At 74.1% G+C, this 46,618-nt stretch carries 36 protein-coding genes and 1 pseudogene; 15 read left to right on the top strand and 22 right to left on the bottom strand.

The genetic code is table 11. The features are described 5' to 3' along the window. Positions 1 to 100 precede the first annotated feature (100 nt). The 7 genes and pseudogenes from IG63_RS0118600 to IG63_RS0118565 all read right to left on the bottom strand — a co-directional run bounded on the left by IG63_RS0118600 (position 101) and on the right by IG63_RS0118565 (position 8,704). Positions 101 to 778 carry a response regulator gene (locus IG63_RS0118600; protein WP_030485848.1) on the bottom strand — a complete coding sequence of 226 codons (678 nt, stop codon included), beginning with the start codon at positions 776 to 778 and terminating at the stop codon, positions 101 to 103. Beyond that, the gene (locus IG63_RS0118595) at positions 775 to 3,231 is read right to left on the bottom strand and encodes a DUF4118 domain-containing protein (protein ID WP_245604505.1); all 2,457 of its coding nucleotides are present in this window, start codon (positions 3,229 to 3,231) and stop codon (positions 775 to 777) included. The genes IG63_RS0118600 and IG63_RS0118595 overlap by 4 nt, the downstream gene beginning before the upstream one ends. A 95-nt stretch (positions 3,232 to 3,326) precedes the next feature. Then, the gene (gene kdpC, locus IG63_RS0118590) at positions 3,327 to 3,947 is read right to left on the bottom strand and encodes a potassium-transporting ATPase subunit KdpC (protein WP_084597323.1); all 621 of its coding nucleotides are present in this window, start codon (positions 3,945 to 3,947) and stop codon (positions 3,327 to 3,329) included. A gap of 10 nt (positions 3,948 to 3,957) precedes the next feature. Then, the gene (gene kdpB, locus IG63_RS0118585) at positions 3,958 to 6,051 is read right to left on the bottom strand and encodes a potassium-transporting ATPase subunit KdpB (protein WP_030485845.1); all 2,094 of its coding nucleotides are present in this window, start codon (positions 6,049 to 6,051) and stop codon (positions 3,958 to 3,960) included. Further along, positions 6,048 to 7,702: pseudogene (gene kdpA / locus IG63_RS21045) on the bottom strand (potassium-transporting ATPase subunit KdpA). Before kdpA ends, kdpB begins: the two are co-directional and overlap by 4 nt. Continuing rightward, complete coding sequence (kdpF, locus tag IG63_RS22335) at positions 7,702 to 7,791, bottom strand: K(+)-transporting ATPase subunit F (RefSeq protein ID WP_157210292.1); 90 nt, start codon at positions 7,789 to 7,791, stop codon at positions 7,702 to 7,704. Before kdpF ends, kdpA begins: the two are co-directional and overlap by 1 nt. 367 nt (positions 7,792 to 8,158) lie before the next feature. After that, positions 8,159 to 8,704 carry a YflT domain-containing protein gene (locus IG63_RS0118565; RefSeq protein ID WP_051707200.1) on the bottom strand — a complete coding sequence of 182 codons (546 nt, stop codon included), beginning with the start codon at positions 8,702 to 8,704 and terminating at the stop codon, positions 8,159 to 8,161. Positions 8,705 to 8,892: 188 nt separating this feature from the next. Here IG63_RS0118565 and IG63_RS0118560 point away from each other — a divergent pair, with 188 nt between their 5' ends. Beyond that, on the top strand, positions 8,893 to 10,437 hold the full coding sequence (locus IG63_RS0118560) for a lysyl oxidase family protein (protein ID WP_084597321.1): 1,545 nt from the start codon (positions 8,893 to 8,895) through the stop codon (positions 10,435 to 10,437). 18 nt (positions 10,438 to 10,455) lie between these two features. Here the strand turns inward: IG63_RS0118560 and IG63_RS0118555 are convergent, their stop codons facing one another. Together IG63_RS0118555 and galE are read right to left on the bottom strand one after the other, a co-directional pair. After that, on the bottom strand, positions 10,456 to 11,223 hold the full coding sequence (locus tag IG63_RS0118555; RefSeq protein ID WP_030485842.1) for an SDR family NAD(P)-dependent oxidoreductase: 768 nt from the start codon (positions 11,221 to 11,223) through the stop codon (positions 10,456 to 10,458). 28 nt (positions 11,224 to 11,251) lie between these two features. Then, positions 11,252 to 12,223, bottom strand: coding sequence for a UDP-glucose 4-epimerase GalE (galE, locus tag IG63_RS0118550; protein WP_030485841.1), 972 nt, complete (start codon positions 12,221 to 12,223; stop codon positions 11,252 to 11,254). Between the two features lie 122 nt (positions 12,224 to 12,345). On the opposite strand from galE, the gene IG63_RS0118545 reads away from it, so the two are divergent. Genes IG63_RS0118545 through IG63_RS0118535 form a run of 3 tightly spaced genes read left to right on the top strand, consistent with a single transcriptional unit; the run spans position 12,346 to position 15,112 of the window. Next, on the top strand, positions 12,346 to 14,037 hold the full coding sequence (locus IG63_RS0118545) for a sodium:solute symporter family protein (RefSeq protein WP_030485840.1): 1,692 nt from the start codon (positions 12,346 to 12,348) through the stop codon (positions 14,035 to 14,037). Positions 14,038 to 14,047: 10 nt separating this feature from the next. Beyond that, positions 14,048 to 14,326, top strand: coding sequence for a hypothetical protein (locus IG63_RS0118540; protein ID WP_030485839.1), 279 nt, complete (start codon positions 14,048 to 14,050; stop codon positions 14,324 to 14,326). Positions 14,327 to 14,332: 6 nt separating this feature from the next. Next, the gene (locus IG63_RS0118535; RefSeq protein WP_051707196.1) at positions 14,333 to 15,112 is read left to right on the top strand and encodes an esterase/lipase family protein; all 780 of its coding nucleotides are present in this window, start codon (positions 14,333 to 14,335) and stop codon (positions 15,110 to 15,112) included. Positions 15,113 to 15,379: 267 nt separating this feature from the next. Here the strand turns inward: IG63_RS0118535 and IG63_RS0118530 are convergent, their stop codons facing one another. Genes IG63_RS0118530 through IG63_RS0118515 form a run of 4 tightly spaced genes read right to left on the bottom strand, consistent with a single transcriptional unit; the run spans position 15,380 to position 20,607 of the window. Further along, the gene (locus IG63_RS0118530; RefSeq protein WP_030485837.1) at positions 15,380 to 16,192 is read right to left on the bottom strand and encodes an ABC transporter permease; all 813 of its coding nucleotides are present in this window, start codon (positions 16,190 to 16,192) and stop codon (positions 15,380 to 15,382) included. Beyond that, positions 16,189 to 17,109: an ABC transporter ATP-binding protein gene (locus IG63_RS0118525; RefSeq protein WP_211249394.1), complete on the bottom strand. Its 921-nt coding sequence runs from the start codon at positions 17,107 to 17,109 to the stop codon at positions 16,189 to 16,191. Before IG63_RS0118525 ends, IG63_RS0118530 begins: the two co-directional genes overlap by 4 nt. Next, entirely contained in the window at positions 17,106 to 18,176 is a 1,071-nt protein-coding gene (locus tag IG63_RS0118520; RefSeq protein WP_051707194.1) for a sigma-E factor regulatory protein RseB domain-containing protein, read from the bottom strand. Before IG63_RS0118520 ends, IG63_RS0118525 begins: the two co-directional genes overlap by 4 nt. 40 nt (positions 18,177 to 18,216) lie before the next feature. Then, positions 18,217 to 20,607: a glycoside hydrolase family 31 protein gene (locus tag IG63_RS0118515; protein WP_211249393.1), complete on the bottom strand. Its 2,391-nt coding sequence runs from the start codon at positions 20,605 to 20,607 to the stop codon at positions 18,217 to 18,219. A 166-nt stretch (positions 20,608 to 20,773) separates the two neighbouring features. Between IG63_RS0118515 and leuS the strand changes: the two genes are divergently transcribed. Next, complete coding sequence (gene leuS / locus IG63_RS0118510; RefSeq protein ID WP_030485833.1) at positions 20,774 to 23,269, top strand: leucine--tRNA ligase; 2,496 nt, start codon at positions 20,774 to 20,776, stop codon at positions 23,267 to 23,269. Between the two features lie 212 nt (positions 23,270 to 23,481). On the opposite strand, the gene IG63_RS0118505 is transcribed toward leuS, so the two are convergent. From IG63_RS0118505 to IG63_RS0118475, 7 genes are all read right to left on the bottom strand, one after another. After that, a complete protein-coding gene (locus IG63_RS0118505; RefSeq protein WP_030485832.1) occupies positions 23,482 to 24,483 on the bottom strand; it encodes a sugar phosphate isomerase/epimerase family protein in 1,002 nt (333 codons plus the stop codon). Positions 24,484 to 24,497: 14 nt separating this feature from the next. After that, positions 24,498 to 25,643 carry a Gfo/Idh/MocA family protein gene (locus IG63_RS0118500; RefSeq protein ID WP_036196228.1) on the bottom strand — a complete coding sequence of 382 codons (1,146 nt, stop codon included), beginning with the start codon at positions 25,641 to 25,643 and terminating at the stop codon, positions 24,498 to 24,500. Then, positions 25,640 to 26,506, bottom strand: coding sequence for a sugar phosphate isomerase/epimerase family protein (locus IG63_RS0118495; RefSeq protein WP_030485830.1), 867 nt, complete (start codon positions 26,504 to 26,506; stop codon positions 25,640 to 25,642). Before IG63_RS0118495 ends, IG63_RS0118500 begins: the two co-directional genes overlap by 4 nt. Positions 26,507 to 26,594: 88 nt before the next feature. Further along, positions 26,595 to 27,863, bottom strand: coding sequence for a substrate-binding domain-containing protein (locus IG63_RS0118490; protein WP_084597320.1), 1,269 nt, complete (start codon positions 27,861 to 27,863; stop codon positions 26,595 to 26,597). Further along, positions 27,860 to 29,008 carry an ABC transporter permease gene (locus tag IG63_RS0118485; protein ID WP_084597325.1) on the bottom strand — a complete coding sequence of 383 codons (1,149 nt, stop codon included), beginning with the start codon at positions 29,006 to 29,008 and terminating at the stop codon, positions 27,860 to 27,862. Before IG63_RS0118485 ends, IG63_RS0118490 begins: the two co-directional genes overlap by 4 nt. A 2-nt stretch (positions 29,009 to 29,010) precedes the next feature. After that, positions 29,011 to 30,066, bottom strand: a complete 1,056-nt coding sequence (locus IG63_RS0118480) for an ABC transporter permease (protein ID WP_084597319.1) — start codon at positions 30,064 to 30,066, stop codon at positions 29,011 to 29,013. Next, a complete protein-coding gene (locus IG63_RS0118475; RefSeq protein WP_051707189.1) occupies positions 30,063 to 31,583 on the bottom strand; it encodes a sugar ABC transporter ATP-binding protein in 1,521 nt (506 codons plus the stop codon). The genes IG63_RS0118480 and IG63_RS0118475 overlap by 4 nt, the downstream gene beginning before the upstream one ends. Before the next feature lie 88 nt (positions 31,584 to 31,671). Between IG63_RS0118475 and IG63_RS0118470 the strand changes: the two genes are divergently transcribed. Further along, positions 31,672 to 32,841 carry an ROK family transcriptional regulator gene (locus tag IG63_RS0118470; protein WP_030485825.1) on the top strand — a complete coding sequence of 390 codons (1,170 nt, stop codon included), beginning with the start codon at positions 31,672 to 31,674 and terminating at the stop codon, positions 32,839 to 32,841. A 21-nt stretch (positions 32,842 to 32,862) separates the two neighbouring features. Here IG63_RS0118470 and IG63_RS0118465 read toward each other — a convergent pair whose 3' ends face one another. Beyond that, a complete protein-coding gene (locus IG63_RS0118465) occupies positions 32,863 to 33,507 on the bottom strand; it encodes an SDR family oxidoreductase (protein ID WP_030485824.1) in 645 nt (214 codons plus the stop codon). On the opposite strand from IG63_RS0118465, the gene IG63_RS0118460 reads away from it, so the two are divergent. The 7 genes from IG63_RS0118460 (at position 33,508) to holA (ending at position 41,999) form a co-directional block, all read left to right on the top strand. Then, positions 33,508 to 35,061 carry an MFS transporter gene (locus IG63_RS0118460; protein WP_211249391.1) on the top strand — a complete coding sequence of 518 codons (1,554 nt, stop codon included), beginning with the start codon at positions 33,508 to 33,510 and terminating at the stop codon, positions 35,059 to 35,061. It abuts the gene before it with no gap. A 34-nt stretch (positions 35,062 to 35,095) separates the two neighbouring features. After that, complete coding sequence (locus IG63_RS0118455) at positions 35,096 to 35,959, top strand: DegV family protein (RefSeq protein WP_030485822.1); 864 nt, start codon at positions 35,096 to 35,098, stop codon at positions 35,957 to 35,959. An 89-nt stretch (positions 35,960 to 36,048) separates the two neighbouring features. Next, positions 36,049 to 37,020 (top strand): helix-hairpin-helix domain-containing protein, encoded by a 972-nt coding sequence (locus IG63_RS0118450; protein ID WP_051707185.1) that lies wholly within the window; start codon positions 36,049 to 36,051, stop codon positions 37,018 to 37,020. Then, the gene (locus IG63_RS0118445; protein ID WP_051707183.1) at positions 37,017 to 39,362 is read left to right on the top strand and encodes a ComEC/Rec2 family competence protein; all 2,346 of its coding nucleotides are present in this window, start codon (positions 37,017 to 37,019) and stop codon (positions 39,360 to 39,362) included. Before IG63_RS0118450 ends, IG63_RS0118445 begins: the two co-directional genes overlap by 4 nt. Before the next feature lie 12 nt (positions 39,363 to 39,374). Next, positions 39,375 to 40,211: a PhzF family phenazine biosynthesis protein gene (locus IG63_RS0118440; protein WP_030485819.1), complete on the top strand. Its 837-nt coding sequence runs from the start codon at positions 39,375 to 39,377 to the stop codon at positions 40,209 to 40,211. A 228-nt stretch (positions 40,212 to 40,439) separates the two neighbouring features. Further along, entirely contained in the window at positions 40,440 to 40,958 is a 519-nt protein-coding gene (locus tag IG63_RS0118435) for a glyoxalase superfamily protein (RefSeq protein WP_030485818.1), read from the top strand. 33 nt (positions 40,959 to 40,991) lie between these two features. After that, entirely contained in the window at positions 40,992 to 41,999 is a 1,008-nt protein-coding gene (holA, locus tag IG63_RS0118430) for a DNA polymerase III subunit delta (protein WP_030485817.1), read from the top strand. Positions 42,000 to 42,094: 95 nt separating this feature from the next. On the opposite strand, the gene rpsT is transcribed toward holA, so the two are convergent. Beyond that, positions 42,095 to 42,355 carry a 30S ribosomal protein S20 gene (rpsT, locus tag IG63_RS0118425; RefSeq protein ID WP_030485816.1) on the bottom strand — a complete coding sequence of 87 codons (261 nt, stop codon included), beginning with the start codon at positions 42,353 to 42,355 and terminating at the stop codon, positions 42,095 to 42,097. A gap of 255 nt (positions 42,356 to 42,610) precedes the next feature. Here rpsT and IG63_RS0118420 point away from each other — a divergent pair, with 255 nt between their 5' ends. Together IG63_RS0118420 and IG63_RS0118415 are read left to right on the top strand one after the other, a co-directional pair. Continuing rightward, a complete protein-coding gene (locus IG63_RS0118420) occupies positions 42,611 to 44,332 on the top strand; it encodes a thiamine pyrophosphate-dependent enzyme (RefSeq protein WP_211249390.1) in 1,722 nt (573 codons plus the stop codon). A 33-nt stretch (positions 44,333 to 44,365) separates the two neighbouring features. After that, complete coding sequence (locus tag IG63_RS0118415; protein WP_030485814.1) at positions 44,366 to 46,357, top strand: S9 family peptidase; 1,992 nt, start codon at positions 44,366 to 44,368, stop codon at positions 46,355 to 46,357. Positions 46,358 to 46,618 lie beyond the last annotated feature (261 nt).

Here is a 46,618-nt window from a genome sequence, read left to right as displayed (position 1 = left end):
ACGCCGACTGGCTCCACTTCTACAATCACCACAGACCCCACACCGGCATCGAAGGTCTCGTCCCTGCCGACCGCATTCACAACGTCACGGGGAACTACATCTAGGGCTCGAAGCGGTAGCCCATGCCCGGCTCGGTCAGCAGGTGGCGCGGCCGGGCGGGCTCGCGCTCGAGCTTCTTGCGCAGCTGGCCGACGTAGAGCCGCAGGTTGCCCTGGGCGGTCTCGTAGCCGGGCCCCCAGACCTCGGCGAGCAGCCGGGCCTGGGTCTGCAGCCGGCCGGGGTGGCGCAGCAGCTCCTCCAGCAGGTGCCACTCGGTGGGGGTCAGGTGCACGTCGTCGCCGTCGCGGGTCACGCGCCGGGCGGCGAGGTCGACGGTGACCGACTCGAGCTCGACCACCGGCAGCTCGGCGCCGCTGGGTGCGGCGCGGCGTACCAGCTCGCGCAGCCGGGCGAGCAGCTCGTCCATCTCGAAGGGCTTGGTGACGTAGTCGTCGGCACCGGCGTCGAGCGCCTCGACCTTGTCGAGGGAGTCGGACCGGCCCGAGAGCACCAGCACCGGTACGCCGGTCCAGCCGCGCAGTCCGGCGATCACCTCGCGGCCGTCCATGTCGGGCAGCCCGAGGTCGAGCACCACCACCTCGGGCTTGTGGGACGCGGCCTCGGCCAGGGCGCGGGCGCCGTCCGGCGCGGTGCGGACGTCGTAGCCGCGGGCCCGCAGGTTGATGGTGAGCGCCCGCGCGATGGCCGGCTCGTCGTCGACGACGAGCACCCGGGTCACGAGGCGCTCCGCTCGCGCAGACCGGGTCCGCGGGGCTCCGGCTCGCTGGCCGCGCGGCGCAGCCGGACCACCATCGTCAGCCCCCCGGCCGGCGTGTCCTCCGCCTCGAGCTCGCCGCCCATCGCCTCGGCCAGCCCGCGGGAGAGGGCGAGACCCAGCCCGACGCCGCCGTCGTGGTGGCCGTCGCCGAGGCGCTGGAAGGGCGCGAAGATCTCGTCGCGCCGCTCCGGGGGCACGCCGGGGCCGCGGTCGACCACCCGCACCTCCACCCGGTCGGCGACCGCGCCGACGACGACCCGGACGGGGCGGCCGTCGGGGGAGTGGCGCACCGCGTTGGCCAGCACGTTGACCAGCACCCGCTCGAGCAGGCCGGGGTCGGCCTCGACCTCGAGCGGCTCCGCTGGCAGCTCGAGGACGACGCGGCCGTCGCGCCCGTCCAGGTCGTCGACCGCCCGCGCGCAGACCTCGCCGATCCCCACCGGCTGCAGCGAGACGGCGATGGCCCCGGCCTGGAGCCGGCTCATGTCGAGCAGGTTGGCGACCAGTGCCGCGAGCCGGTCGAGCGCCTCGTCGGTGGCGGCCAGCAGCTCCTCGCGGTCGGTCTCGCTGAGCTCGAGGTCGGCGCTGCGCAGCGTCGCGACCGAGGCCTTCGCCCCGGCGAGGGGGGTGCGCAGGTCGTGACCCACGGCGGCCAGCAGGGCCGTGCGGGTGCGGTCGACCTCGGCCAGGGCCCCGGCCTCGTCGGCGCGTGCCTGCAGGGTGCGCCGGTCGAGCACCACCTCGAGCTGGCTCACGCACGCGGCGAGCACCCGCTGGTCGTCGGCCCCGAGCAGGTGCCCGCGCAGCGCCAGCCGACGTCGTCCGACCGCGACGACCGTGTCGGCGTCGTCCTCGCTCGCGTGCGGCCCGGCGGTGGCCAGCACCGCTCCGTCGTCCCAGAGCGTCACGGCGTCGAGGGCGAAGGTGACGCGCAGGCGCTCGAGCATCCGCTCCACCGAGTCGCCGGGGGCCAGCGCGGCCGACGCCAGGTCGGCCAGCGTCTCCGACTCCGCCGCGGCACGCGCCAGCTGCCGGCTGCGCCGGGCCGCCCGGTCGACGACCGAGCTGACGAGCATGGCCACCGCCACGAAGACGAAGAGGGCCAGGGCGTTGTTGGCGTCGCCGACCAGGAGCGTGCCGTAGGGCGGGGTGAAGAAGTAGTTCAGCGCCGCCGACCCGAGCAGCGCCGCCAGCAGCGCCGGGCGCAGCCCGCCGACCAGCGAGACGAGCACCGTCAGCAGCAGGAAGAGCAGCATGTCGCTGACCAGGTTGACCTCGCCGCGCAGCGGGAGGAGGGCGAGCACCAGGGCGCCGGAGGCCACCACCGCCAGGGCGTACGCCGCCGCGGTGCGCCGCGGGTCGAGCGGGCTGGCGGCGCGGCGACGTCCGCCGCCGGTGGCGGCCTCCCCGTGGCTGACGATGTGCACGTCGATGTCGCCGGAGTCGCGGATGGTGCGTGCGCCCACCCCCGCCCCGGTGAGCAGGGCGGCGAGGCGGCTGCGGCGGCTGTCGCCGAGCACGAGCTGGGTGGCGTTCTGGGCGCGCGCGAAGTCGAGCAGCGCCTCGGCGACGTCGTCGCCCCGGACCTGGTGGTAGCTCGCGCCGAGCGACTCGGCCAGCCGGCGCAGCGCCGGGAGGTCGGCGCCGGTGGCCTCGCGCAGGCCGTCGGAGCGGGAGACGTGCACGGCCAGCAGGTCGCCCCCGGCTCGGGTCGCCACGCGGGAGGCCCGTCGCAGCAGGGTCTCGCCCTCCGGACCGCCGGTGAGCGCCACCACGACGCGCTCGCGGGTCTCCCAGGTGCCGGTGATGTCGTGCTGCTCGCGATAGCTGTGCAGCGCGTCCTCGACGCGGTCGGCGGTCCACAGCAGGGCGAGCTCGCGCAGGGCGTTGAGGTTGCCGGCGCGGAAGTAGTTCGCCAGGGCCGCGTCGACCTTCTCGGGGGCGTAGACGTTGCCGTGCGCCAGGCGCCGGCGCAGCGCCTCGGCGGTCATGTCGCGCAGCTCGATCTGGTCGGCGGCCCGCACCACCGCGTCCGGCACCGTCTCGCGCTGGGTCACGCCGGTGATCTTCTCCACGACGTCGTTGACCGACTCCAGGTGCTGCACGTTGACGGTCGTGACCACGTCGATCCCGGCGGCCAGCAGCTCCTCGACGTCCTGCCAGCGCTGGGGGTTGCGGGAGCCGGGCACGTTGGTGTGCGCGAGCTCGTCGACCAGCGCGAGCCGGGGGCGGCGCGCCAGCACGGCGTCGACGTCCATCTCCTGCCAGTCGCTGCCGCGGTAGTGCGACGTACGCCGCGGCACCACCTCGAGGCCCTCGAGCATCTCCTCGGTGTGCGGACGGCCGTGGCACTCCACGAAGCCCACGACGACGTCGGTGCCGCGCTCGAGGCGGCGGCGGCCCTCGCCGAGCATGGCGTAGGGCTTGCCCACCCCGGGCGCCGCGCCGAGGTAGACCCGGAGCCTCCCGCGAGGACGCGCGTCGTTTACGGCACCATCCTGCCCCCGCGTCACCCGGTGAGCTCGTCGAGCGCCAGGTTCAGTGCCAGCACCTCGACGCGGGGCTCGCCCAGGAAGCCGAGCGTCCTCCCGTCGGTGTGGTCGCTCACGAGCCGGCGCACCTGCCGCTCGGTGAGCCCGCGCTCGCGCGCCACCCGCGCGACCTGCTGCGCGGCGTACTCGGGGCTGATGTGGGGGTCGAGACCGGAGCCACTGGCCAGCAGCGCGTCAGGCGCGACGTCGGCCGGGTCGACGCCGTCGGCCGCGGCGACGCGCGCGCGGCGCTCCTCGACCTGGGCGAGCAGCTCGGGGTTGTCCTGGGCGAGGTTGCTCGCGCCGGTGGCGAGCGGGTCGTGGCCGCCGGCCGACGGTCGGCCCCAGAAGTACGCCGGGTCCTCGCCGTGGTCCTGGCCGAGCAGCGCGGAGCCGACGACGACGCCGTCGCGGGTGACCAGCGAGCCGTCGGCCCGGGCCGGGAAGGCCACCTGGGCGGCACCCGTGACGAGCAGCGGGTCGGCCAGCCCGAGCACCAGCGTCGCGAGCAGCACGGCGCGCACGGCGACGCCGAGCTGGCCCAGGGGCCTGCCGCGATGGCGGGAGCCACGGGTCGGGGAGGGAGCGGTGGTCGTCATCGGGGCGTCCTCACGCGATTCCGGGGATCTGGGCGACGAGCAGGTCGATCAGCTTGATGCCGACGAAGGGCGCGACGAGGCCGCCGATGCCGTAGCGCACCAGGTTGCGGCGCAGCAGCGAGGAGGCGGACGCCGGCACGTAGCGCACGCCGCGCAGGGCGAGCGGCACCAGCGCGACGATGACCAGGGCGTTGAAGACCACCGCCGACAGGATCGCCGACTCCGGGCTGGCCAGGCGCATCACGTCGAGCGTGGCGAGGCCGGGATGCACGCCGGCGAACATCGCCGGGATGATCGCGGAGTACTTCGCCACGTCGTTGGCGATCGAGAAGGTCGTCAGCGCGCCCCGGGTGATGAGCAGCTGCTTGCCGATGCCGACCACCTCGATGAGCTTGGTCGGGTCGGAGTCGAGGTCGACCATGTTGCCCGCCTCCTTGGCCGACGCGGTGCCGCTGGCCATCGCGACGCCGACGTCGGCCTGCGCGAGCGCGGGGGCGTCGTTGGTGCCGTCGCCCGTCATCGCGACGAGGCGGCCGCCCTCCTGCTCCTGACGGATCAGGCGCATCTTGTCCTCGGGGGTGGCCTCGGCCAGGAAGTCGTCGACGCCCGCCTGCGCCGCGATCGCCCGCGCGGTCAGCGCGTTGTCGCCGGTGATCATCACGGTGCGGATGCCCATGGTGCGCAGCTGGGCGAAGCGCTCGGCCATGCCGTCCTTGACCACGTCCTCGAGGCTCACGACGCCGAGCACGCGCGCCTCGCCGCGGCGTACCTCGGCGACGAGGAGCGGGGTGCCCCCACCCGTCGAGATCCGCTCGACAACGGCGTCGACCTCGGCAGGGACCTCGCCCCCGTGGTCGCGGACCCAGGCCGTGACCGCATTGGCCGCGCCCTTGCGGACCTCGCGCTCGGGCAGGTCGACGCCCGACATCCGGGTCTGCGCGGTGAACTCGACGAAGCGGGCGTCGGGCAGGTCGTGCGTGCTCCGGACGGGTACGCCGTGGGCGGTGCGCGCGAGGGTGACCACCGAGCGACCCTCGGGGGTCTCGTCGGCCAGGCTCGACAGCTCGGCGGCCGCGGCCAGCTCGGCGGCGTCGACCCCCGGCAGCGGCGCCAGCTCGCGCGCCTGCCGGTTGCCGTGGGTGATGGTGCCGGTCTTGTCGAGCAGCAGGGTGTCGACGTCGCCGGCGGCCTCGACCGCCCGGCCCGACATCGCCAATACGTGGTGCTGGACCAGCCGGTCCATGCCGGCGATGCCGATGGCGGAGAGCAGTGCGCCGATCGTCGTCGGGATCAGGCAGACGAGCAGTGCGGTGAGCACGACCGTCGGCTGGCGCGCCCCGCTGTAGACCGCGAAGGGCTGCAGCGTGACCGTGGCGGCGAGGAAGACGATGCTGAGGCTGGCGAACAGGATGTCGAGCGCGATCTCGTTGGGCGTCTTCTGGCGGTCGGCGCCCTCGACCAGCGCGATCATCCGGTCGACGAAGCTCTCCCCGGGCCGGGTGGTGATGCGCACGACGATGCGGTCGCTGATCACGCGGGTGCCGCCGGTGACCGCGGACCGGTCACCCCCGGACTCCCGGATGACCGGGGCGGACTCGCCGGTGATCGCGGACTCGTCGACGCTCGCGACGCCCTCGACGACGTCGCCGTCGCCGGGCACCACCTCGCCGGCCTCCACCACGACGGTGTCGCCGAGTCGCAGCGCCGAGGCCGCCACGTCCTCCTCGGTGCCGTCGGCGCGGAGCCGGCGCGCCCGGGCCTCCTGGGTGGCCCGGCGCAGGGTGTCGGCCTGGGCCTTGCCGCGGCCCTCCGCCACGGCCTCGGCGAGGTTGGCGAAGAGCACCGTCAGCCAAAGCCAGGCCACGACCACCCAGGCGAAGACGCTGGGGTCGAGCGCGGCGCTCACGGTCGCCACCGCGGCACCGACCTCGACGACGAGCATGACGGGCGAGGCGACCATCACCCGGGGGTCGAGCTTGCGGACGGCCAGGGGGAGCGCGGCCGCCAGCGTCGCCGGGTCCCAGATGCTGGCGGGGGCGCGCCGGCGCCGCTGGTCCTCCTGCGCCGGTGGGGGTGTGCTGCTGCCGGTGGTGGTCGTGCTCATGCGAGCCCCTCCGCGAGCGGTCCCAGCGCCAGCACCGGGAAGAAGGTGAGGCCGGCCACGACGAGCGTCACGCCGGTGAGCAGCGAGCCGAAGAGGGGCCCGTGCGTGGGGAGCGTGCCGGCCGTGCGCGGCACCTCCTGCTGCGCGGCGAAGGCCCCGGCCAGGGCGAGCACGAGCAGGATCGGCACGAAGCGGCCGAGCAGCATGGCCACGCCCAGCGCGACGTTGTAGTAGTCGGTGCCGGCCGAGAGCCCCGCGAAGGCCGAGCCGTTGTTGTTGGCCGCCGACATGTTGGCGTACAGGATCTCGGAGAGGCCGTGCGGACCCGGGTTGAGGGCCGAGCTCCGCGGACCCGGCAGGGCGACCGCGAGGGCGGTTCCGACGAGCACGACCACCGGCATCGTGAGGATGTAGAGGGAGACCAGCTTCATCTCCCGGGCGCGGACCTTCTTGCCCAGGTACTCCGGCGTGCGCCCGACCATGAGGCCGGCCACGAAGACCGTGAGCACGGCGAGCACGAGGATGCCGTAGAGACCGGAGCCCACCCCGCCCGGCGCCACCTCGCCGAGGCCCATCAGGGCGATCAGCACGCCCCCCGCCACGCCGCCGTAGGAGGAGTGGAAGGAGTTCACCGCCCCGGTGCTGGTGCCGGTGGTGGAGACGGCGAAGAGCGTGGAGCCCGGCACGCCGAAGCGCACCTCCTTGCCCTCCATGGAGGCGCCGGCCGCCTGCGAGGCGGCCCCCGGGTGGTGCAGCTCGAGCAGCGTGACCGCGAGCACGGCGCCGGCCCACAGCACGCCCATCACGCCGAGCACCGCGAGGCCCTGGCGCCGGTCGCCGACCACCTGGCCGAAGGTGCGGGTGAGTGCGACCGGGATGAGCAGCAGCAGGGAGACCTCGAGCAGGTTCGAGACCGGCGAGGGGTTCTCGAAGGGGTGGGCGGAGTTGGCGTTGTAGAAGCCGCCGCCGTTGGTGCCGAGCTCCTTGATGGCCTCCTGGCTCGCGACGGGCCGGTGACGGTCTGCGCCTGCCCGGCGAGCGTCGCCGCCTCGGTGCCGGCGGAGAGGTTCTGCACCACGCCGAGCGCCACCATCAGGACCGCGGTGACCACGGCGAGCGGCAGCAGCACCCGGACCACCACGTGCACCAGGTCGACCCAGAGGTTGCCGACGCGGTCGGTGCGGTGACGGGTGAGCCCGCGGAGCAGCGCGAAGGCCACGGCGATGCCCACCGCGGCCGACAGGAAGTTCTGCACCGTCAGCCCGGCCATCTGCACCAGGTGGCCCATGGTCGACTCGCCGGAGTAGGCCTGCCAGTTGGTGTTGGTCACGAAGGACACGGCGGTGTTGAAGGCCAGGGCCGGCGGCACGTCGGGCAGCCCCAGCGACAGCGGCAGGTGCGACTGCACCCGCTGCAGCAGGTAGAGCAGCACCATCCCGGCCAGCGAGAAGGCCACGACCGCACGGGCGTACACCGGCCAGCGCTGCTCGCCGTCGGGGTCGACGCCGAGCAGGCGGTAGGTGCCGCGCTCCACGGCGAGGTGGCGCGGCGAGGTCATCGTCCGGGCCAGGTGGTCACCCAGCGGACGCCAGGCCAGGGCGAGCAGCAGCACCAGCGTGGCGACCTGGAGCCACGGCGCGAGCGCGGCCATCAGAACCGCTCCGGGAGCAGCAGAGCGGCCAGCAGGTAGCCGAGCAGCCCGAGGGCGAGGACGAGGCCGACGACGTCGCCAGGGGTCATGCCGCTCACCCCTCGAGCAGCCGGATCACGAGCAGGGCGACGCCGGCGAAGGCGATCATGGCGAGGGCGAAGCCGATGTCACCCACGAGGGGCTCCGCCGGCGGCACGGGTGGTGGTCACGTCCCCATCACACGGCCGCGCCCGCCCGGACCGGACCGTCCTGACGGACTCCTAACGCCGCTGCGGTGCTTTCCTCACGTCACCCTCACGCCCACGCCGACCCGCCTCATATGTACGCCGACCCGCCTCATATGCACGCCCATCCGGCTCGAATGACGGAATCTCAGGCGGATCGGCGTGCAGATGGGACGGGTCGGCGTGCATCTCAGGCGGGTCGGCGTGCACGTGCGCCGGGTCGGGGCGAGGGTCAGGAGGGATCGGGGTCCTGGTGGCGCTGGGGATCGAAGCCGAGCTGGGGGTCGACCCCACCGAGCTGCTGCAGCAGCTCGCGCGCCCGCGCGGCGTGCTTGTGCTCGCACAGCAGCTCGTAGCGGGTGGCGACGACCTGGCTCACCGAGGTGAAGTCGCGCCGACCGCGGGTGGCGGCGTAGCCCGCCGCGGCCCAGAGCACGCCGAACACGGCGCCGAAGAGCATCGTCGACACCAGCACCGCGAGCGCGTCGCTGGTGCCGAAGAGGGCGAAGATCAGGCCGACGAAGAGGCCGAGCCACACCCCGGACGCCGCACCGCCGGCGAGCACCTTGCCCCAGGTGAGGCGTCCGGTGACGCGCTCGACCTGGCGCAGCTCGGTGCCGACGATGAGGCAGTCCTGCACCGGGAAGTCGTGGTCGGCGAGGTGGTCGACGGCGCGCTGGGCGTCGGCGTACTGCTCGAACGTGCCGAGCGACATCGGGAAGTCGAGCGAGAGCAGACCGGCCGTGGCCGCGCGTCCGCCGAGGGGCTGTTGGGTCATGACCCCAGTGTGGACCCTCTCCTCGTGGGCGCCTCGCGACACAGTCGGGAGCGGTCGGGCTGCGAGCGGCAGCAGCGTGTATAGACCGGCTGCCGTGGGGGTCTGGTCGTGCTGGCGCGGCGCGACACCACGGGTGTTGGGTGAGCGCACCGGGCGGCTCGGGTGCAGCCAGAGACGGAGGGCCGGCCATGAGCGGAATCGGAACGACCAGGACACGGCGGGCGGGCGTCGCCACGGCGGCAGCGCTGGCACTGCTCACGACCGGTGCGTGGCAGGTCGGGGGCACTGCCTCGGCGGCCGGTGCGCCGACCGAGGTCGCTGCGCCGTCGGCGGCCCCCGCCGTGTCGCTGCTGCGCGCGACACGGCAGACCACCGCACCGCTCTACGACGGACGCGCCTACGTCGAGCTGGGGGTGCACGTGGTCGCGGGTGACGATCCCTTCGAGGTGCGCGTGACCCGGCCGAGCTACCGCGACAAGCTGCGCGCCACGGTGTCGGACGCCGCGGCTGTGCGGGCGCTGCCGCGCGGGTTCGTCAAGGAGGACTTCAGCGGCCTGCGCCGCTTCTTCCGACTGACCGTGGTCGACCGCGCCGGGTCCACGGTGGTCGACCGACGACTGCCCTTCTGCCCCAACTCCTACGCGCAGGTGCGCCGTCGGGTGGACGCTCCGAGCACGTCGCCCTACGGCTACGGGTGCGAGGCCAACCGCTACGCCCTGGGGCAGGTCTGGGGGCTGCAGGCGGGCTGGGCCACCCCGGCGCTCGAGGGGGTGTCGCTGCCGTTGCAGCGGGGCCGCTACCGCGCCACGCTGTCGATCTCTCCAGGATGGGTGAGCCGGCTGGGCCTGACCGACGACACCTCCGCGACCGTCCGCTTCACCGTGGTGCCGTCGGAGGATGGTGAGGGCGAGGAGATGCGCCGGGACCACGTGGGCACCAGCTCGGCGACCGAGAAGCGGGACGTCCGTCCCTCCGGGTCGGCGCTGCGCCGACTGCCGGAGACCGACGCCGCGTCGGCCACCGCCGACGGGGCGGTGCTCTCCGACCTCCGCTCACTGCCCGCCTGGGGGATCCGGATGCAGGGCAACCAGCTGCAGTTCTCCGCCACCGTGTGGAACGCCGGCCCGTCGCCGCTCGTGGTCGACGCCTTCCGGCGCGGTACCGACAGCGACCTCATGGACGCCCACCAGTACTTCTACGACAGCGACGGCCGACAGGTCGGCCACGCGCCGGTCGGCACGATGGAGTGGGACGCGCGCGACGGTCACCACCACTGGCACTTCACCGACTTCGCCTCCTACCGGCTCCTCGACGCCGACAAGCGGGTGGTGGTGCGCAGCCGCAAGGAGGCCTTCTGCCTGGCCAACACCGACGCGGTCGACTACACCGTCCCGGGCGCCAACTGGCGACCTGACAACACCGACCTCCACACCTCGTGCGGTGACCGGGGCTCGGTGGCGGTGCGGCAGACGCTGGAGACCGGCTCGGGGGACACCTACGCGCAGTTCCTGCCCGGGCAGTCCTTCAACGTCCGCAACCTCCCCAACGGCGTCTACTACATCCAGGTCCTGGCCAACCCCGAGGGCGCGCTGCACGAGTCGAGCACGGCCAACAACGCCGCTCTGCGTCGCGTGGCCCTGGGGGGCAGGCCGGGGAAGCGCACCGTGCGGGTGAGTCAGGTCGGTGTGATCAAGGAGCCGCCCGTCGAGGACGGGTTCCGGCGCGTGCGCTGAGCGCCGCAGGGGAGGCGATCAGGTGATGGTCATGCCGCCGTCGACCGGCAGCGTCTGGCCGGTGATGTAGCCGGCGGCGGGGGAGGCGAGGAAGACCGCCGTGGCCGCGAGCTCACGCGCGTCGCCCTTGCGGCCGGCGGGGATGCGGGCCATGGCCTGGTCGAGGTAGCCGTCGGGGTAGGTGTCGGTCATCTCGGAGGCGAAGAAGCCCGGCGCGAGGGCGTTGACGCGGATGCCCTTGCGCCCCGTCCACTGCTGGGCCAGGTCGCGGGTCAGCCCGATGAGGGCGGCCTTGGTCGCGGAGTACGCCGCCTGCGGCAGGCCGGCGGTGGTGAGGCCGAGCACCGAGGAGATGTTGATGATCGACGACCCCGGCTCCATCACCCGGCCGCAGGCCTGCGCCATCCAGTAGCAGCCGTTGAGGTTGACGTCGACGACCTGGCGGAACTGCTCCGGGGTCTCGCGGGTAGCGGGCACGGCCGTGCCCACGCCGGCGTTGTTGACCAGCACGTCGACGCGGCCGAAGGCCTGCATCGTGGCGTCGACCAGCGCCTGGCACGACTCGGGGGAGCTGACGTCGGTCTCGACCGTGAGCGCGCGGCGCCCGGCCGCCTCGACCAGCGCTGCGGTGTCGGCCAGCCGGTCGACCCGCCGGGCTCCCAGGGCGACGTCGGCCCCGGCCTCGGCGAAGCCCTGGGCGAAGGCGACGCCCAGCCCCGAGGAGGCTCCGGTGACGACCACGACCTTGCCGTCGAGGGAGAAGAGGTCGGTGATCGGTGCGCTCATGAGGGGATCATCGCACCGGCGCCGCGCGTCAGCCCGCCTGCGCCGCCGACGACCGGGCGCGCCAGGCGGAGGCGACCATGTCGTCGAGGGTGTGGCGCATCCGCCAGTCGAGGTCGCGGGCGGCGGCCTCGCCGGTGGCGACGATGCGGGCGGGGTCGCCGGGGCGACGAGGTGCGATCTCGGGGGTGAAGTCGATGCCGGTCACGCGGCGTACGGCGTCCATGATCTGCGCGACCGAGACGCCCTCGCCGCTGCCGAGGTTGTAGACGGGCTGCAGCTCCTCACCGGCCGCGAGGCGACGGGCGGCGACCGCGTGGGAGTGGGCGAGGTCGGCGACGTGCACGTAGTCGCGCACGCAGGTGCCGTCGGGGGTGTCGTAGTCGTCGCCGTTGATGCGCGGCGTCCGCCCGGCGAGCAGCAGGTCGAAGACGATCGGGAAGAGGTTGTGCGGGCTGGTGTCGTAGAGGTCGTCGCTGCCGGAGCCGACCACGTTGAAGTAGCGCAGCGAGGTGTGCCGCAGCCCCGTGGCGACCGCATGGTCGCGGATCAGCCACTCGCCGACCAGCTTGCTCTCGCCGTACGGCGACTCCGGCCGCGTCGGCGTCTCCTCGGTGACGAGGTCGACGTCGGGGGTGCCGAAGGTGGCGGCGCTGCTCGAGAAGACCAGCGCGTCGACCCCGGTCTCGGCCATGGCGGCGAGCAGGTGGGCGGTGCCCGTGACGTTCTGCTCGTAGGTGTGCAGCGGCCGCTCGACCGACACGCCGGCGTACTTGAAGCCGGCGAGGTGGACGACGCCCTCGACGGCGTGCTCGCGCAGGGTGCGCGCCACCAGGTCGGTGTCGAGGATCGAGCCCTCGACGAACGCCGCGTCGTCGCCGACGAAGGCTCGGTGACCGCTGGAGAGGTCGTCGAGGACGACCACCTCGAGTCCCTGCTCGACGAACGCACGCACCACGTGCGAGCCGATGTAGCCCGCGCCTCCGGTCACCAGCCAGCTCATGGCGGGGACTCTACGGCGGACGGGGTGCGTGGCAGACGGCGCCGGGAGGAGTAGCGTGCCGACGCGGTGGTTGCCCCTGACCACCGTCCGCTCGACTCGGAGGTGTGGCCCGCGTGTTCGTCATGGCAGCTGAGGAGCAGCTCCGGCTCGACGTCAACTGGATCGACTACCTGATCGTCGCGCTCTACTTCGTCTTCGTCCTCGGCATCGGCTTCGCGGCCCGCCGGTCGGTCAGCAGCAGCATCGACTTCTTCCTCTCCGGACGCTCGCTGCCGGCGTGGGTCACCGGTCTGGCCTTCGTCGCGGCCAACCTCGGCGCCGTCGAGATCATCGGCATGTCGGCCAACGGCGCCAACTACGGCATCCCCACCGTGCACTACTTCTGGGTGGGCGCGGTGCCGGCCATGCTCTTCCTCGGCATCGTGATGATGCCCTTCTACTACGGGTCCAAGGTCCGCTCGGTCCCCGAGTTCATGCGCCGCCGCTTCGGCACCGGCGCCCACCTGGTCAACGCGCTGAGCTTCGCGCTCGCGCAGCTGCTGATCGCCGGCGTCAACCTCTTCCTGCTCGCGACGATCGTCGAGGTGATCCTGGGCTGGCCCCTGTGGGTCTCGCTCTTCGTCGCGGCCGCGATCGTGCTGTCGTACACGACGCTCGGCGGCCTGTCGGCGGCGATCTACAACGAGGTGCTGCAGTTCTTCGTCATCGTCGCCGCGCTGCTGCCGCTGACCCTGGTGGGCCTGCACATGGTGGGCGGCTGGGACGGCCTGAAGTCGCGCGTCGCCGAGAGCACGGGCGGCGCGGAGCAGCTCTCGTCGTGGCCGGGCACGGCGCTGACGGGCTTCGACAGCCCCTTCTGGTCGGTCGTCGGCATCGTCTTCGGTCTCGGCTTCGTGCTGTCCTTCGGCTACTGGACCACCAACTTCGTCGAGGTCCAGCGCGCCATGGCCTCCAAGTCGATGGCCTCCGCGCAGAGCACGCCGATCATCGGCGCCTTCCCCAAGATGTTCGTGCCCTTCATCGTGATCTTCCCCGGCATGATCGCCGCGGTCCTGGTCAACGAGATCTCCGAGCCGAAGAGCTCCGGGGGCACCCCCGACTACAACAACGCCTTGATCTACCTGATCCGCGACCTGCTGCCCAACGGCATGCTGGGGCTCGCGATCGCCGGTCTGCTGGCGTCCTTCATGGCCGGCATGGCGGCCAACATCTCGGCCTTCAACACGGTCTTCTCCTACGACCTGTGGGAGACCTACGTGGTCAAGGACCGCGAGGACGGCTACTACCTCAAGGTCGGCCGCGTGGCGACGGCGCTGGCGACGGTGGTCGCGATCGGCACCGCGCTCTTCGCCTCTCAGTACAACAACATCATGGACTACCTGCAGACGCTCTTCGGGTTCTTCAACGCACCGCTCTTCGCCACCTTCATCCTCGGCATGTTCTGGAAGCGGATGACGCCCACGGCCGGCTGGGTGGGCCTGGTCTCGGGCACCCTGGCCGCCGTGCTGGTCGCGGTGCTCAGCGAGGGCACGCTGGGCGTGCTCTCGGTCGGGGTGCTGCCGCTGTCGGGGCAGGGCGCGAGCTTCGCGGCGGCGGGCGCGGCGTTCGTGGTCGACATCGTGGTCAGCGTGCTGGTCACGATGGTCACGGCCCCCAAGCCCGAGAGCGAGCTGCGGGGTCTGGTCTACTCGCTGACACCCAAGGCCGACTTCCACGACGACACCGACGTGGACCTCGCCTGGTACCAGCAGCCGACCAAGCTGGCCGGGATCGCCCTGGTCATGGTCATCGCCCTCAACGTCGTGTTCTGGTGAGGTGGACGTCATGAGCGAGCAGTCGCAGCAGTCGAGCGGGCGCAGGGCGGCAGGCGCCTTCGACATCCGCAACTTCATCGGCCTGCTCCTGGGGCTCTACGGCGTGATCCTCGTGGTCGCGCAGTTCCTCGACAGCGAGGAGCAGCTGGCCAAGGCCGACGGCCTGCGGGTCAACCTGTGGACGGGGCTCGCGCTGCTGGTCACCGCGCTCGTCTTCTTCGTGTGGGCCAGGCTGCGGCCGATCGTGGTGCCCGAGGACGGACCCGAGGGCCACTCCGACGGGTCCTGACCCGGCGTGCTGGAGTCGCTGTCACCGGCGCGGCGCCGGCTGCTGCTCGGGCTCGTCGTGCTCGTGGTGGTCGCCACGGGTGCGGCTGTGCTCGCCCTCGTGCGGGGTGGCCGTGCCCCGGAGGTCGACCAGGCCGTGCCGGGACCGGTCGTGGTGGTGCCCGGGTACGGCGGCGACGTCGGCTCGGTGGAGCCCGTCCGGCGGCTGCTGACCGCCGCGGGCCGCGAGGTGTCGGTCGTCGACACGCCGGGCGACGGCACCGGCGACCTGCGCGACCAGGCGCGGACGCTCGGCGAGGTCGTCGACGAGGCGCTCGCGGCGTCGGGGGCCGACTCGGTCGACCTCGTCGGCTACTCCGCGGGCGGCGTGGTGGCCCGGTGGTACGTGCGCGAGCTCGACGGCGCCGACGTCGTACGCCGCGTGGTGACGCTCGGCTCGCCCCACCACGGCACCGACAACGCCGCGACGGCGCTGGCCGCGGCGGGCTCGTGCCCGCCCGCCTGCGAGCAGCTGGCGCCCGACAGCGACCTGCTGCGGCGCCTCAACGCGGGCGACGAGACGCCCGCGGGGCCCCGCTGGGCGACGCTGCGCACCCAGGACGACACCGTCGTGGTCCCGGTCGACAGCGCCGCGCTGGAGGGGGCGACCAACGTGCTGGTGCAGCAGGTGTGCCCTGCCGCGACCACCACGCACGGCGAGCTGCCCGGCGACCCGGTGACGCGGGAGCTGCTGGCCGCGGCGCTCGGCGAGGCCGCCCCGTCGGCGCCGACCTCGGCCGCCTGCTGAGCCTGCCCTGCCCTCGGCAGGGGTGGTCGAGGTGCCCGAGCCCCTGGGCGAGGGCCTCGAGACCCGGTGAGGTGGGGCCGGTGGCGGGGACGTGCGGGGGTCTCGAGGCTCGCTGGCGCTCGCACCTCGACCACCCTGTGGGGGCGAGGGCCTCGAGGCCCGGTGAGGTGGGGGCGGTGGCGGGGACGTGCGGGGGTCTCGAGGCTCGCTGGCGCTCGCACCTCGACCACCCTGTGAGGGCTCCCACAACCTCACGGGGAACTACAGCTAGCGGGCGACGTCCTTGGTGGCGAAGTTGGCCCAGGCCGCGCCCGCGAAGACCACCAGGTAGGCCAGCTGCGTCAGGGTGCCGTCGACGACGTCGCCCCACCGGATCGGATCGCGGAAGAGGTCGACGAAGGCCAGCCAGTGGCGGGTCATCAGGTAGGGCTCGAGCGGCTCGGCGGCGTCGAGGCCGAGCAGCACGGTCGAGGCGATCAGCAGCCCGATGGTGCCGAGGGCCGCCCCCACTGACGACTCCGTCAGGGTGCTGAAGAAGAGCGCGATGGCGGCGACGCCGAGCATGCAGAGCACGACGTAGACGAAGGTCATCGCGGTGCGCACGTACATCTGCTCGGGTGTCAGGGTGCTGCCCGAGACGCTCACCGTGCCGGTGACGGGCGCGTCGCCGAGGAGCAGCAGGCCCAGCACGTAGCCGACGACGGCGACCGCGAGCGTCGCCAGCACGACGAAGGCCACGACGCTGACCAGCTTGGCCACGAGCAGCCGCGCCCGCGGCACCGGCCGCACGAGCAGGTAGCGCAGCGTGCCTCCCTGTGACTCGCCGGCCACCGCGTCGCCCCCGACCACGGCCACCGCGACGGGCAGGAAGAGCGGCAGCACCAGCCCCAGCGCCGCGAGCGGGAAGAGCGTGCCGTCGGTGAGCACCGCGGAGAGGAAGGGCGGACCCGTGCCCGGGCGAGGGCCGAGGTCGGTCAGCGCGAGCAGCACCGCCACGACCGCGGGCAGCGCGTTGAGCGCCGCGATCGTGATCCACGTGCGCGGCCGACGCAGCAGCTGCCAGAGCTCGACCCGGATCACGACGCCTCCCGGGCCGCGCCGGTGGCGGCGAGCACGACCTGCTCCAGGCTGCGCCGCTCGGGCCCGAGCTCGGCCACCGGGATCCCGGCGCCGACGAGCTCGGCGTTGAGGGCGGCGGCGTCGGGGGAGCGCACCAGCAGGACGTCGCCGTCGCGGTGCTCGACGCGGCCCGCCAGCAGCGCGACCGCGCGGTCGGGGTCGGGGGTGCGCAGCCGCACCCGGCCGGTCGGGGCGTGCAGCTCGGCGAGGTCGTCCTGCAGCACCAGCCGCCCGTCGGCCAGGACGCCGACCCGTGTCGACATCTGCTCGACCTCGGCCAGCAGGTGGCTGGAGAGCAGCACGGTGGTGCCCTCGCGGTTGAGCGCCAGCAGCAGCTCGCGGATCTCGGTGATGCCCTGGGGGTCCAGGCCGTTGGTGGGCTCGTCGAGCACGAGCAGCTCGGGTCGGCGGAAGAGCGCGGCCGCGAGGCCCAGCCGCTGCCGCATGCCGAGGGAGTAGGTGCGTACCGGACGCCGGTCACCGGGGTCGAGGCCCACATGCTCGAGCACCTCGTCGGTACGCCGCCGGCGTGCCGCGCGGCGCAGCGAGCCGCCCCCCGCCGCGTCGAGCACCTGGAGGTTGGCGCGGCCCGAGAGGTGGGCATAGCCCCCCGGGCCCTCCACCAGGGCGCCCACCCGCGTGAGCACGCGGTCGACGGCACGCGGGACGGGCTGGCCGAGCAGGTGCACCTCGCCGGAGGTCGGACGCACCAGGCCCAGCAGCATCCGGATCGTGGTGGTCTTGCCGGAGCCGTTGGCGCCGAGGAAGCCGTAGACGTCGCCGCGGCGTACCTCCAGGGCGACGTCGTCGACGGCCCGCACCCCGCCGCGGTAGAGCTTGGTCAGGGCCTGCGTGCGCACCAGGGGCTCCTCGCTCACGCCGCCTCCTCCAGCTCGTCGGCCGCCCGGTCCACGGTCGGCAGCGTGACGGTGCCGACGAGCAGGTAGGCGCGGTCGCCGATCCGCGCGAGGACCACCGAGAGCGGTCCGAAGGCGACCGCGAGGCGCGAGCCCGTGTCGCGCGTGGCGCGCACCTGGCGCAGCTGGTCGCGCAGGCCGCGCGCCACCGAGTCGCGCAGCGGCAGGGCGGCCAGGGCGGTGGGGCCCCGGCCGTAGACGCCGAGGCCGGACTCGCGCGACTCCTCGCGGCGGGGCAGCCCGGCCAGCCGCTCCGGGGGCGTGATGCCGCCGGCCCGCCCGGGGCCGCCCAGCCCGACGCCGCGGCCGTACTCCAGGCCGTCCCCGAGGTCGAGGGCGGTCTCGCGTGCCGTCGGACGGCGCAGGTCCAGGTCCGTGACCTCGCTGGCGAGCGCCGGCGCGGCCTCGTCGTCGGCGTACACCTCGACGCGCAGCGGCAGGCCGCTGGCGTGGTCGGCCCACAGGTCGACGCGGTCGATCGTGGAGCGGGGGTCGGCGGGGGCGAGCCGGAGGCCGGCGGCGGGCCGCCCGGCGACGCGGTCGTCGGGGAGCCGGGTCAGCTCGTCGTCGTCCGCGCCCGCGAGCATCCGCCGGGCGAGGGCGAGCGGCACCACGTCGGGGTCGTCGGGCAGTCGCAGCGTGGAGACCGGGGTGAAGGTCACCCGGTTGCCCTCGTAGCGCCAGCGCAGCGTCACGTCGCCCGCCCGCACCAGGTCGGTCTCCCCGCTGGGACGCACCCGGTCGACGCGGTACTCCTCCGGGGAGCGCCACCAGACCCGCAGCGTGCTCGACTCGCCGAGCAGGCGGGCGACGCCGTCGAGCGTGGCGTCGCTCTGCGGGATCTCGACCGACCCCTGGCTGCGGACCTCGCCCGACCAGCCCGTGCCGGCGGAGGCCCGCACCGCCTCGGCCACCTCGACCGGGCTCGCGTCGCTCGGCTCGACCGGCCACGCGCGCACCAGCACCGGCGCTCCGACCAGCCCCACGGCCACGGCGAGCACCAGCAGCCAGCGTGCCGCGGGGACCACGCTGCCACCGTACGCAGGGTCAGGTTGGGCCAGGTTGGGGTCAGGCTCGGGTCGCGGCGGGGTCGGCCAGCACCAGCTCGAGCACGGCGTCCTCCAGCGCACGGTCGAGCTCGAGACCGCGCACGGCGGCGGTGGCCCCGGCCGGGCCGGTCGCCGCGTGCACGGCCCGGTGCACGGCGAGCTTGGTGTCGTGCTCGACCTGGCAGCGGTGGAGCAGGTCGTCGACCTGCTGCCGCGTGCGCTCCCAGCCGTACGGCGCGAGCTCGCCCAGCCGCACCACCAGCTCCTCGTCCGGCGACGTCGAGCCGAGCTCCGCACGGGTGCCGACAGGCCCCTCGGCGGCCGCCAGGAGCTCGTCGCCGCGGGTGACGTGGGCCGTGGCGCCGAGCACCGTCAGGTGCCAGGTGCGGCTGGTCGGCACCACACCGGCGGCACCCTCGACCGGGCCGATCCGCAGCGTCGCGCTCGCGGCGTCGTAGCGCAGGGGTGTCGTGGCCCGCTCTCCTCCGAGGGCGCCGTCGTCCTCGACGAGGTCGAAGGAGCCGTCGGCCCCGGGGGCGAGCACCAGCTCCATCACCTCGGGGTGCCCGACGCCGACCAGGGCGTCCTCGTGGCCGGCGAGGGGCAGCAGGGCGCCGTCGGGCAGCAGCACCGGGTAGCCGTCGCCCGGGCGGTGCAGCCGCAGCGCCCGGCCACCGGCGTAGCGGGTGCCGGTGAGCAGGTCGGTCCAGCCGCCCTCGGGCAGCCACGCCCGGGTGCTCCCCAGCAGCAGCCGGGGGTCCTGCGGCGAGGTGATCGCGGCGACGACGACCTCGGTGCCGAAGCGGAACTGCGAGGGCACGTCGTAGGCCGCCCGCTGCTCCGGGTGCTCCCAGTACATCGGCTCCACGAGCGGCAGCGACTGCTCGGCCGCGCGCACGTTCATCGTGTGCAGGTAGGGCACCAGCCGGTGCCGCAGCCGCAGGAAGCGGTCGATCGTGCCGCGGGACTCCGCCGGGAAGGACCACGGCTCCTTGCGGATGAAGGGGTGCAGCGTCGAGTGCAGCCGCAGCACGGGGGAGAAGCAGCCCAGCTGCACCCAGCGCACGCTGAGCTCGTCGTCGCGACGCCCCCACAGGTGACCGCCGATGTCGTGGCTCCACCAGCCGTAGCCGATGTTGGAGGCGGTCGCCGTGAAGTGGGGCTGGAAGGCCAGCGACTCCCAGCTGACGACGGTGTCGCCGGAGAAGCCGATCGGGTAGCGGTGGCTGCCGGGGCCGGCGTACCGGCTGAAGGTCAGCGGCACGTCGCCGTCGCGCCCGGAGTCGTTGTAGTGGGCGATGTTGAGCAGCCACAGCGGGTCGACGCCGGGGACGCGGGTGTGCGACCCCTGCTGCCAGTCGAGCCACCAGAAGTCGACGCCGTCGTCCTCCAGGGGGTGGTGCAGCAGCTCGAAGTAGGCGTCCATGAAGGTCGGGTCGGTCGGGTCGAAGGCGACCGGCAGGCCGCTGTCGGGGTCGAGGCCCATCGCCGCCGCGACGCGGGGGTAGGCGTCCTCAAAGGACCGGACGCCGTCGGCGGGGTGCACGTTGAGCGTCACCCGCAACCCCCGCTCGTGCAGCTCGCGCAGGAAGGCCGGGGGGTCGGGGAAGAGGTCGGTGTTCCACGAGTAGCCGGTCCAGCCGACGCCGTGGCGGGGGTCGATGTCGACCCAGTGCCAGTCCATGTCGATCACCGCGACGGAGAGCGGCACCCGCTCCTCGTCGAAGCGGTCGAGCAGCTCGAGGTACTCCTGCGCGGAGTACGGGTGGTAGCGGCTCCACCAGTTGCCGAGGGTCCAGCGGGGCAGGCGCGGCACCGGGCCGGAGACCGCGTGCAGGTCGGCGACGGCGCCGCGGTAGTCGAAGCCCCGGGCGAAGACGTAGAGGTCGCGGTGGCCCGGGCGGCGCGGCGCGGGCGCGCCGTCCTCGAGCAGGAACGAGGCGGAGTCGTCGATCACCGCGATGCCGCTGCGCGAGACCACCCCGCCGTCGAGCGGGACGGCGCCGTCGGCCTCGTCGAGGGTGCGGGTGGTGCCGCCGAGGCCGTCGGCGGGCTCGCCGAAGCGCCACACGCTGGTGTGGCTGCTGTCGAGGCTGCGCGGCACGGTGACCTTCAGCCCGCTCGGGCTGAAGGGGCCGCCGTCGTACTCCAGGTGCAGGCAGGCGGTGTCGAGCTCGACGCGGCCGCCGTCGGCCCGGCGCACGTCGTACGACGGCACGGGCAGCGCCCGGTTGACCGCGAAGGTGCTGGCGCGGTCCTCGAAGTCGCCGGTGTCCGACCACTCCAGCCGCACCAGCCCGGGGGTGAGCACGGTGAGGCGCCAGCGGTCGCCGGTCAGCACCGCTTCGGGATCGGCGACGGGGTCTCCGGGCACGCGCAGGCGGTCGTCCACGGGTCGGGTCCGGGTCACGGGCTCTCCTCGGTCGGGGTCGGGCGGTGACCACGGTAGGATGCCCGGTGTGACACGCACCCTGCTCCTTGCCTAGCCGCGTCGAGACGACGCGGCCGCCCCTCTCTGCGAGGGGCTTTTTCATGTCGTGACGACTGGGCGGAGCAGACCAGAGGGAAGTGGAGAGATGAGCGACCACGCGAACCAGGCGCACCAGGCCGCCGACGCCGACGTGCACTACGACGTGCACGCGACGGAGGCCAAGTGGCTGCCGGTGTGGACCGAGCTCGACCCGTTCCGCGCCGACGACGCGAGCCCGAAGCCCAAGCGGTACGCGCTCACGATGTTTCCCTACCCCTCGGGTGACCTGCACATGGGCCACGCGGAGGTCACGGCCATCCACGACGTCATCGCGCGCTACTGGCGCCAGCGGGGCTTCGAGGTGATGAACCCGATCGGCTGGGACTCCTTCGGCCTCCCGGCGGAGAACGCCGCGATCGTGCGCGACGAGCACCCGGCGACCTTCACCTACGCCAACATCGAGACCCAGGCGGAGTCCTTCAAGCGCTACGCCGTCTCCTTCGACTGGTCGCGCCGGCTGCACACCTCCGACCCGGAGTACTACCGCTGGACGCAGTGGCTCTTCCTGCGCTTCCGCGAGCAGGGCCTGGCCTATCGCAAGAACTCCCCGGTCAACTGGTGCCCGCAGGACCAGACGGTGCTGGCCAACGAGCAGGTCGTCGACGGCCACTGCGAGCGCTGCGGCGCCGAGGTGACCAAGCGCGAGCTGACGCAGTGGTACTTCAAGATCACCGACTACGCCCAGGAGCTGCTTGACGGCCTCGACGAGCTCGAGTCGACCTGGCCCGCCCGCGTCGTCACCGCGCAGCGCAACTGGATCGGCCGGTCCGAGGGCGCCCACGTCGACTTCCCCGTGGAGGGTCGCGACGAGCCGCTCACGGTCTACACGACCCGGCCCGACACCCTCTTCGGCACCACCTTCATGGTCGTCGCCGCCGACGCGCCGCTGGCGGCCGAGCTGGTCAGCGACGAGCAGCGGCCGGCGTACGAGGCCTACCTGGCGCAGACCCGCAAGGCCTCCGACATCGACCGGCTCTCCACGGAGCGGCCCAAGACGGGCGTCGACCTGGGCGTGCGCGCCACCAATCCGGTGACCGGCGAGAAGCTCCCGGTCTACGCCGCCGACTACGTGCTGGCCGACTACGGCACCGGCGCGATCATGGCCGTGCCCGGGCAGGACCAGCGCGACTGGGACTTCGCCGCCGCCTTCGGCCTCCCGGTCAGGCGCACGGTGCAGCCGCCGGAGGGCTGGGAGGGCGAGGCCTTCACCGGCGACGGCCCGGCCATCAACTCCGCCAACGACGAGATCTCCCTCGACGGGCTGCCGGTCGAGCAGGCCAAGCGCGAGACCATCGCGTGGCTGGAGTCCAAGGGCTTCGGCCGCGGCACCGTCAACTACCGGCTGCGCGACTGGCTGCTGTCGCGCCAGCGCTACTGGGGCGTGCCGATCCCCGTCGTCCACTGCGAGGCGTGCGGCGAGGTGCCCGTGCCCGACGACCAGCTGCCCGTCGAGCTGCCCGAGCTGCGCGGCGCCGACCTCAAGCCCAAGGGCGTCTCGCCCCTGGCCGCGGCGACCGACTGGGTCAACGTCGACTGCCCGTCCTGCGGGGGGCCCGCCACGCGGGACACCGACACGATGGACACCTTCGTCGACTCGTCCTGGTACATGTTCCGCTACTGCTCGCCCGGCCTGGAGACCGCGCCCTTCGACTCCGCGCAGGTCAACGCCTGGATGCCGTGCGACGTCTACGTCGGCGGCGTCGAGCACGCGGTGCTCCACCTGCTCTACGGCCGCTTCTTCACCAAGGTGCTGGCCGACATGGGCCTGGTCGACTTCCGCGAGCCCTGGAGCTCGCAGGTCAACCAGGGCGTGGTGATCAACCAGGGCAAGAAGATGAGCAAGTCGCTCGGCAACGGCGTCAACCTCGGCGACCAGCTGCGCGAGTTCGGCGTCGACGCGGTGCGGCTGACGCTGGTCTTCGCCGGCCCGCCCGAGGACGACATCGACTGGGCCGACGTCTCACCCGCCGGCTCGCTGCGCTTCCTGCAGCGCGCCTGGCGGCTCTCCGGCGACGTCACCTCGCCCGCGGGCACGGCCGCCGACGGCGGCGACGTCGCGCTGCGGCGTACGACGCACCGCACGGTCGCCGACGCCGCCGAGCTGGTCGAGAGCCGGCGCTTCAACGTCGTGGTAGCCCGGGTCATGGAGCTGGTCAACGCCACCCGCAAGGCCATCGACTCCGGACCCGGCGGCGCCGACCCCGCCGTGCGCGAGGCCGCCGAGGCGGTCGCCGTGCTGCTCTCGCTCGTGGCGCCGTACACCGCGGAGGAGATGTGGGAGCGCCTGGGCCACGAGCCCACCGTCGCCCTGGCCGGCTGGCCCGAGGTCGACGAGTCGCTGCTGGTCGAGGACTCCGTCACCGCCGTCGTGCAGGTGCAGGGCAAGGTGCGCGGCCGGCTCGAGGTGGCGCCCGACATCTCCGCCGCCGACCTCGAGGCACTCGCCCTCGCCGACCCCGCCGTCGTCCGCGCCCTGGAGGGCAAGACCGTGCGCAAGGTGATCGTCCGCGAGCCCAAGCTCGTCAACATCGTCGCCTCCTGACCCGCCGAGAGGTCACTGACGTACCGCCGAGAGGTCACTGACGTACCGCCGAGAGGTCACTGCCTGACCGCCGAGAGGTCACTGCCTGACGGCAGAGGTCAGCCAGTGACGCCTCGGCGGTAAGCCAGTGACGCCTCGGCGGTCGGCCAGTGACGCCTGGGCGGTCAGGGAGTGACGCCTGGGCGGTCAGGGAGTGACCTCTCGGCGGAGAGTCAGTCCTGCTTGAAGGCGGCGTCGAAGGAGGCGGTGGCGGGGGGGAAGTCGAGGGCCTTGAGGTAGGCGAGGGCCTCGGGGGCGCCGTGGAGGCGGTCCATGCCGGCGTCCTCCCACTCCACGCTGATGGGGCCGTCGTAGCCGATGCTCGCGAGCGCCCGGAAGCAGTCCTCCCAGGGGACGTCGCCGCGGCCGGTCGACACGAAGTCCCAGCCCCGGCGCGGGTCGCCCCAGGGGAGGTGCGAGCCGAGCCGGCCGTTGCGGCCGTTGCCGACGCGCATCCGGGTGTCCTTGCAGTCGACGTGGTAGATCCGGTCGGCGAAGTCGGTGATGAAGCCGACGGGGTCGAGGTCCTGCCAGACCATGTGGCTGGGGTCCCAGTTGAGGCCGAAGGCCGGCCGATGGCCGATCGCCTCGAGGGTGCGCACCGTCGACCAGTAGTCGTAGGCGATCTCGGAGGGGTGCACCTCGTGGGCGAAGCGGACGCCGCACTCGTCGAAGACGTCGAGGATCGGGTTCCACCGGTCGGCGAAGTCCTGGTAGCCGGCGTCGATGGTCGCGGCCGGCACGGGCGGGAACATCGCGACGTACGGCCAGATGGAGGAGCCGGTGAAGCCGATGACGGTGTCGACGCCGAGGGCGCGCGCGAGCCGCGCGGTGTCCTTCAGGTCCTCCGCGGCGCGCTGCCGGACGCCCTCGGGGTCGCCGTCGCCCCAGATCCGGGAGCCGATGAGGTCGCGGTGGCGCGCGTCGATCGGGTCGTCGCAGACGGCCTGGCCCTTGAGGTGGTTGGAGATCGCCCAGAGCCCGAGGCCGTGGCGCTCGAGGATGCCGAGTCGCTCGGCGACGTAGTCCTCGTCGTCCCAGCGGGAGGCGTCGAGGTGCTCCCCGCTGACGGCGATCTCGAGGCCGTCGTAGCCCCAGCCGGCGGCCAGCCGCGCGACCTCCTCCAGGGGCAGGTCGCCCCACTGGCCGGTGAAGAGGGTGAATCGTCGGGACATGGCTCCTCCTGGGGTCAGACCGCCGCGGCCGCGGCGGGGGAGAGGACGACGCGGCGTCCGTCGGCGGCGCTCTGCTCGACGGCGCTGAGCACGCGCTGCACCTCGAGCCCGTCCTCGAAGGACGGCGTGGGGTCGGTGCCGTCGCCGATGGCGCGCAGCAGGTCGGCTGCCTGGTGCACGAACGTGTGCTCCCAGCCCAGCACGTGGCCCGGCGGCCACCACGCGTCGACGTACGGGTGGCCGGGGTCGGTGACGAGCACGGTGGCGGTGCCGCCGTGGGTGTCGCGGTCGTGCACCCGGAGCTCGTTGAGCCGCTCCAGGTCGAAGCCCAGGGAGCCGTGCTCGCCGTAGACCTCGATGGTGAGGGAGTTGCGGCGGCCGGCGGCCACCCGCGAGACCTCCAGCGAGCTCACTGCCCCGCCGTCGGTCTCCAGCGTCGCCCAGGCGGCGTCGTCGACGGTGACCGGCTCCGGGCCGTCGGGGCCGGGCCGCTGCGCGACGAAGGTGCGGGTCGTGGCGCTCACCGAGGTGACCTCGTGGCCGGTGAGGAAGCGCAGCTGGTCGACCGCGTGCGAGGCCAGGTCGCCCAGCGCGCCCGAGCCGGCGGTCTCCCTGCGGAGCCGCCAGGTCATCGGGGCCGCGGCGTCGGTGAGCCAGTCCTGCAGGTAGGCCAGCCGCACCTCGCGCACGGCGCCGATCTGCCCCGAGGCGACCAGCTCGCGGGCGAGCGCGAGGGCGGGCACCCGGCGGTAGTTGAAGCCCACGGTCGAGCGGACGCCGGCGCTGCGGGCGAGCCGGGCCGAGCGCACCATCGACTCGGCCTCCGCGAGGTCGTTGGCCAGCGGCTTCTCGCACAGCACGTGCTTGCCGGCCGCGAGCGCGGCCTCGGCGACCTCGGCGTGGAGGTGCCCGGGCAGGCAGACGTCGACGAGGTCGACGTCGTCGCGGGTCAGCACCTCGCGCCAGTCGGTGGCGCTCGACTCCCAGCCGTACGCCGTCGCGGCCGCGGCCACGCGGGCGGCGTCGCGGCCGACGAGGACCGCCTGCCGCACGGCGGGCACGTCGGGGAAGAAGGCCCCGACGCTGCGCCAGGCGTGGGAGTGGGCCTTGCCCATGAAGGAGTGGCCGATCACGGCGACTCCCAGGGGACGGGTGCTCATGCGGGACCTCCGGTGAGGGTTCGCAGGAAGGCCAGCCCGTCACGGGCCAGGTCGTCCTGGGTGGGGGCGAGCGGGCGCCAGATGGAGGCGGCCGTCGCGATCGAGGCGTTGTCGGCGGTGAAGCTCTCGATGACCAGCGGACCGTCGTACGCCGCGTCGTCGAGCGCCGCGAGCAGCGCGGGCCAGTCGGTCTGGTCGCCGCCGGGGGCGCCGCGGTCGTTGCCGCAGACCTGCACGTGCACGACGTGCCCGGCCGCGCGGCGTACGGCGTCGCTGCTGGAGCGCTCCTCGATGCCGAGGTGGTAGGTGTCGAGCGCGAGCCCGACGGGGTGGGTGCCGAGCAGCGGGCCGAGCGCCTCGAGCGCCTGGTCGACGGTGTTGAGCAGCGAGGTCTCGTAGCGGTTGAGCGGCTCGATGCCGATCGCCACGCCCGCCTGGGCGGCGTGCTCGAGGACGGGCAGCAGGTGCTCGCGCAGCTCGGCGTACGCCGCCTCCCGCTCGGCCGGCGTCATCCGCCACACCCGGCCGGTGGCGGCGTAGAAGGGTCCGCAGACGGCGGCGGCCCCGACGGCGTGGGCGAGGTCGACGCAGGCCCGGAGATAGTCCTGCGTCGACCTCACCTCGTGGCCCTCCACGGACACGAGGTCCCTGCCCGGCGCCATCGCCCCGACGAGGCAGGGGATCAGGCCGGTCTCCTCGAGCACCGGCCGCAGCACGGCCGGGTCGAGGTCGCCGGGGCTCTCCAGCGGCAGCTCGACGGCGTCGAAGCCCGTCGCCGCGACGTGGCGCAGCAGGTCGGGTGCGGTCGCGTCGGTGAGCGGCGAGGTCCACACCCAGGTGTTCACGCCGATCGGTCGTCGCATCGCGGTGCCTTCCTCGGAGCAGGGTCGGGGGCCGGGGGACGTCGTGGCCGTGGCGGGCCACGACGTCCCCGCGGTCGTGCGCGTCGGATCAGGGGATCTGACGCTCCTCCCACACCTCCGGGTAGCCCGGCAGGTCCTCGCCGCCGAACTTGGCGTAGTGGCCGTCGGGCATGCCCTCGTTGTCCGCGAGGTAGTCGGCACGCTCGGCCTCGGTGATCGGGGTCTGCGGGAGCACCCACTCCGTCGGGACCTCCTCGCCGGCGAAGACCTTCTGGGCGGCGAGCAGCGGCGTGCGCCACTGGAAGTTGGAGTAGACGGGGGCGAGGCCGGTCAGGCCGGTCTCCTCCCACTTGCGCAGGAAGCTCATCTCGTCCTCGCCGGTCATGACCGGGAGGTCGGCGCCGGCGTCCTCGAAGGCCTCGATGGCCGCGACGGCACCGTCGCCGGCGTCCATCCACACCCCGGCCACGTCGCCCTTGGCGAGCTCGTCGCTGATGATCTTCTTGATCTCGGCGGGGTCGGCACCGGTGAAGTAGTCGACCGCCTCGATGCCCTCCTCGCTGAAGATCTGGTCGGCCGCGGCCCAGCGGTTCTCCAGCACGTCGACGCCGGGCAGGATGCGCAGCGCCACGACCTTGTCGCCCTCCTCGAGGTTCTCGGCGAGGAAGTTGGCGGTGTCGATGCCCCAGGCGTAGCCGCCGATCGGGTGGATGAAGGTGGTGTAGCAGTCGGTCTCGACGCCACGGTCGAAGACGATGACCGGCTTGCCGGTCTCGCAGGCGCGCTCGACGGCCGGGGTCATCGCGGCGGTGGAGTTGGGCGAGATGATGAAGACGTCGCAGCCACCCTCCTCGATGAAGTAGTCGATGTCGGCGATCTGCTTGTTGTCGTCGTCCTCGGCGTCACGGGTCTCCATCTCGGAGATCACGCCCTCGTCGACGAGGACCTCGAGCTGCTGGTTCATCGTGATCCAGCCCGTCTGGCGCCAGGGGTTGGAGATCGAGGCGTTGGCGAAGCAGGCCTTCTGGGCGCCGTCGGCGGCGTACTGCTGGGTGTCGGTCATCTCGCCGTCGATGTACTGCAGCCACGGCTGCTCCGGGTCACCCTCGAAGGTGGCGCCACGCTGCTCGTCCTGGGTGTCGAAGACGGCCTGGTCGAACCACTGGGAGTCCTTGCCGGACTCGGTGTCGGAGCCCTGCTCGGCGCTCGACCCGGCGTCGGAGGAGTCGTCCTCGGTCTGGGCGGACTGGTCGGTGGAGCCGCAGGCGCTGAGCACCAGCGCGGCTGCGGCGGCCGCGGCGGCGGACCGGACGGCGCGCCGCCGCAGCGGTCGGGACTGTCGTGCGAGTCGACTCATGGGCGCATCTCTCCTTGGTGGTGCCCGGGCGGGCGGTGGGTGGGGTGAGCAGCGGGTGTGGGGTCGTCGGCGTCGGGCGCGCGGGAGGGCGTGGGCGTACGTCGACGGCCGGTGGGCAGGCGGAGGCCGCCTCGCCAGGCCCGGCCGGCGAGCGCCACGGCGAGGATGATGATCACGCCCTGCACGGTGTCGCGCCACGTGGCGGGGATGTCGCGGAAGTTGAGCAGCGTGAAGAGCAGGTCGAGGGCGATGGCGCCGGCGGCGGCGCTGAGCACCCAGCCGCGCCCGCCGCCGAGCACGACGCCGCCGAGGACGACCGCGGTGATGGCGATGAACTCGTAGCCGCGGCCGACGGAGGGGTGCACGCCGGCCTGGCCGACCAGGATGATGCCGGCCAGCGTCGCCGAGAGCGAGGAGAGCACGAAGGCGCGGGTCTTGACCCACCACACCCGGGCGCCGCTGACCTCCGCGGCGCTCGGGTTGTCGCCCGTGGCGACGAGGGTGACGCCGTACGGACGGCGCATCAGCCACCACGCCGCGACCGAGACGGCGACGAGGATCAGCAGCGGGTAGGGCAGCAGCTCGATGCCGGGCACCCCCTCGAGACCGCCGCGGCCGATCTCGCGGAAGGTGTCGGTGGGGTTGCCGGTGGCGGCGCCGCCGGTGAGGTAGAAGACCAGGCCCGACAGCGCCAGCATCGTGCCGAGGGTGACGATGAAGCTGGGGACGCCGAGCAGGGTCGTGGCGAGGCCGTTGACGATCCCGACGAGGGCACCGATCACGACCATCAGCGCCATCACCGGCAGGATCCGGCTGTCGTCCTGGCCGATCAGGTTGCCGGCCATGACCACCTGGGCGGCGATCACCGAGCCCATCGAGAGGTCGAACTCGCCGGAGACGATGACGAAGTACTGCCCGATGGCGATCAGGGCGATCGGGGTGCTGCGGGCCAGGAAGCGGACCAGCCGGTCGGGCTCCCCGAAGGTGGGGTTGGAGGCGACCACCGCCAGGAGCAGCACGAGCACGAGCACGAAGACCGCGCCGCCGGGGGTCGCGAGGCCGGTGAGGAAGCGCTGGGCCGCGGAGCCCTCGTGGGCCGGGAGCGGCCGGCGCGACGGCGTCTGCCGCCCGGTCTGGTCGAGCATCGTCACGACGCCTCCTGGGTGGCGAAGCGGGCGGGGCGCCGGGGGATGGCGCGCCGGGCGTAGACGGCGACGGCCACGACGATGACCAGGCCGCGCACGACGTCCTGCAGGAAGGCGTTGAGCCCGAGGACGCTCATCAGGTTGTCGAGCACGGCGAAGATCGCGACGCCCCCGATGGTGCCGACGATCGAGCCGCGGCCACCGGCGAGCAGGGTGCCGCCGAGCACCACGGCCGCGATCGACATCAGGTCGTAGCCGCCCTGGCTGCCGATCGTGGGGCTGCCCACGCTGGTGCGGGAGAGCAGCAGCAGCCCGGCGACGCCGGCCATCACCGAGCAGAGGACGTGCGCGGCCACCACGGGCACCGCGGTGCGGACGCCGGACATCCGGGCGATCTCGCGGCCGCCGCCGACGGCGTACAGCTGGTGGCCGAGCCGGGTGCGGCGCAGCATCAGCACGCCGAGCGCGGCACAGGTGAGCATCACCAGCGTCGAGACCGGCACGGGGCCGAGCAGCAGGATCCCCCAGAGCTGGAACTCGTAGGGGGCCTTGCCGGCGTTGCCCTGGTAGTTGGAGGCGAGGTAGCCCGAGATGATCAAGCCGATGCCGAGGGTGGCGATGAAGCCGTGCACCCGCAGGCCCGTGACGATCAGGCCGTTGGCCAGCCCGACCAGGGCGCACACGCCGAGGGCGGCGAGCACCCCGGGCACGATCATGCCCGTCTGCCCGGCCATCACGACGCCGCCGACGAGGCTGGAGAGGCTGATCACGTAGGGCACCGAGAGGTCGAGGCTGCCCGCGAGGATGACGAAGGTCTGGCCGATGGCGACGAAGCCGAGCGTGCTGGTCAGGGTGAGGACGCCGACGATGTTGCCGGTGCGGAAGAAGTTCTGCCCGTCGAGGGCGGAGAGCACCACGCTGACGAGCACCACGGCGACCAGGGCGGCGTACACCAGCTGGACGGAGTCGGCACGGCGGAAGAGGGCGAGCGGCCCGCGACGGGTGCGCAGGGCGGCCGGGGGAGCCGGCGGGGTCGGGGGGGCGGCGAGGTCGCTCATGCCGCTCCCTCAGCGCTGGCGCCGGTGGCGAGCCCGAGGACGCTGACCTCGTCGCTCCCGGCGGGGAGCTCGCCGGCCACGCGACCGTCGCGCATCACCACGATGCGGTCGGACATGCCGATCACCTCCGGCAGCTCGCTGGAGACCATGAGGATGGCGATGCCGGCCGCGGCGAGCTCGCGCATCAGCTGGTAGATGCCGCTCTTGGCGCCCACGTCGATGCCGCGGGTGGGCTCGTCGAGGAGCACGACGCGGGGCTCGGTGCCGAGCCAGCGGGCGAGGACGACCTTCTGCTGGTTGCCCCCGGAGAGGAACTGCACCTCCTGGTCACCGCTGCGCGCCGCGACCTCCAGCGAGGAGAGCAGGCCGGGCAGCGCGCGGCGGGCCGACGGCGTACGCCGGGGGAAGGTGGCGCGGACCACGCTGAGGGCGTTATCGGTGATGCTCTGGTTGAGCGTCAGGCCGGTGGCCTTGCGGTCCTCGGTCACGAAGGCGAGACCGCGGCGGCAGGCGGCGCGTGCGGTGCGCAGCGTCACCGTCTCGCCGTCGAGCTGCATCGTGCCGCGGGTGAGGGGGCGGACGCCGAAGACGCCCTCGAGCAGCTCGGTGCGGCCGGAGCCCTGGAGCCCGGCGAGGCCGACGATCTCGCCGGCGCGCAGCTCGAGGTGCACGTCGTCGACGTAGCCGTTGCCGCTGCCCTTCAGGCGCAGCCGCACCTCGCCGGTGGTGGTGCCGGGCACGGGGTCGGGGAAGAAGGACGACATCGTGCGCCCCACCATCAGCCGCACCAGGGTGGCCTCGTCGAGCTCGGTGGCCGGCCGGCTGTCGACGAGCTCGCCGTCCTTGAGGACGGTGATGGTGTCGCAGAGGTCGAAGATCTCCTTGAGGCGGTGGGAGACGTAGAGGATGGCGACGCCGCGGTCGGTGAGCCGGCGGATGATGCCGTAGAGCAGCGCCACCTCGTGGTCGGCGAGCGCCGCGGTCGGCTCGTCCATGGAGATGATCCGGGCGTCGTGGCTGACCGCCTTGACGATCTCGACGACCTGCTGCTCGGCGACCGAGAGCGTGCGGACCTGCGCGTCGGCGTCGAGGCCGCTGACGCCGAGCCCGTCGAGCAGCTCCTGGGTGTCGCGGCGCATGCGGCCGGTGTCGACGAGGAGTCCGCGCCGTGGCTCGCGACCGAGGTAGACGTTCTCCGCCACGGTCCGGTCGGGCAGCAGGTTGAACTCCTGAAAGACGGTGGCGACGCCGGCGGCCTGCGCCTGCAGCGGGTGGCTGAAGGAGACCGGGGCGCCGTCGAGCTCGAGCGTGCCGCCGTCGGCGACGTGCACGCCGGCCACGATCTTCATCAGCGTCGACTTGCCCGCGCCGTTCTCGCCGACCAGGCCGTGCACCCGGCCGGGGTGCAGGTCGAGGTCGACGTCGGAGAGCACGGTGTTGCCGAGGAACGACTTCGTGAGGCCGCGTGCCCGCAGCACCGGGGCACCGGGGTCGGCGGGCGTCTGCTCGAGGGGCACGGCCGCACTGTGACACGCGCCACGTACTTTTGTCGAGCACCAATCAAAAGCAGTGCGTCGCGTGTCAAAAGGGGCGGCGCGTGGTTGGATGAGCGCCGTGCAGGCCAGCGACGTCTTCGAGCTGCTGCGCGACGGACGCCCCTGGACCCGCGCCCAGCTCGCGCAGACCACGGGCCTCGCCCGCTCGACCGTCGCGGCCCGCATCGACGAGCTGCTGCGCCTCGGTCTCGTCGCACCCTCGGGAGGCATCTCGACCGGGGGGCGGCCGCCGTCGCTCTTCGCGATGAACCCACGCGCCGGCGTCGTCGCCGGCGTCGACGTGGGGGCCACCCACGTGGCGCTGGTGCTGGCCGACCTCGGCGGTGAGCTGCTCGTCTCCGAGGAGACCGCGCTCGACGTCGCCGAGGGTCCCGACGCCGTGCTCGGCTGGGTCTGCGACGCGATCGACCGGCTGCTGCGTCAGCTGCCCCTGCCGGTGCCGCCGCTCCGGGCGGTCGGCATCGGGCTCCCGGGCCCGGTGGAGCACTCGACCGGCCGGCCGACGAACCCGCCGATCATGCCCGGCTGGGACCGCGTCGACGTGCCCGGTCTGGTGCAGCGACGCCACCCCGTGCCGGTGCTCATCGACAACGACGTCAACATCATGGCGCTCGGCGAGCAGCAGGTGGCCTACCCCAGCACCGAGGACCTGGTCTTCGTCAAGGTCGCCACGGGCATCGGCGCCGGCATCATCTCCGGCGGCGCGCTGCAGCGCGGGGCGCAGGGCACGGCGGGCGACCTCGGGCACGTCCGCGTCGCCGGCCACGAGGAGGTGCTCTGCCGCTGCGGCAACGTCGCCTGCCTCGAGGCGGTGGCCGCCGGTCCCGCGCTCGCGGCGACGCTGCGCGCCAGCGGCGTCGCGGCCGAGGACACCCAGGACGTCGTCGACCTCGCCCGCGCCGGCGACCTCACCGCGGTGCAGGTGGTCCGGCAGGCCGGACGCGACCTCGGGGAGGTGCTGGCGACCCTGGTCAACCTGGTCAACCCGTCGGTGCTGGTAATCGGCGGACGGCTCGCCTCCGCCGGCGAGCACCTGCTCGCCGGCATCCGCGAGGTCGTCTACCAGCGCTCGCTCCCGCTCGCGACCGAGCACCTGCTCGTCGCCCCCACCCGCGTGGGCCGCTCCGCCGCCGTCCGCGGCGCCGTCGCCATGGCAGTGACCCACGTGCTCAGCCCGGAGCAGATCGAGCTCGGCGTGCGCATGCTCGCCGAGGGCTGAGGCTGCGGGTCCAGCCCCTCGCTAGAGGGTGCCGATGGCCTGGCGCACGGGGGCGTCGCCGGCGACGACGTCGAAGGTCTTGCCGATGGTCGAGTCGGTCACCAGCACCTCGGCGAGCACGTGGGCGACGTCGCCGCGGGTGATCGAGCCGGGCTCCAGCGAGCCGACCTGCACGCGGCCGGTCGGCACGTCGTCGGTGAGCCGGCCCGGACGGACGACGGTCCAGTCGAGGTCCTGGGAGCGGACGTGGTCGTCGGCCTCCTGCTTGGCGCGCAGGTAGACCTGGAAGACGTCGTCGGAGTCGGGGTCGGCGTCCTCGGTGCCCATCGCCGAGACCATCACGTAGCGGCGTACGCCGGCCCGCACGGCAGCGTCGGCGAGGAGCACGGCGCCTCCCTTGTCGACGGTCTCCTTGCGCGCGGCGTTGCCGTCGGGACCGCCACCGGCGGCGAAGACGACGGCGTCGGCGCCCTCGACGGCCTCGACCATCGCGTCGAGGTCGGTGTCCTCCAGGTCGAGCAGGTGCCAGCCGATGCCGTCGGCCTCGAGGTCGGGCACCTGGTCGGTCGAGCGGATCAGGCCCACGACCTCGTGGCCGTCCTGGGCGACGAGCCGGCCGAGCTGGCGGGCGATCTGGCCGTGGCCTCCGGCGATGACGATGCGCACGTGGTCCTCCTGGGTGGGCTGGTGGGACCTTCGGACGGTACCCGCCCGCCTCCGGCGTACGCCCCGCCGCTGCGTGGGTACGTCGTCCGGGTGACGGAGGCGACCGAGCGCGCGGAGGCGACCGACCGGCCCCACGACGACCGCTGGCGCGCGCTGTCCGTGTGCCTCGTGGCCGGCGGCATGTGCCTGCTCGACGTCAGCATCGTCAACGTCGCGCTGCCCTCCATCGCCACCGGACTCGAGGCCGACGACAGCCAGCTGCAGTGGATCGTCGCGGGCTACACGCTGGCCTTCGGCATGACCCTGGTGCCGGCCGGGCGGCTCGGGGACGCGCGCTCGCGGCGCACGGTCTTCCTGTGGGGCGTGGGGCTCTTCACGCTCGCGAGCGCCGCCTGCGGGGCCAGCCCGGACGCGACCACCCTCGCCGTCGCCCGGGTGGTGCAGGGCGTGGGTGGAGGGCTCATCACCCCCCAGGTCTCCGGCTTCATCCAGAACCTCTTCCGTGGCCCCGAGCGAGGTCGCGCCTTCGGCCTCTTCGGCGCCAGCATCGGCATCTCCACCGCCATCGGCCCGCTGCTCGGTGGCCTGCTGGTGCAGCTCGGTGGTCCCGACCTGGGGTGGCGGCTGGTCTTCTACGTCAACCTCCCGGTCGGGCTGACGCTGGTGGTGCTGGCCCTGCGGTGGCTGCCTGCGGCCCGCGAGGGACGGCGCCAGTCGCTGGACCCCGTGGGGGTGCTGCTCTTCGGCGCGGCGGTGCTGCTGGTGCTGCTCCCGGTGGTGGAGGGGGAGCAGGGCGCGCCCCTCTCCGCCCGCCCGTGGTGGCTGCTCGGTGTCGCGGCTGCCCTGCTGGTGGCCTTCTGGCTCTGGGAGCGGCGGTGGGCGGCGCGCGGCCGCGAGACGCTGGTCGACCTGCACCTGGCGCGGGTGCCGTCGTACGTCTTCGGCGTCGCGCTGGGCTCGGCGTACTTCGCGGGCTTCACGGCGATCTTCCTCACGCTGACGCTCTACCTCCAGCAGGGCCTCGGCTACAGCCCGCTGCAGGCGGGGCTGACGCAGCTGCCCTTCGCGCTCGGCTCGGCGGTGTCCTCCTTCACCGGCGGGCGTCTGGTCACCCGCCTCGGCCGGGTGCTCGTGCTCGCCGGCCTGGTCACCGTGGCGCTGGCACTGCTGGCGGTCGACCTGGTCGCGCCCCACCTCGACGGCCGGGTCGGGATGTGGCTGGCGCCGCTGCTGCTGCTCGCCGGGCTCGGGGGCGGCTTCGTGATCTCGCCCAACGTGACGCTCTCGCTCGACGAGGTCGCGCCGGAGCGCGCCGGCGCGGGCGGCGGCCTGCTGCAGACGGCGCAGCGGGTGGGGTCGGCGCTCGGGGTGGCGGTCGTGCTCGCCCAGTTCTTCGACGTGCTCGCCCGCACCGGCGACCACGCCGAGGCCTTCTCGCGCTCGCTCCGCACGGTGGTGGGGCTGGTGGTGCTCGCCGCCGTGCTCGCGGTCGTCGACCTGGTACGCCGCGTGCGCGCCGACCGGCGCGAGGCACCGGCCCGCACGCCTCGCTGAGTCCCGCGCGCCGCGATCTCCTACCCTGAGCGCCATGCCCCCTGGTCGTGTCGGCGTCGTCACCGACTCCACCGCGTCGCTCTCCGATGAGACGGCCGCCACGCACGGCGTCGTGGTGGTGCCGCTCGAGGTCGTCGTGGGCGACGAGACCTTCCTCGAGGGCGGGGGAGAGCTGACCTCCTCGGCGCTGGCGGCCGCCCTGCGCGACCGTCGTCGTGTCACGACCTCGCAGCCCGGTCCCGCGGCCTTCGCGGCGGCGTACGACGCACTGGCCGCTGCGGGCTGCACCGCGGTCGTCTCGGTGCACCTCTCGGCGGGACTCAGCGGCACCTACGACTCGGCGGTGCTCGCCGCCGCCGAGGTCGGGGTCCCGGTCACCGTGGTCGACACGCGGCAGGTCGGCATGGGCGTCGGCTTCGCGGTGCTCGCGGCCGCCGAGGCCGCGGCGGCCGGCGAGCAGGCCGACGCCGTCGCCGACGCGGCCCGGCGGTGCGCGGCCGGCACCACTTCGCTCTTCTACGTCGACACCCTGGAGCACCTGCGTCGCGGCGGCCGGGTCGGGGCGACCGCGGCCCTGCTGGGCTCCGCACTGGCGGTCAAGCCGCTGCTGCGGCTCGACGACGGCGCCGTGGTCCCGTGCGAGAAGGTGCGCACCACGGCGAAGGCGCTGCAGCGCCTCGGGCAGCTGGCGGTGGAGGCCGCCGACCACCGGCCGGTCGACGTCGCGGTGGCGCACCTCGAGAGCCCCCAGCGAGCGGCCGACCTGGCGGCGATGATCGGCGACTGGCTCGACGACGAGCTCGGCCAGCGCGACGTCGCGATCGTCGAGATCGGAGCGGTGCTCGGAGCCCACGTGGGGCCCGGCATGGTCGGCGTCGCCGTGGCTCCTCGCCTCTGACGCGTCCACAGGCACCGGCGGCCCGCCAGTTGTCCACAGATGCCTCCGGGCAGGTTCCGCCGCGGGGCGGCGCTTCCTAGCGTCGCGGGATGCGCAAGGTGCCCCAGGAGGAGGTCGCCGCCGCGGCGCGGCGGCGCCTCGAGCTGCTCGTCCGCGAGCTCGACCAGTCCGGCGTCACCCGGCTCGACCGGGGTGCGAGCGATCTCCCGGCTGCCGCTGCGCCCGACCCGACCGGGCCGGCGTCGCCCGGCGAGCCGGGCCCCGCGCTGGTGGCGCCGTCGCCGGTCGCACCCGCGGGGCGGCACGCGGCCTCGCGGCAGGCCGGCACCGCGGCGCGGTCCGGGGGCGCGCTGCGGGCCCTGCTCCCCGACACGCTGCGCGGTCGGGTGTCGCTCGACCGGGGGGTCTTCGTGGTGGTCGCCGTCCTCGCGGTCCTGGCCGTGGGGGCGGCGGCGGTGGCGGTGGGCCGGGAGTCCGGCCCGAGCACGCCCGCGGTCCCCGCCGCCGAGACCGCGGCGGCGACCTCCGCGTCACCGCTCGTGACGCCGGGTGGCCCCACGGCCGCCCCGTCGTCTCCCACCGGAGGCTCGACGGGTGGCCCAGCCCCGCCCACCGGCCCGGCGGGCGGCACGGTGGTGGTGCACGTCTCCGGCGACGTACGCCGCCCGGGCGTCGTCGAGCTCGCCACCGGCGCCCGGGTGGCCGACGCGGTGCGCGAGGCCGGCGGCGCCCGCAGGGGCGTCTCCCTCGACGGGGTCAACCTCGCTCGCGTGCTCGTCGATGGCGAGCAGGTCCAGGTCGGTGGCGCGGCGCCGGCGGCGAGTGGCCCCGCCGCGGCGGCGGTCGGCACGGCGGCGCCGGCCACGGGGGCCCTGGTCAGCCTCAACGCGGCGACGCTCGACCAGCTCGACACGCTGCCGGGGGTCGGGCCGGTGACCGCGCAGAAGATCCTCGACTGGCGCACCGCGCACGGGGCCTTCAGCGCCGTCGACGAGCTGCTCGAGGTCGACGGCATCGGGGAGAAGACGCTGGCCGAGATCGCGCCGCACGTGACGCTGTGAGCCCGCGGGGCGCCGCGCTCGACCTCCCCGAGGGCGGGCTCGACCTGCGCCTCCCCGTGCTGGCCGTCGTGGCGTGGGCCTCGGCGCTGGTGACGCTGCTGCTGCCGCACTGGGTGCCGCTGACGGGCCTGGCCCTGGGGATGCTGCTCGTGGTGTGGGCGGGGCGCCGACCCGCCGCGCCGGGGCGGGGCCGTCGCCCCGGTGGGGTCACGGCGTGGGGCTGGTGGGTGATGGCCGTGGGGGTGGTGCTGGTCGCCCTCCTCCGGCTCGACGCGGTGCGCGGCAGCCCGGTCGCGGAGCTGGCCCAGGAGCGGGCGGCGGTGCAGGTCGTCCTCGTCACGAGCTCCGACCCGGTCCTGCGCGACGGTCGCTTCGGACCGGTCGTCCTGCTGCGCGCCACGGTCGAGGAGGTCACCGGTCGCGGCGAGCGGCACCAGCACCGGGCGCCGGTCCTGGTGCTGGCGGGGGAGGAGTGGTCGAAGGTCGCGCTGGGGAGCACCGTCAGCGCGGCGGGCCGGCTCGGCCCCGCGCGCACCGACGACCTCGCCGGGGTCCTGCACCCTCGTGGGCCACCCGTGCTGATCGAGCGGGCGGGGGCCTGGTGGCGGGGCGCGGAGGCCGTGCGGGGCGGCGTCCGCGAGGCCGTCGCGGAGCGGCCGGTGGCGCCGCGCACCCTGGTGCCCGCGCTCGTGGCCGGCGACGACGGCGGCATGCCGCAGCAGGTCGTCGACGACTTCCAGGTCGCGGGACTCACGCACCTGCTGGCCGTGTCGGGCACCAACCTCACGCTCGTGGTAGGGGCGCTGCTGATCCTGGCCCGCTGGGCCGGGGTCCGGGCCCGGGGGCTGCTGGTGGTCGGACTGCTCGGGGTGGTCGGCTTCGTGCTGCTGGCGCGCACCGAGCCGAGCGTCGTCCGCGCCGCCGCGATGGGCACGGTGGGCCTGCTGGCGATGGGGCAGCACGGCCGCCGGCACGGCACCAGGGCTCTGGCCGCCGCGGTGGTGGCGCTGCTGCTGTGGGACCCCTGGTGGGCGCTCTCGGTGGGCTTCGCGCTCTCGGTGCTGGCGACGGCCGGCATCTTGTGGCTCGCGCCCGGCTGGCGCGACCGGATGTGCCGCTGGCTGCCGCGCTGGGTCGCCGAGGCGGTGTCGGTGCCGCTGGCCGCCCAGGTGGCCTGCACCCCGGTGGTCGCGACCCTGTCGGGCCAGGTGAGCCTGGTCGCGGTGGCGGCCAACCTGCTCGCCGCGCCCGCCGTCGGGCCGGCCACGGTGCTCGGCCTCGCCGGCGGCATCGTCGCCCTGGTCTGGTCGCCGCTCGGGGCGCTGGTGGCGCGACCCGGGAGCTGGTGCGCGGCGTGGATCGTCGCGGTCGCAGAGCACGCCGCGGCGCTGCCGACGGCCGCCGTCCCGTGGCCGGCCGGCGTGGTCGGCATCGGGGCGCTCACGGTGCTCAGCGCGGTCGTCGCCCTCGGGCTGGCGCCGGTGCTCGCCCGCCGGCGCCTCAGCCTCACGCTCGCGACCGCGCTGGTCGTCGTCCTTGTCGCCCCCGCCCCGCGCGCCCCCGGCTGGCTCTCGCCCGGGTGGCCCCCGGAGGGGTGGGTGATGGTGGCCTGCGACGTGGGCCAGGGCGACGGGCTGGTGCTGCGCACCCGAGACGAGGAGGCCGTGGTCGTCGACGCCGGTCCCGACCCCGACGCGATCGACCGCTGCCTCGACCGGCTCGGGGTGCGGCGGGTGCCCCTGGTGCTGCTCACCCACTTCCACGCCGACCACGTGGCGGGGCTCGAGGGGGTGCTGCGCGGTCGCGAGGTCGCGGGCGTCGAGACCACCGCGCTGCGCGAGCCCGCGTCGGGCGCCGAGCTGGTCGACCGGGTCGCGGCGTCGGCCGGTGTGCCTGTGCGGGAGGCGGCGTACGCCGAGACGCGGGAGCTGGGCGGGCTGCGCTGGCAGGTGGTGTCGCCGTCGGTGTCGAGCGCGGCCGAGGGGGCCAACGACGCGAGCGTGGTGCTGCTTGCCGAGAGCCGCGGGGTGCGGATGCTGCTGCTGGGCGACCAGGAGCAGCCGGCCCAGCAGCGGCTGCTGCGCGAGCTCGGTGACCTGCCGGTCGACGTGCTCAAGGTCGCGCACCACGGCAGCGCCGACCACGAGCCCGGGCTGCTGCGCGCGACCTCGCCCGAGCTCGCGGTGATCTCCGTCGGGGCAGGCAACGACTACGGCCACCCCGCTCCGTCGCTGCTGGCGGGGCTGCGGGGCGTCGGCGCGGAGGTCGCGCGCACCGACCAGGTCGGCGACGTGGCGGTCGTCGCGTCCGGGGCGGGGGTGGAGCTGGCGAGCCGGCGCTGACAGGCTCGGGGCATGGACGCGCGCGACTTCCGGCAGGTCGACGTCTTCGGCGCGGAGCCGCTGCGGGGCAACCCGGTCGCGGTGGTGCACGACGCCACCGGCCTGGCCGACGACGAGCTGCAGCGCTTCGCCCGCTGGACCAACCTCTCCGAGACCACCTTCCTGCTGCCACCGACGGACCCGGCGGCCGACTACCGGGTGCGGATCTTCACCCCGGCCGAGGAGCTGCCCTTCGCCGGGCACCCCACCCTGGGCACGGCCCACGCGTGGCTCGAGGCGGGGGGACGTCCGGCGCGGGACGACGTCGTGGTCCAGGAGTGCGGCGTCGGCCTGGTCGACGTACGCCGGGGGGAGCGGCTCGCCTTCGCCGCGCCCGACCTGCTCCGCTCCGGACCGCCGGACGACGCCACCCTGGCGCAGGCCGTGGCGGCCCTGGGCGTGCCGCGCGAGCAGGTGCTGCGCGCAGCGTGGATCGACAACGGCCCGGGGTGGCTCGGCGTGCACCTCCCCGACGCCGAGGCGGTCCTCGCCCTGCGGCCCGACTTCGTCGCGATGCAGGGGCTCGAGCTCGGAGTGCTCGGCACCCACGAGGGCGGCGGCCCGGCGGACGTCGAGGTGCGCGCCTTCTGCCCCGGCTTCTCGGTGCCGGAGGACCCGGTGACGGGCAGCCTCAACGCCGGCTTCGCGGTCTGGCTGCAGCGCGAGGGCGTCCTCCCGGCGTCGTACGTCGCACGCCAGGGCACCGCGATGGGGCGCGACGGCCGGGTGCACGTCGAGCTCGACGCCGATGGCACCACGTGGGTCGGCGGCGCCACGGAGACCGTCCTGCACGGCACCGCCGCGCTCTGAGACTCCTCGGGCGAGGGTGTCGGCGCCGCCCGGGTCGGCTCCGCCGCGCTGGTGCTGCCGCCCACCCGAGCCTTACCCTCGCCCCGAGGTCGGTCCGGCACCTGCCCTCTCCCGCGGGAGGCCGCGACGGTGAAGCCGGGCAGCGTGACACCACCCACGACGCCTGCTCGCTGGCGGTCGCGGACAACGGAGAGCTCCCGGCAGCACGTCAGCAGTGAGAGTGACGTCATGACCCCTTCTACGTCCGAGGCCAAGGCGATGGCCACTCGACTCCGCCGCGCCCTGGCCGCCACCGGTGCGGAGATCCGGCACGCCCAGGCGCTCGAGCTGGTCGCGCAGCAGCTCGGGCACCGCGACTGGAACACCCTCGTCGCCTCCGCGCCGCAGCCCTCTCCCGTGGTCACGATCCCCGTGCTGCGCACCTTCCCCGGGCCCGAGGCCGACCGGTTCTACCTGGACTTCCTGGGCTTCGACGTCGACTGGGAGCATCGCTTCGAACCCGGGCTGCCGCTGTACCGCCAGGTCTCGCGCGAGGGGTGTGTGCTCCACCTCAGCGAGCACCACGGCGATGCCACCCCGGGGAGCAAGGTGCGCATCGAGGTCGCGGACGTCGCGTCACTGCAGCGGCGCCTCGCGCAGAGCCCGCTCTACCCGCTGCGCAGCGGCATCGAGGAGGCCGAGTGGGGCGCTGACCTGGAGGTGCCCGACCCCTTCGGCAACCGGCTCGTCTTCTGCGTCCTGCGGTGAGTCTCTGTCGGTCGTCCGTGAGAGGCTGCCGCCATGGCGCAGCGTCGTGGCTCCGAGACCGGCGGGGCGGTGCCGCGCGAGGTGCTCGGCCGGATCGTGCTCGTGACCGGGCCCGAGGAGTTCCTCGCCGAGCGCGCCGTGCAGCAGGTGCGCGAGCTGGTGCGGGAGACCGACGCCGAGGCCGAGGTCTCCGAGACGGTCGCCTCCGACCTCACGATGGCCTCGCTCGGCGACCTCGCCGCCCCCTCGCTCTTCTCCACGACACGCTGCGTCACTCTGCGGCGGCTCGAGGACCTGCCCGACGACGCCGGGCCCGGCCTGCTCGACTACGCCGCGGCGCCCGCCGACGACGTCGCGCTGGTGCTGGTGCACAGCGGCGGGCAGAAGGGCAGCGGCCTGCTGACCAAGCTGCGCAAGGCCGACACCGTCGTCGAGGTCAAGACGGCCGCGCCGACGCCGCGCGAGCTGCCGGGCTTCGTCACCGCCGAGCTCCGCGGCCACGGCAGCCGCATCGAGCCCGAGGCCGCCGACTTCCTGGTCCTGGCCGTCGGCCACGACCTGCGGTCGCTCTCGGCGGCGGCGCACCAGCTCGCCAGCGACTTCGAGGGCCGCCCGGTGACCACCGAGATGGTCAAGCAGTACTTCGGGGGGCGCGCGGAGGCCAAGTCGTTCGTCGTCGCCGACCACGCCCTCTTCGGCCGCACCACGCCGGCGCTCGAGGAGCTGCGGTGGGCGCTCGACGGCGGCACCGCTCCGGTCCTGGTCAGCAGCGCGCTGGCCGCGGGGCTGCGGGGGCTGGCGCGGCTGATGTCGGCGCCGCGCGGCCAGTCCGAGGGCGACCTCGCGCGGGCGGTGGGCGTGCCGCCGTGGAAGATCAAGACCTTGCGCAGCCAGGCGCGCGGCTGGGAGCCCGCCTCGTTGGGTCACGCGATCCGCGTGGTCGCCCGGGCCGACGCCGACATCAAGGGGCAGGCCAGCGACCCGGCGTACGCGCTGGAGCGGGCCGTGATCACGGTGAGCACCGCCCGGCAGTCGTCGTGAGCGCCGTGCCTGCGCGACGCTGAGGCACCCGGCTCCGGAGACGCGAACGGCGCCGACCCGATGGGGTCGACGCCGTGCGGAGAGTCAGGTGTCGCTCAGAGCGAGGCGGCCTGCTTGGAGATCGACGACTTGCGGTTGGCCGCCTGGTTCTTGTGGATGACGCCCTTGCTGGCAGCCTTGTCGAGCTTCTTGCGGGCGTCGGCCGCGAGGACCTTGGCCTTGTCGGCGTCGCCGGCCTCGGCGGCCTCGCGGAACTTGCGGATCGCGGTCTTCAGGCCGCTCTTGACCGACTTGTTGCGCTCGTGCGCGACGAGGTTCTGCTTGTTGCGCTTGATCTGGGACTTGATGTTCGCCACGGCAGGCTCGCTCTTTCGGTTGCGGGACGGGGATCAGCGCTGCTGCGCTGTGGAAGTCAGGGGGTCCGGATCGAGCCGGACACACAGCCGCCGAAGATACCAGCGAGACACTCCCGCCACATAATCCGTGGGCTCGCCGCTCACGTCGACGCGCCCTCCTGCGTGGGGTCGAGCACGCTTCTGGGTAGTCCTGGGGTGGCCCGTCCGCACCGCCCTCTCGTCACACCCGCCTCGTCGTACCCCCGGAGGATGCCAGTGAGCACCGTTGCCGACCTGATCGTGACCGCCGTGGCCGACCACGGGGTGCGCACGGTGTGGGGGGTCGTGGGCGACGCCCTCAACCCCTTCACCGACGCCATCCGCCGCGAGGAGCGGCTGGAGTGGATTGGGGTGCGCCACGAGGAGGTCGGTGCCTTCGCAGCCGGCGCGCAGTCGCAGCTGACCGACGACCTGGCGGTGTGCATGGGCACGGTGGGCCCAGGCTCGCTGCACCTGCTCAACGGCCTCTACGACGCCAAGAAGAGCCACACCCCCGTGCTGGCGATCTGCGGGCAGGTGCCGCGGGAGGACCTCGGCACCGACTTCTTCCAGGAGGTCGACAACGACGCCGTCTTCGCCGACGTCGCGGTCTACCGCACCACGCTGACCAGCCCCGAGCAGCTGCCCCACGTGCTGGAGGAGGCGGTCAACGCCGCCCTCTCGCAGCGTGGCGTCGCGGTGCTCTCGGTGCCCGGCGACGTCGGGTCGCTCGAGGTCGAGAAGGACCGGGTGCCGCGCTTCGTGCGGCCCACCCCGCCGGTGGCGGCGTACGCCCAGGACGTGCAGGCCGTCGCCTCGGTGCTCGACGCCGCCGAGCGGGTCACGCTGCTCGTGGGCCAGGGGGCCAGGCACGCCCGCCCGGAGGTGCTGGAGCTCGCGGCGCGACTCAAGGCGCCCATGGTGGTCAGCCTCAAGGCCAAGGACGACTACGACGAGGACAACCCCTTCGAGGTCGGCCAGTCCGGGCTGATCGGCAACCCGGCCACGGCCGAGGCCTTCGTTGCCTGCGACACGCTGGTGCTGCTGGGCACCGACTTCCCCTACCGCGACTTCCTCCCCGACGGCAAGACCGTGGTGCAGCTCGACGACCGGGGCACGCACGTGGGGCGGCGTACGCCGGTCGACCACGCGCTGGTGGGCGACACCGCGCTGACGCTGCAGGCACTGCTGCCGCTGCTGCGGCAGCACGAGGGCGAGACGCACCTGTTGGCCGCCCGCAAGATCTACGACGGGTGGCGCGAGCTGCAGGCGCACCTCGCCGACCCGGCGTACGAGAAGAAGGCCCGCGGCCTGCTCCGGCGCAAGGTCGACAACCCCGACGCCCGGGTGCGCCCGGAGGTGGTCGCGGCGGCGCTGGAGCGCCACGCCACGCAGGACGCCGTCTTCACCGCCGACACGGGGATGGCCGTGGTGTGGCTCTCGCGCTTCGTGCGCATGACCGGGCGTCGCCGGCACCTCGGCTCCTACAACCTCGGCTCCATGGCCAACGCCATGCCGCAGGCGCTCGGCGCCGCCGCCCTCGACCGCGGTCGGCAGGTGGTGGCGCTGTGCGGCGACGGCGGGCTGAGCATGCTGCTGGGCGACCTCATCACGGCCGTCTCCCACGACCTCCCGGTCAAGATCGTCGTCTTCGACAACGGCCGGCTCGGCATGGTCAAGCTCGAGATGGAGCAGGTGGGGCTGCCGGAGTTCGGCACCGTGCTGCACAACCCCGACTTCGCGGCGGTGGCGCGGGCGATCGGCATGCACGGCGTACGAGTGGAGGCCCCGGGCGACGTCGACGAGGCCGTGCGGGAGGCGCTGGCGCACGACGGGCCCGCGCTGGTCGACGTGCTCACCAACCCCGACGAGGTCGCCGTACCTCCCAAGCCGAGCCTGTCGCAGGTGAAGGGGTTCGCGATCGCCAAGACGCGCGAGTTCGTCACCAGTCCCGAGTAGGGCCGGCGCAGGTCACCTGCCTAGGTTTGCGGGGTGCGCCCTGACGACCTCGACCTGCTCTCGGCCTGTGGCCGCCCCTCGCTGACCCCGGACGGGTCGGTCGCCGTCACCACCGTGACCCGGCCCGACCTCGCCACGGACACGTACGTCGGCGCCCTCTGGCGGGTGCCGACCGACGGCTCCCCGGCGAGCCGGCTCACCAACGGTCCGCGCGACAGCGCGCCGGCCGTGAGCCCCGACGGTCGCCGCGTCGCCTTCCTGCGCGGCACCGAGGACGGCCCGGCGCAGCTGCACGTGGTGGCCCTCGACGGCGGCGAGCCGCTGCGCCTGACCGATGGGGCCGCCCACCCCCTCGGCGCGGGCGCGCCGGCGTGGAGCCCCGACGGCAGCCGGCTCGCGTACGTCGCCCGGGTGCCGGAGCCCGGGCGCTACGGCACCGCCGCCGACGACGGCCGCGAGCCCAAGCCCGGCGAGGAGCCGGCGCGGCTGGTGCGCGAGCTGAAGTACCGCATCGACGACCTCGGCTACACCCGCGACCGCCGGCAGCACCTCTTCGTCGTCGATGCGCCGCCCTCGGACGCCGCGCCGGGTGACGACCTGCCGTCGCTGCCGGTCGTGCCGCGCCAGCTGACCGACGGCGACCAGGACGACCTCCACCCCGCGTGGAGCCCCGACGGGCAGCGGCTGCTCTTCCGCTCCGCGCGCCACGCCACCCGCGAGACCGACCTGCGTGGCGGGCTGCACGTCGTGCCGGCCGCCGGTGGCGACGTACGCCCCGTCACCGACGCTCCCACGCTCGACGTCGGCCCGGCCACGTGGCTGCCCGACGGCCGTCTCGTCTTCGTGGGCACCGAGCTGGGGGAGGAGGCCCTGGACTTCGTCGGTCGGCCGAGCCGGCTCCACGTGAGCACGAAGCCTCTCGGCGACGGGGTCCTCGAGGAGTACCTCGCCGTCACCGACCGGGACGAGGACCTCGAGGTGGGCACCCCCGCGGACCTCGTGGTCGTCGACGGGCGCGTGGTCGTGCGCGACCAGCACCGCGGCACCGTGCGACTCATCTCGGTCGACCCGGGCTCCGAGCTCCCCGACCACGAGGTCCTGCTCTCCGGCGACGTCGTCGTCGCCGGCCACGCCGTCGCGGGAAGCCGCGTGGTCGTCTCCGCCGCCACCGCGCTGCGCCGCGCCGACCTCGCCGTCGTCGAGGAGGGGGAGCCCCGCTGGCTCACCGAGGTCGCCTCGCGCCTGTCGCCCCGACCGCTGCGCGAGCACGTCGTCGACACGGGCCCCGACAGCCAGGTGCACGGCTGGGTGGTGCTGCCCGACCCCGACCGGTTCGACGGCCCGCACCCGGTCCTGCTCTGCATCCACGGCGGTCCCTACTCCCAGTACGACGTCGCCGTCTTCGACGAGGCGCAGGTCTACGCCGGCGCCGGCTACGCCGTGGCGATGTGCAACCCCCGCGGCTCCGCCGGCTACGGCTACGACCACGGTCGAGCCGTCAAGGACGCGCTCGGCAGCGTCGACGCCGACGACGTGCTCGCCTTCCTCGACAGCGTGCTGGCCGAGCCGTCGCTGCCGCTCGACCGCGACCGCGTCGGCGTCATGGGCGGCTCCTACGGCGGCTACATGACCGCGACCCTCACCACCCGCACCGACCGCTTCGTCGGTGCCGTCGTCGAGCGTGGCTACCTCGACGGCACCTCCTTCGTCGGGTCCTCCGACATCGGCTGGTTCTTCCCCGGGCAGTACAGCGGCGACGCCGAGGCGATCCGCGAGCAGAGCCCGATGACGCACGTCGACCGGGTGGTCACGCCGACGCTGGTGATCCACTCCGAGGCCGACTGGCGCTGCCCGGTCGAGCAGGGGCAGCGGTGGTTCGCGGCGCTGAAGCTGCGCGGCGTCGGGACCGAGCTGCTGCTCTTCCCCGGCGAGGGCCACGAGCTCTCCCGCTCCGGCCGCCCCCGCCACCGCCGCCAGCGCTTCGAGGAGATCCTGCGCTGGTGGGGCCGCCACCTCCCGGTCTGACCGCCCCGGGCTGGTCGAGGTGCGACGAGCGCCAGCGAGGAGCCTCGAGACCCCGGCACCCGTACGGCGACCGTCCCCACCGGGGTAACCCGCCTCACAGGGTCTCGAGGCCCTCGCCCAGGGGCTCGGGCACCTCGACCACCCCAGCCCGGCTCCCTGAGCAGCGAGCGCAGCGAGCCCCCGGCTCCCGTACGCCGACCGTCGCTACCGCAGTAGCCCGGGTCACGGGGTCTCGAGGCCCTCGCCCACTGGCGGGCTGGT

It is taken from the genome of Nocardioides aequoreus, from assembly GCF_000720335.1.
Lineage (GTDB): Bacteria > Actinomycetota > Actinomycetes > Propionibacteriales > Nocardioidaceae > Marmoricola > Marmoricola aequoreus.
Note: the sequence above shows the minus strand (reverse complement) of the source record. Positions and strands in the feature narration are given on the sequence as shown.

Coding starts and splice junctions, on each gene's coding strand:
- IG63_RS0118555 (WP_030485842.1), bottom strand. CDS start 11,223: ATGAGCGCACCGATCACCGACCTCTTCTCCCTCGACGGCAAGGTCGTG.
- IG63_RS0118435 (WP_030485818.1), top strand. CDS start 40,440: ATGACCCCTTCTACGTCCGAGGCCAAGGCGATGGCCACTCGACTCCGC.
- IG63_RS0118595 (WP_245604505.1), bottom strand. CDS start 3,231: ATGCTCGGCGAGGGCCGCCGCCGCCTCGAGCGCGGCACCGACGTCGTC.
- kdpB (WP_030485845.1), bottom strand. CDS start 6,051: ATGAGCACGACCACCACCGGCAGCAGCACACCCCCACCGGCGCAGGAG.
- IG63_RS0118480 (WP_084597319.1), bottom strand. CDS start 30,066: ATGAGCGACCTCGCCGCCCCCCCGACCCCGCCGGCTCCCCCGGCCGCC.
- IG63_RS0118565 (WP_051707200.1), bottom strand. CDS start 8,704: ATGACCCAACAGCCCCTCGGCGGACGCGCGGCCACGGCCGGTCTGCTC.
- IG63_RS0118500 (WP_036196228.1), bottom strand. CDS start 25,643: ATGAGCACCCGTCCCCTGGGAGTCGCCGTGATCGGCCACTCCTTCATG.
- IG63_RS0118470 (WP_030485825.1), top strand. CDS start 31,672: ATGAGCGCCGTGCAGGCCAGCGACGTCTTCGAGCTGCTGCGCGACGGA.
- IG63_RS0118505 (WP_030485832.1), bottom strand. CDS start 24,483: ATGTCCCGACGATTCACCCTCTTCACCGGCCAGTGGGGCGACCTGCCC.
- kdpF (WP_157210292.1), bottom strand. CDS start 7,791: ATGACCCCTGGCGACGTCGTCGGCCTCGTCCTCGCCCTCGGGCTGCTC.
- IG63_RS0118450 (WP_051707185.1), top strand. CDS start 36,049: ATGCGCAAGGTGCCCCAGGAGGAGGTCGCCGCCGCGGCGCGGCGGCGC.
- IG63_RS0118485 (WP_084597325.1), bottom strand. CDS start 29,008: ATGCTCGACCAGACCGGGCGGCAGACGCCGTCGCGCCGGCCGCTCCCG.
- IG63_RS0118560 (WP_084597321.1), top strand. CDS start 8,893: ATGAGCGGAATCGGAACGACCAGGACACGGCGGGCGGGCGTCGCCACG.
- IG63_RS0118545 (WP_030485840.1), top strand. CDS start 12,346: ATGGCAGCTGAGGAGCAGCTCCGGCTCGACGTCAACTGGATCGACTAC.
- leuS (WP_030485833.1), top strand. CDS start 20,774: ATGAGCGACCACGCGAACCAGGCGCACCAGGCCGCCGACGCCGACGTG.
- kdpC (WP_084597323.1), bottom strand. CDS start 3,947: ATGACGACCACCGCTCCCTCCCCGACCCGTGGCTCCCGCCATCGCGGC.
- IG63_RS0118440 (WP_030485819.1), top strand. CDS start 39,375: ATGGACGCGCGCGACTTCCGGCAGGTCGACGTCTTCGGCGCGGAGCCG.
- IG63_RS0118490 (WP_084597320.1), bottom strand. CDS start 27,863: ATGAGTCGACTCGCACGACAGTCCCGACCGCTGCGGCGGCGCGCCGTC.
- holA (WP_030485817.1), top strand. CDS start 40,992: ATGGCGCAGCGTCGTGGCTCCGAGACCGGCGGGGCGGTGCCGCGCGAG.
- IG63_RS0118455 (WP_030485822.1), top strand. CDS start 35,096: ATGCCCCCTGGTCGTGTCGGCGTCGTCACCGACTCCACCGCGTCGCTC.
- IG63_RS0118540 (WP_030485839.1), top strand. CDS start 14,048: ATGAGCGAGCAGTCGCAGCAGTCGAGCGGGCGCAGGGCGGCAGGCGCC.
- galE (WP_030485841.1), bottom strand. CDS start 12,223: ATGAGCTGGCTGGTGACCGGAGGCGCGGGCTACATCGGCTCGCACGTG.
- IG63_RS0118495 (WP_030485830.1), bottom strand. CDS start 26,506: ATGCGACGACCGATCGGCGTGAACACCTGGGTGTGGACCTCGCCGCTC.